The 49,118-nt window shown below is 73.4% G+C and carries 46 protein-coding genes and 2 rRNA genes; 27 read left to right on the forward strand and 21 right to left on the reverse strand.

Annotated elements, in window-relative coordinates; genetic code table 11:
• Positions 1-104, forward strand: a 23S ribosomal RNA gene (locus tag CHF16_RS35020); the annotation flags it as partial.
• A 157-nt stretch (positions 105-261) separates the two neighbouring features.
• Positions 262-378: ribosomal RNA gene (rrf, locus tag CHF16_RS35025) — 5S ribosomal RNA — on the forward strand.
• 58 nt (positions 379-436) lie between these two features.
• Here the strand turns inward: rrf and CHF16_RS35030 are convergent.
• Entirely contained in the window at positions 437-931 is a 495-nt protein-coding gene (locus tag CHF16_RS35030) for an FBP domain-containing protein (protein ID WP_089330479.1), read from the reverse strand.
• A gap of 83 nt (positions 932-1,014) precedes the next feature.
• Between CHF16_RS35030 and CHF16_RS35035 the strand changes: the two genes are divergently transcribed.
• The gene (locus tag CHF16_RS35035) at positions 1,015-1,608 is read left to right on the forward strand and encodes a TetR/AcrR family transcriptional regulator (protein ID WP_089330480.1); all 594 of its coding nucleotides are present in this window, start codon (positions 1,015-1,017) and stop codon (positions 1,606-1,608) included.
• Here the strand turns inward: CHF16_RS35035 and CHF16_RS35040 are convergent.
• From CHF16_RS35040 to CHF16_RS35055, 4 genes are all read right to left on the reverse strand, one after another.
• Positions 1,605-3,257, reverse strand: a complete 1,653-nt coding sequence (locus CHF16_RS35040) for a DNA repair helicase XPB (protein WP_089330481.1) — start codon at positions 3,255-3,257, stop codon at positions 1,605-1,607. The genes CHF16_RS35035 and CHF16_RS35040 overlap by 4 nt on opposite strands.
• A gap of 219 nt (positions 3,258-3,476) precedes the next feature.
• On the reverse strand, positions 3,477-3,881 hold the full coding sequence (locus CHF16_RS35045) for a DUF4190 domain-containing protein (protein ID WP_089330482.1): 405 nt from the start codon (positions 3,879-3,881) through the stop codon (positions 3,477-3,479).
• 113 nt (positions 3,882-3,994) lie between these two features.
• Positions 3,995-6,370, reverse strand: coding sequence for a helicase-associated domain-containing protein (locus CHF16_RS35050; protein ID WP_089330483.1), 2,376 nt, complete (start codon positions 6,368-6,370; stop codon positions 3,995-3,997).
• A gap of 105 nt (positions 6,371-6,475) precedes the next feature.
• Entirely contained in the window at positions 6,476-7,066 is a 591-nt protein-coding gene (locus tag CHF16_RS35055; RefSeq protein WP_089330484.1) for a TetR/AcrR family transcriptional regulator, read from the reverse strand.
• Between the two features lie 289 nt (positions 7,067-7,355).
• Between CHF16_RS35055 and CHF16_RS35060 the strand changes: the two genes are divergently transcribed.
• A complete protein-coding gene (locus tag CHF16_RS35060) occupies positions 7,356-7,838 on the forward strand; it encodes a GNAT family N-acetyltransferase (protein ID WP_245869717.1) in 483 nt (160 codons plus the stop codon).
• Positions 7,839-7,892: 54 nt separating this feature from the next.
• On the opposite strand, the gene CHF16_RS41680 is transcribed toward CHF16_RS35060, so the two are convergent.
• The gene (locus CHF16_RS41680; RefSeq protein WP_245869718.1) at positions 7,893-8,306 is read right to left on the reverse strand and encodes a hypothetical protein; all 414 of its coding nucleotides are present in this window, start codon (positions 8,304-8,306) and stop codon (positions 7,893-7,895) included.
• 229 nt (positions 8,307-8,535) lie between these two features.
• Between CHF16_RS41680 and CHF16_RS41685 the strand changes: the two genes are divergently transcribed.
• Positions 8,536-9,183 carry an HAD family hydrolase gene (locus CHF16_RS41685; RefSeq protein ID WP_245869719.1) on the forward strand — a complete coding sequence of 216 codons (648 nt, stop codon included), beginning with the start codon at positions 8,536-8,538 and terminating at the stop codon, positions 9,181-9,183.
• A gap of 177 nt (positions 9,184-9,360) precedes the next feature.
• Positions 9,361-9,756 (forward strand): cold-shock protein, encoded by a 396-nt coding sequence (locus tag CHF16_RS42010; protein WP_089330487.1) that lies wholly within the window; start codon positions 9,361-9,363, stop codon positions 9,754-9,756.
• Positions 9,757-9,854: 98 nt separating this feature from the next.
• Here the strand turns inward: CHF16_RS42010 and CHF16_RS35080 are convergent, their stop codons facing one another.
• Positions 9,855-11,252 carry an MFS transporter gene (locus tag CHF16_RS35080; RefSeq protein WP_245869720.1) on the reverse strand — a complete coding sequence of 466 codons (1,398 nt, stop codon included), beginning with the start codon at positions 11,250-11,252 and terminating at the stop codon, positions 9,855-9,857.
• Positions 11,253-11,434: 182 nt separating this feature from the next.
• Between CHF16_RS35080 and CHF16_RS35085 the strand changes: the two genes are divergently transcribed.
• Positions 11,435-12,292: a DUF3027 domain-containing protein gene (locus CHF16_RS35085; RefSeq protein ID WP_089330488.1), complete on the forward strand. Its 858-nt coding sequence runs from the start codon at positions 11,435-11,437 to the stop codon at positions 12,290-12,292.
• A gap of 2 nt (positions 12,293-12,294) precedes the next feature.
• Positions 12,295-15,267, forward strand: a complete 2,973-nt coding sequence (locus CHF16_RS35090) for a sacsin N-terminal ATP-binding-like domain-containing protein (RefSeq protein ID WP_089330489.1) — start codon at positions 12,295-12,297, stop codon at positions 15,265-15,267.
• A gap of 16 nt (positions 15,268-15,283) precedes the next feature.
• Here the strand turns inward: CHF16_RS35090 and CHF16_RS35095 are convergent, their stop codons facing one another.
• Positions 15,284-15,571, reverse strand: a complete 288-nt coding sequence (locus CHF16_RS35095; RefSeq protein WP_089330490.1) for a DUF2530 domain-containing protein — start codon at positions 15,569-15,571, stop codon at positions 15,284-15,286.
• A 106-nt stretch (positions 15,572-15,677) separates the two neighbouring features.
• Between CHF16_RS35095 and CHF16_RS35100 the strand changes: the two genes are divergently transcribed.
• Positions 15,678-16,145, forward strand: coding sequence for a MarR family transcriptional regulator (locus tag CHF16_RS35100; RefSeq protein WP_089330491.1), 468 nt, complete (start codon positions 15,678-15,680; stop codon positions 16,143-16,145).
• Between the two features lie 59 nt (positions 16,146-16,204).
• Here CHF16_RS35100 and CHF16_RS40655 read toward each other — a convergent pair whose 3' ends face one another.
• The gene (locus CHF16_RS40655; RefSeq protein WP_179271854.1) at positions 16,205-16,867 is read right to left on the reverse strand and encodes a hypothetical protein; all 663 of its coding nucleotides are present in this window, start codon (positions 16,865-16,867) and stop codon (positions 16,205-16,207) included.
• Here CHF16_RS40655 and CHF16_RS35105 point away from each other — a divergent pair.
• Positions 16,748-17,980: an MFS transporter gene (locus tag CHF16_RS35105; RefSeq protein WP_089330518.1), complete on the forward strand. Its 1,233-nt coding sequence runs from the start codon at positions 16,748-16,750 to the stop codon at positions 17,978-17,980. The genes CHF16_RS40655 and CHF16_RS35105 overlap by 120 nt on opposite strands.
• A 68-nt stretch (positions 17,981-18,048) precedes the next feature.
• Positions 18,049-18,681 carry an RNA 2',3'-cyclic phosphodiesterase gene (thpR, locus tag CHF16_RS35110; RefSeq protein WP_089330492.1) on the forward strand — a complete coding sequence of 211 codons (633 nt, stop codon included), beginning with the start codon at positions 18,049-18,051 and terminating at the stop codon, positions 18,679-18,681.
• Here the strand turns inward: thpR and CHF16_RS35115 are convergent.
• Together CHF16_RS35115 and CHF16_RS35120 are read right to left on the reverse strand one after the other, a co-directional pair.
• Positions 18,618-20,780: a hypothetical protein gene (locus CHF16_RS35115; protein WP_089330493.1), complete on the reverse strand. Its 2,163-nt coding sequence runs from the start codon at positions 20,778-20,780 to the stop codon at positions 18,618-18,620. The two genes, thpR and CHF16_RS35115, sit on opposite strands and share 64 nt — an antisense overlap.
• A 137-nt stretch (positions 20,781-20,917) precedes the next feature.
• Positions 20,918-21,919: a hypothetical protein gene (locus CHF16_RS35120; protein WP_089330519.1), complete on the reverse strand. Its 1,002-nt coding sequence runs from the start codon at positions 21,917-21,919 to the stop codon at positions 20,918-20,920.
• Between the two features lie 201 nt (positions 21,920-22,120).
• On the opposite strand from CHF16_RS35120, the gene CHF16_RS35125 reads away from it, so the two are divergent.
• Positions 22,121-23,062, forward strand: a complete 942-nt coding sequence (locus tag CHF16_RS35125) for a class II glutamine amidotransferase (RefSeq protein ID WP_143228243.1) — start codon at positions 22,121-22,123, stop codon at positions 23,060-23,062.
• Between the two features lie 45 nt (positions 23,063-23,107).
• On the opposite strand, the gene serC is transcribed toward CHF16_RS35125, so the two are convergent.
• From serC to CHF16_RS35140, 3 genes are all read right to left on the reverse strand, one after another.
• Positions 23,108-24,244, reverse strand: a complete 1,137-nt coding sequence (gene serC / locus CHF16_RS35130) for a phosphoserine transaminase (protein ID WP_089330495.1) — start codon at positions 24,242-24,244, stop codon at positions 23,108-23,110.
• Between the two features lie 44 nt (positions 24,245-24,288).
• A complete protein-coding gene (locus CHF16_RS35135; protein WP_089330496.1) occupies positions 24,289-24,642 on the reverse strand; it encodes a hypothetical protein in 354 nt (117 codons plus the stop codon).
• A 152-nt stretch (positions 24,643-24,794) separates the two neighbouring features.
• Positions 24,795-25,898 (reverse strand): citrate synthase 2, encoded by a 1,104-nt coding sequence (locus tag CHF16_RS35140; protein WP_089330497.1) that lies wholly within the window; start codon positions 25,896-25,898, stop codon positions 24,795-24,797.
• A gap of 182 nt (positions 25,899-26,080) precedes the next feature.
• On the opposite strand from CHF16_RS35140, the gene pdxH reads away from it, so the two are divergent.
• Positions 26,081-26,746: a pyridoxamine 5'-phosphate oxidase gene (gene pdxH / locus CHF16_RS35145; RefSeq protein ID WP_245869721.1), complete on the forward strand. Its 666-nt coding sequence runs from the start codon at positions 26,081-26,083 to the stop codon at positions 26,744-26,746.
• Positions 26,743-28,185 carry an MFS transporter gene (locus CHF16_RS35150; protein ID WP_245869722.1) on the forward strand — a complete coding sequence of 481 codons (1,443 nt, stop codon included), beginning with the start codon at positions 26,743-26,745 and terminating at the stop codon, positions 28,183-28,185. The genes pdxH and CHF16_RS35150 overlap by 4 nt, the downstream gene beginning before the upstream one ends.
• 83 nt (positions 28,186-28,268) lie before the next feature.
• Here the strand turns inward: CHF16_RS35150 and CHF16_RS35155 are convergent, their stop codons facing one another.
• Complete coding sequence (locus CHF16_RS35155; protein ID WP_089330499.1) at positions 28,269-28,973, reverse strand: UdgX family uracil-DNA binding protein; 705 nt, start codon at positions 28,971-28,973, stop codon at positions 28,269-28,271.
• Between the two features lie 98 nt (positions 28,974-29,071).
• Between CHF16_RS35155 and CHF16_RS35160 the strand changes: the two genes are divergently transcribed.
• From CHF16_RS35160 to CHF16_RS35170, 3 genes are all read left to right on the forward strand, one after another.
• Positions 29,072-29,773, forward strand: coding sequence for an iron-dependent transcriptional repressor DtxR (locus CHF16_RS35160; protein ID WP_089330500.1), 702 nt, complete (start codon positions 29,072-29,074; stop codon positions 29,771-29,773).
• Between the two features lie 192 nt (positions 29,774-29,965).
• Positions 29,966-32,293: an ATP-binding SpoIIE family protein phosphatase gene (locus tag CHF16_RS35165; RefSeq protein WP_089330501.1), complete on the forward strand. Its 2,328-nt coding sequence runs from the start codon at positions 29,966-29,968 to the stop codon at positions 32,291-32,293.
• A gap of 2 nt (positions 32,294-32,295) precedes the next feature.
• Positions 32,296-33,291, forward strand: coding sequence for a zinc-dependent alcohol dehydrogenase family protein (locus tag CHF16_RS35170; RefSeq protein WP_089330502.1), 996 nt, complete (start codon positions 32,296-32,298; stop codon positions 33,289-33,291).
• 21 nt (positions 33,292-33,312) lie between these two features.
• On the opposite strand, the gene CHF16_RS35175 is transcribed toward CHF16_RS35170, so the two are convergent.
• Both CHF16_RS35175 and CHF16_RS40660 read right to left on the reverse strand, forming a co-directional pair.
• Positions 33,313-34,179 carry a class I SAM-dependent methyltransferase gene (locus CHF16_RS35175; RefSeq protein ID WP_089330503.1) on the reverse strand — a complete coding sequence of 289 codons (867 nt, stop codon included), beginning with the start codon at positions 34,177-34,179 and terminating at the stop codon, positions 33,313-33,315.
• A 136-nt stretch (positions 34,180-34,315) separates the two neighbouring features.
• Positions 34,316-34,477, reverse strand: coding sequence for a hypothetical protein (locus CHF16_RS40660; protein ID WP_179271856.1), 162 nt, complete (start codon positions 34,475-34,477; stop codon positions 34,316-34,318).
• A gap of 109 nt (positions 34,478-34,586) precedes the next feature.
• Between CHF16_RS40660 and CHF16_RS35180 the strand changes: the two genes are divergently transcribed.
• From CHF16_RS35180 to CHF16_RS35210, 7 genes are all read left to right on the forward strand, one after another.
• A complete protein-coding gene (locus CHF16_RS35180) occupies positions 34,587-34,985 on the forward strand; it encodes a hypothetical protein (RefSeq protein WP_245869724.1) in 399 nt (132 codons plus the stop codon).
• An 84-nt stretch (positions 34,986-35,069) separates the two neighbouring features.
• Positions 35,070-37,109 carry a DHA2 family efflux MFS transporter permease subunit gene (locus tag CHF16_RS35185; protein WP_089330505.1) on the forward strand — a complete coding sequence of 680 codons (2,040 nt, stop codon included), beginning with the start codon at positions 35,070-35,072 and terminating at the stop codon, positions 37,107-37,109.
• A gap of 131 nt (positions 37,110-37,240) precedes the next feature.
• A complete protein-coding gene (locus CHF16_RS35190) occupies positions 37,241-38,374 on the forward strand; it encodes an acetyl-CoA C-acetyltransferase (RefSeq protein ID WP_089330506.1) in 1,134 nt (377 codons plus the stop codon).
• A 108-nt stretch (positions 38,375-38,482) separates the two neighbouring features.
• A complete protein-coding gene (locus tag CHF16_RS35195) occupies positions 38,483-39,277 on the forward strand; it encodes an enoyl-CoA hydratase-related protein (RefSeq protein WP_089330507.1) in 795 nt (264 codons plus the stop codon).
• 240 nt (positions 39,278-39,517) lie between these two features.
• Positions 39,518-40,930 (forward strand): hypothetical protein, encoded by a 1,413-nt coding sequence (locus tag CHF16_RS35200; protein WP_089330508.1) that lies wholly within the window; start codon positions 39,518-39,520, stop codon positions 40,928-40,930.
• A 23-nt stretch (positions 40,931-40,953) separates the two neighbouring features.
• A complete protein-coding gene (locus tag CHF16_RS35205) occupies positions 40,954-41,817 on the forward strand; it encodes a glutamate ABC transporter substrate-binding protein (protein WP_245869725.1) in 864 nt (287 codons plus the stop codon).
• Positions 41,818-41,831: 14 nt separating this feature from the next.
• Positions 41,832-43,865 (forward strand): hypothetical protein, encoded by a 2,034-nt coding sequence (locus CHF16_RS35210; protein WP_089330509.1) that lies wholly within the window; start codon positions 41,832-41,834, stop codon positions 43,863-43,865.
• Here CHF16_RS35210 and CHF16_RS35215 read toward each other — a convergent pair.
• Positions 43,852-44,613 carry a TetR/AcrR family transcriptional regulator gene (locus tag CHF16_RS35215; protein ID WP_218826989.1) on the reverse strand — a complete coding sequence of 254 codons (762 nt, stop codon included), beginning with the start codon at positions 44,611-44,613 and terminating at the stop codon, positions 43,852-43,854. The two genes, CHF16_RS35210 and CHF16_RS35215, sit on opposite strands and share 14 nt — an antisense overlap.
• A gap of 62 nt (positions 44,614-44,675) precedes the next feature.
• Between CHF16_RS35215 and CHF16_RS35220 the strand changes: the two genes are divergently transcribed.
• The 3 genes from CHF16_RS35220 to CHF16_RS35230 all read left to right on the forward strand — a co-directional run bounded on the left by CHF16_RS35220 (position 44,676) and on the right by CHF16_RS35230 (position 47,349).
• Complete coding sequence (locus CHF16_RS35220) at positions 44,676-45,344, forward strand: class I SAM-dependent methyltransferase (protein ID WP_089330510.1); 669 nt, start codon at positions 44,676-44,678, stop codon at positions 45,342-45,344.
• A gap of 103 nt (positions 45,345-45,447) precedes the next feature.
• Positions 45,448-46,275: a maleylpyruvate isomerase family mycothiol-dependent enzyme gene (locus CHF16_RS35225; RefSeq protein ID WP_089330511.1), complete on the forward strand. Its 828-nt coding sequence runs from the start codon at positions 45,448-45,450 to the stop codon at positions 46,273-46,275.
• 18 nt (positions 46,276-46,293) lie between these two features.
• Positions 46,294-47,349 carry a Gfo/Idh/MocA family protein gene (locus CHF16_RS35230; protein ID WP_089330512.1) on the forward strand — a complete coding sequence of 352 codons (1,056 nt, stop codon included), beginning with the start codon at positions 46,294-46,296 and terminating at the stop codon, positions 47,347-47,349.
• A 21-nt stretch (positions 47,350-47,370) separates the two neighbouring features.
• On the opposite strand, the gene CHF16_RS35235 is transcribed toward CHF16_RS35230, so the two are convergent.
• From CHF16_RS35235 to CHF16_RS35245, 3 genes are all read right to left on the reverse strand, one after another.
• Positions 47,371-47,589, reverse strand: a complete 219-nt coding sequence (locus CHF16_RS35235) for a DUF397 domain-containing protein (RefSeq protein WP_089330513.1) — start codon at positions 47,587-47,589, stop codon at positions 47,371-47,373.
• A 145-nt stretch (positions 47,590-47,734) separates the two neighbouring features.
• On the reverse strand, positions 47,735-47,935 hold the full coding sequence (locus CHF16_RS35240) for a DUF397 domain-containing protein (protein ID WP_089330514.1): 201 nt from the start codon (positions 47,933-47,935) through the stop codon (positions 47,735-47,737).
• Complete coding sequence (locus tag CHF16_RS35245) at positions 47,932-48,741, reverse strand: helix-turn-helix domain-containing protein (RefSeq protein WP_179271857.1); 810 nt, start codon at positions 48,739-48,741, stop codon at positions 47,932-47,934. The genes CHF16_RS35240 and CHF16_RS35245 overlap by 4 nt, the downstream gene beginning before the upstream one ends.
• Positions 48,742-49,118 lie beyond the last annotated feature (377 nt).

Below are 49,118 nucleotides of genomic sequence, written 5' to 3' on the forward strand. Positions count from 1 at the left end.
GTGGGTGTAAGGCCCCCGGTAGACGACCGGGTTGATAGGCCGGAGATGGAAGCGCGGTAACGTGTGGAGTCGACCGGTACTAATAGGCCGAGTGGCTTGAACACACTGAACGTTCAAAGCGAGTCGCTGTTGTGGGTTTGTTCGCGTCCCTGTGTGGTTCTCAGGAAACAATCCGGGAACCGCAGTGCATGAAAATTACATACCGAGCTGAGTCGCTCGGACGTTGATTTGCCCGCCCGGTATCGGGTGGTGCGTTGAGCGTTCGGTGGTTTTGGCGAAGGGGAAACACCCGGTCCCATTCCGAACCCGGAAGTTAAGCCCTTCAGCGCCGATGGTACTGCATGGGAGACTGTGTGGGAGAGTAGGACGCCGCCGGACTTATATTGCAGGAAGGGCCCCGCCGTCACGGCGGGGCCTTTCTCGTTTTCCGGGCCGATCACTGGGTCACCTTCTCCAGGAACTTGTCCAGGTTGGTCCGGACCCGGGTGATCTTCTCCTCCAGGGTGAGCGACTCGTCCAGCCCGCTGCCCGCGACGGTCTTCTTGCCGCGCACATACAGCGAGCAGTCGAGGTCGGAGCACATGTACTGCCCGACGGAGTTGCCCTGGCGGCCGGCATCGCCGCTCCGGCGTGCCGTCATCAGGACGACACCGCCCCCGGTGCGCGTCGTGAGGCACAGCGAGCACATGCTGCGCGCGGTGAAGCCGCGGGCGGCACTGGGAGCCATCCGGAACGAGATGCCGACCGGACCGTCCTCGCGTTCGGTGACGAGGTAGGCGCGTCCGGGGGCACCGGGGTCCTGCCAGCCCAGGAAGTCCAGGTCGTCCCACGGCTGGTCGGCGAAGTTCTTCGGCAGGTCCAGGCGCTTCGCCTCACCCTTCGAGGCGTTGACGAAGGATCTGCGGATGTCATGTTCGGTCAGCGGTCTCATGGACGGCGAGGGTAGCCTTCCTAAGGCTATTAGGCAAATGCCTTGATGGGGTAGGCTGGTGGAGTACGCACGAAGGAGGGGTCATGGCACGCGCGGGAGTGACCGTCGAGCGGGTGACGCTGGCGGCGGCGGAGCTGGCGGACGAGGTCGGCTTCGACAAGGTGACCGTCGCCGCGGTCGCGCGACGCTTCGGCGTCCGGGAGGCCAGCCTGTACTCGCACATCAAGAACGCCCACGACCTGAAGACCAGGGTCGCGCTGCTCGCGCTCGCCGAGCTCGCCGACGACGTCGCCGCCGCGGTGGCCGGACGTGCCGGCAAGGACGCCCTGGTGGCGTTCGCGGGCGCCTACCGGAGCTACGCCAAGCGGCACCCGGGCAGGTACGCCGCGGCCAGGATGGAGCTTGACCCTGAGACAGCGCGCAAGAGCGCGGGAGTGCGGCACTCGGAGATGACGCGGGCGATCCTGCGCGCCTACGGCCTGCCGGAGCCCGACGAGACGGACGCCGTGCGGATGCTGGGCGCCGTGTTCCACGGCTACGTCAGCCTGGAGACCTCCGGGTCCTTCCAGCACACTCCACGCGACGTGGAGGCCTCCTGGGCCAGGACCTTGGACGCCCTCGACAGCGCCCTCCGGAACTGGCCCGCGGAAGCCTCCGAGCCGCCCTCAGCCCCCTAGAAGTCGTCCCCCGCGAGGACGGTGTCGGCGTCGACGATGCGGTACGCGTAGCCCTGCTCCGCCAGGAAGCGCTGCCGGTGGGCGGCGTAGTCCTGGTCGAGGGTGTCGCGGGCGACGACGGCGTAGAAGCGGGCTCCGGCCCCGGACGCCTTGGGACGCAGGAGCCGTCCCAGCCGCTGCGCCTCCTCCTGGCGCGACCCGTAGGCCCCCGACACCTGGACGGCGACGGACGCCTCCGGCAGGTCGATCGAGAAGTTCGCGACCTTCGAGACGACCAGCACGTCGATCTCGCCGGAGCGGAACGCGTCGAAGAGCCGCTCCCGCTCGCGGACCCTGGTCTCGCCCTTGATGACGGGGGCGTCCAGCAGTGCGCCGAGCTCGTCCAGCTGGTCGATGTACTGGCCGATGACGAGCGTCTGCTCGCCCCGGTGCCGGTCGACGAGCGCCTGGATGAGCTTGGTCTTGGTGTCCGTCGTGGCGCAGAAGCGGTACCGCTCCTCGGGTTCGGCGGTCGCGTACGCGAGGCGCTCGGAGTCGGTGAGGGTGACGCGGACCTCGACGCAGTCGGCGGGCGCGATCCACCCCTGCGACTCCATGTCCTTCCAGGGCGCGTCGTAGCGCTTCGGCCCGATGAGGGAGAAGACGTCCCCCTCGCGGCCGTCCTCGCGGACGAGGGTGGCGGTGAGGCCGAGCCGGCGGCGGGCCTGCAGGTCGGCGGTCATGCGGAAGATCGGAGCGGGCAGCAGGTGCACCTCGTCGTAGACGACCAGGCCCCAGTCGCGGGCGTCGAACAGCTCCAGATGCGTGTAGGCGCCCTTCCGGCGCGTCGTCATGATCTGGTAGGTCGCGATGGTGACCGGCCGGATCTCCTTCTTCGTGCCGGTGTACTCGCCGATCTCGTCCTCGGTGAGGGACGTGCGCCGCAGCAGCTCCTGCTTCCACTGGTGCGCCGACACGGTGTTGGTGACGAGGATCAGCGTGGTGGCCTGCGCGCGCGCCATGGCGGCGGCGCCGACGATGGTCTTGCCCGCGCCGCACGGCAGGACGACGACTCCGGAGCCGCCGTGCCAGAACGCCGACGCGGCCTCCTCCTGGTAGGAGCGGAGCTGCCAGCCGTCCTCGGTGAGGGAGATCGCGTGGGCCTCGCCGTCCACGTAGCCGGCGAGGTCCTCGGCGGGCCAGCCGAGCTTGAGCAGGGCCTGCTTGAGGGCGCCGCGCTCGCTCGGGTGGACGGCGACGGCGTCGTCCCCGACCCGGTCGCCGATCATCCCCTTGATCTTCTTGGCCCGCAGGACCTCCTCCAGCACCGACCGGTCGGAGGACGCGAGGACGAGCCCGTGCACGGGGTCCTTCTCCAGCCGGAGCCGCCCGTACCGCGCCATCGTGTCGGCGACGTCCACCAGGAGGGCGTGCGGGACGGGGTAGCGGGAGAACCGCAGCAGCGTGTCGACGACCTGCTCGGCGTCGTGCCCGGCGGCGCGGGCGTTCCACAGCGCGAGCGGCGTCACCCGGTAGGTGTGGACGTGCTCGGGCGCCCGTTCCAGCTCGGCGAACGGGGCGATCTCCTTGCGGCAGGCGTCGGCCAGCTCGTGGTCGACCTCCAGCAGCAGCGTCTTGTCGGACTGGACGATGAGCGGACCGTCGGTCAAAGCAGAAGCCCCCGTCGCGATGGCGATGATCGGTGCGGTGTCGTGATCGGTGAAGTGCGGTGTCGATGATGGCGCCGCGTCCGGGCACCGTCGCCGCACGCTACCCGAGGCGGCGCGGCGCGGCGTGCGATCCGGACGGGAACGCATGGTTCAACGGCGCCGCCCGCCCTCCTCTTCCCGGCGGGACCGGCCGGGGACCACGGGACGACGGGCCTGGGGCTAGACGCCGCCGGAGTCGTAGCTGGAGTCGCCGTTGAGCACCAGGACGGCGTAGAGGATCGCGAGGACGATCCCGCAGACGATCGACAGGGCGAACAGGACCCAGCCCGCGATCGTCAGTTTCCGGGCCGACTCGGGGTCGGTCTGGACGCGGCTCATCGCGATGGCCGCGACGATCGCGCCGGGGATGGCCAGCAGGCCGCAGCACAGGACGACGCTGACGATGTTGCAGATGAGGCAGGCGGTCGTGTTGGCGTTGCTCTGCCGCTGGACGGGCACGCCGGGGGGACCGTAGGCGTAGCCGGGCGGCGGCTGCGCGCCGGGATACGGTGAGCCGCCCCAGCCCTGGGACCCGGACCCGTAGGGGTCCTGCCAGCCGGGCGGGGTGCCGCCGTATCCGCTCACAGACGGCCTCCTCAACTCGCCGATGGGCTCCAGACTAGGACGTCCGGACACCGGTACGGGTTCCTTTTCGTAGGAGTACGACCCCGTCCATCCGTCCCGTCATGGAAAGGGTGCTATGTGCCGGTGTCGTCGTCCAGTTCCGAGACGCCGGTGATCCGGTGGAGCGCGAAGCGGTGCACGGCGGCGCGGGTGGCGTCGTAGCCGGTGAGGAAGCCGCCCTCGACCCGGACGGGCGCCACGATGCGGCTGGACGCCTGACCCTGCTGGTCGAGGTAGCCGATCCAGACGCGGCCGCCGCGCTCGACGGCGGCGCGGAGCCGCTCGATGGTGGCCATCGCGGGGGAGCGGGGCGGCTCCCCGCCCGGGACGGGGGCCTGCCGGGCGGCCTGCTCGGCGCCGTGCCGGGACGCCTCGTCGCCCGCGCGCAGCGCCCGCACCGCGGCGGTGATCATCGAGGCGTCGGTGCGGTCGTCCGGGCGCAGCCGGACGATCTCCGCGGTGGGCGGCGGGTCGGCGCGCTGCGCGTCCGGCCGGGTCACGATCACGCCGCCGCCGGGCGCCTCGGCGACCGGGGCGAGGCCCATCGCGCGCAGCGCGTCGAGCAGGTCCCCGCGCTGCAGCCCGGACGCGAGGACGGTCGGCGCGAGCCGGTGCAGCCGCATCGGCTCGGCGCGCCGGTCGGCGAGGATCTCGTCGAGGGTGGCGGCGGAGTCGGTGCGGACGTAGGAGGACAGCGAGCCGACGCGCAGGTGCCCGTGCCGCCGCGCCACGTCGTCGATGAGGTAGGTGAGCGGCTGCGGCAGCGGCGTCGCCGAGTGCCGGGCCAGCAGGTCGGTGACGTCGGCGGCGGACCGGCCGGCGTCCAGCGCGCGGCGGATCGACTCGGGCGTGAACCGGTAGACGGTGGCGCCGCCGGTGGACTCGACGTCGGCGGCGAGCGCCAGCTCCCGGGCGAGGTCGGTGACGAGCGGGCCGGGCGCGACCGCGGTCAGGTCGGCCTGGATGAGGATCTCGTCGACGGGCTCGGGCAGGTACTTCTCCAGGGCGGGTTCGGGGTCGTCGCCGGCGAGCAGGTCGCGGGCGAACGGGACCAGCTCCCCGAACCCGGTGAGGCCGAGCGCGGCGGCCTCGCGCAGCGTCCAGCCGAGGAGCCGCTCGCGGGTGGGGCCGCCGCGGCGGGGCCGCAGCCAGGCGAGCCGGGTGCGCAGGGCGTCCTCGTCGACGGCGGTGCCGCGCTCGGCGCCGGCGAGGACGTCGAGGATCTCCCGGCGGACGGCGGGGGCGCTGCTGCGCACCATCGCCTCGCTCAGCGCGTTGATCAGGCGGTCGCGGTCGTCGCGCTCCCCGGCCAGCCCGGCGACGCGGTCGGACTTCAGCCAGCCGCGCGCCAGCTCCGTCCAGCGGCCGGCGGTGTCGCGCATCAGCCACAGGTCGTAGGCGGGGGTGGGCAGCCACTCGCCGTCGAGGTCGCCGCTGCGGGTGAGCAGCCCGGCGGCGTAGGCGGTCTCGACGAGCAGCGCCGCCTTCCACTCGGGGACGTCCAGCAGCCCGGCGGCGGCGCGCAGGTCGCGGACGGCGAGGCCGCCGCTGCGCAGCACCGGCGGCGGCTCCAGGCCCCAGCGCTCCAGCAGCTCCTCGATCAGCCGGACGGCGCCCGCCGCCTCGCCCGCGGCGGCGCGGACCACGACCTCCTCGCCGCGCGGCTCCCGCGACGCGGCGGGCAGCGGCGGCGGCTCGGCGGGGACGTCCCGGAACAGGCGGCCGCCGCGCAGGAACAGCGCGACCTCGCGGGGGAGCGTGACGGTGCGGTCGTCCTCGGCGGCGAGGAGGCCGCGGGCGAGCAGCCGCTCGATCGGCGTCGCCGCGGTGCCGACGCGCAGGGGGCGGCGGGCGTCGGCGACCCGCCCGAACGGCGGCCCCCAGGTGAGCTGGTCGAGGGCGGCGCGGGCGTCCGGCCCGGCGTCCTCGATGAGCGCGGCCGGGTCGGCGAGCAGCTCGGCGAGCCGGCGCAGCAGCCGCGCCGCGTCGGGGAAGCCGCGCGGAGCCTCGCCCTCCAGGTCGGTGACCAGGTCGGTGAGCCGCTCGGCCGGGTAGCCGGCGAAGACCTCCTGGACGGGCGGGCCGAGCCCCGCCGGGTGCGGCAGCCCCTGCCGGACGCCGGGCGCCGCGGCCGGTGCCCGCTCGCCCCAGACCAGCCCGTAGCGGTACAGCGTGCCGAGGGCGCGGTCGACCTGCGCCGGGTTCGCGTCGAGGGCGGCGGCGAGCGCGTCCGCGCCCGGCTCGGGCAGGACGAGGAGGGCCTCGAGGACGGCGAGGGTGAACCGGTCGAGCCGGTCGAGGGCGCGGGTGACCGCGGCGGGCGTCGCGGCGCGGGCGGCGAGCGCGGTCAGGTCGGCGGGGACGGGGGCGAGCAGTTCCGGACGCGCGGACAGCAGCGCGCGTAGCTCGTCATCGCCTCGCGCGCGCAGCCAGTCCGCGTACGTCTCCATGCCGTTCCCCAACCTTATGTCGCGCGCACACCGCCGGTACGCGGGTCCCCAGGGTAGGAGCCCGCGGGGCGTGCCCGAAGCGGTGGGGAACCAGGATGGCGCAGGTCAGGTGGCGGGTGTGCGCTCCAGGTGGACGAGCCCGAGGCCGAGCCGCGCCCAGCTCTCCACGAACCGCTTCTCGTCGATGCGGGTCGGCGGCTCGTACATGGACTCGTTCGCCAGCCAGTAGTTCACCACGGCGCCGCCGAGGATGGAGGCGATCGCGGGCCAGTCCTCGTCGGAGCCCTCGAACTCGGGCTGCGCGGCGAGCCAGGTCGCGATCCCGTCGTAGAGCGGGTTGACGATGCCCTCGCGCATCTCCGCGACCAGGTTCGGGAACTGGTCGAGGTCGCGGAACAGCACCCGGATGAGGTCCTGCTCCTCGCGCATCTTCGCGAGGCCGGCCTGGCACGTCATCCGCAGCCGCACCTCCAGCGGCCGCTCCTCGAAGGCGGAGGCCTGGACGAGGACGTCGCTGATCTGGCGGCGGGTCCGCTCGATGTGCTCGCGGATGGCGGAGGCGAGCACCTCCTCCTTGGACCGGAAGTGCCGGTACAGCCCGCCGGCGCCCGGGGATAGCCCGGCCGCGGCCTCGATCTCCGCGACCGACGTCGCCGTGTAGCCCCGGTCGGCGAACAGCCGGAGCGACTCGGACACGATGCGATCACGCGTGGATGGCGTCATGGTGATGAATTCCTCCGCGAGAACACTAAGGCATGTTCGGGTCGCGGGCCGCCGCCTCCCCGTTCGGAGGTCCGGACGGGGGCGGCGTCCGCCGGGCACGCCCCGGTCGGCCGCCCGGCATGCCCGATATCTCGCGGCGCGCCCGAACCGCCGTGCGCGGCGCGCCCGAATCCGCGATGTCCCTCCTCCGCGGGCCCGGGCGACTAGAGTTTTCGGCGCACGCCCCGTCGCCGGAAGGGGCGTCGCCCAGGAAAGGTCGACGATGTTCAAGTCTCCGCTGAAGGCGGTGGGCGGGGCCTTCCTGCCCGAGGACTTCGTGGTGCCCACGCTGGTGGCGGGGCCCGACTTCCAGATCCGCCCGATCACCGTGCACGACGTGGTGAAGGACTACGGCGCCGTGATCGGCAGCCTGGACCGGCTGGCCGGCCGGTTCGGCCCCGAGTGGGGGTGGCCGGACAGCGAGTTCACCTTCGAGCAGGCCCTGATCGACGTCGCGTGGCTGCAGAAGGAGGGGCAGCTGCGGCGCTCGTTCAGCTACGTGGTGATCACGCCGGACGGGGAGCGGCAGCTCGGCCGCATCCACGTGGCGCCGTCCGACGACCCCGCCGCGGACGCCGTCGTGGTGTTCTGGGTCCGCGCGGACGAGGAGAACTCCGTCCTGGAGAAGGAGCTGGAGACGTTCGTCCGCCGGTGGGTGACGACGGCCTGGCCGTTCGACGAGGTCCGCTTCCCCGGCCGGGGCTAGCCGTCCCGTCCAAGCCCGGCCCGTCCCGCCCGTCCAGGACCGGCCGGGCGCGGGTCAGGCCAGGCGGCGGACGACGCCGACCAGGGCGCGGCCGATCACCAGGTACACCAGGGCGGCGAGGCCGTAGTTGACCGCCACCTCCGCCTTGGGGTTCGCGGGCTGGAAGACGTCCTTGAACTGCCAGGACAGGTCGACGGCCCGCTCCCCGAACCAGTGGACGATGCCGTTGGCCGTGTTCGCCTCGAATGCGACGAACACGATGTGCACGGCCAGGACCGCGACGACGACCGTGGTCACGACGGAGACGAGGGTGGCGAGGGCGCCCGCGGCGCGGCGCCGAACCCCCGCGGCGCGGGCCGTGAACTGGCGCCGCGGCCCCGGCGCGCGGTGCTCGCCGCCCGGCTCGGTGCGGGCGCTCGTGCCGGTGCTCGTGCCCGTGCTCGTGCTCGTGCTGGTGGGGTCTGCCATCTGCGGCCTCCTTCACCGGGGGCTGTGCCGGGGCGGACGGCGAAGTGATCGTCCTTGGCGCCGCGGTGGGGTGTTCGGGTGCTGCGTTTTCCCTGGTCAACCGGTTTGTGCCCGGGGGGTCGGGTATATCGCCAGCACGGTCCCGCGCTCTCCTACTCGGATCCCGTCGCATCGCCACTACCAGGAGAGCGCGGGTCCTCCCTTGTGTCCAGCCCCTTACCCTGTGGGCGTGCTCGATCGTGAAACTCCCGCTTCGTCAGGCGCTTCCCTCACCGTCGGTTTCGACCTGGATCTGACCCTGGCGGACACGCGGGCCGCCATCGGCGCCGTGTACGCCGCCCTCGCCGCGGAGACGGGCGTCCCCATCGACACCGACCAGGTGGTCCGGCGGATCGGGCCGCCGCTGGAGGAGGAGCTGGCCTACTGGTTCCCGGCGGACGAGGTGCCCGCGATGGCGGCCCGCTACCGGGAGATCTACCCCGACGTCGCGATCCCGGCGACCGGTCTCATGCCGGGCGCCGTCGCCGCGCTGGAGGCGGTGCGCGCGCGGGGCGGGCGGGTGGTCGTGGTGTCGGGCAAGAACCAGGCCGACACCGAGCGCACCGTCCGGTTCCTCGGGCTGCGGGCGGACGCCGTGGTCGGCGGCCTGTTCGGCGCCGACAAGGGCGCGGCGCTGCGCGCCCATGAGGCCGGCGCCTACATCGGCGACCACACCGGCGACGTGGACGCGGCGCGGGCGGCGTCGGCGGTGGCGGTGGCCGTGGCGACCGGCGCGTTCGACTCGGCGGCCCTGACCGCCTACGGCGCCGACGTCGTCCTGCCGGACCTGCTGGCGTTCCCAGAGTGGCTCGGCGGGTTCCGGACGGGGACGGCCTGACACGCCCCTGACCGGCCCTGACCGGCGGCGATAATCGGATGCCCTCGGCGGGCCCGCCGGATAGCGTCGGAAGCGTTGCCCCGTAGGCGTCTCCGGCGGTACCCGGCGTGTACACCGGCCCGCGGCGAGGCACTAATCTTGGGGGCGATTCAGGACGATTACCGAACGAGGTCTCCGGTGCCGACTGGCAAGGTCAAGTGGTACGACTCCGACAAGGGGTTCGGCTTCCTCACCCGCGACGACGGCGGGGAGGTCTTCGTGCACTCATCGGCGCTGCCGGGCGGCGTCACGACGCTCAGGCCGGGGCAGCGCATCGAGTTCGGCGTGGTCGAGGGGCGCCGCGGCCAGCAGGCCCTCCAGGTGCGGGTGCTGGAGTCCCTGCCGTCGGTGGAGAAGACCATCGCCAAGCAGCGGCGCAAGAAGCCGGACGAGATGGTCGTGATCACCGAGGACCTGATCAAGCTGCTGGACGGGATCTCCAACACCTACCGGCGCGGCAAGCACCCGGCCCCGGCGGAGGCGAAGAAGATCGCCACCGTGCTGCGGGCGGTCGCCGACGACCTGTCGCCCTGACGTCCTCCGGCGGCGGGCCCGCGTCCGCCTGACGCCGCGCGGTCAGCGCGTCCAGGTCAGCGCATCCGGGTCAGCGCGTCCAGGTCAGCGCGTCCAGGTCAGCGCATCTCCGGATGCGCGTCCTTGATCGGCGTGGTGGGCGGGGCCGGGCGGCGGCCGCGGCGGTGCGTCCCGGCCTGCCGGGACAGCAGCAGGCCGAAGGCCAGCGCGAGCGCCGCCGCGACGCTCGCGAGTGCGACCCGGCCGTCGGCGATGATCGACATGCCGAGGCCGAGCAGCCCGCCGAGCACCCAGCTGAGCTGGTGCAGCGTCTCCGACACCGCGAAGGTGGACGAGCGCAGGTCCTCACCGATCTCGCGCTGCACGACGGCGTCCATGGACAGCTTGCCGAGGACCTGGCCGAGACCGGCCGCGGTCGCCACCGCGAGCGCCGCCCACAGCCCGAAGAACGCGGCGCCCGCCGCGGTGACGGCGGTGACGGCGGCGAGCGTCGCCGACACGATCAGCCGGGGTGCCCGCGCCTTCATCCAGGCGCCGAGCGCGGTGCCGAGCAGCCCGCCGGCGCCCGCGCACGCCGCGAGCAGGCCGAGCGCGACATGGTGGGACACCGGGTCGAACCGCTCCTGCCGCAGCAGGAACGCCAGGTAGATGATCAGGAAGCCGGAGAAGGCGCGCAGCACCGCGTTGGCCTCCATGGCCTCCACGACGAGGGGCCCGAGGCGGGGCAGCGCCCGCCACCGCCGGGCGCCCTTCGGGGCCGCCTCCAGGGGCGGGGCCTCCTCGGGGACGTCCACGTGCCCCGGCAGCCGCATGGTGAACAGGACGCCGAGCAGGAACACGGCCGTGCCGATGCGCAGTACCCACGCCGGCCCGACGAGCAGGGCGAGGCCCGCCGTGGCCGGCGCGGCGACCGACGCCGCGATCAGCCCGGCGAACGAGGCGCGCGCGTTCGCCGTCACCAGCGTGATCTCGTCCGGCAGGACGCGCGGGGTGACCGACGCGCGCAGCACCCCGAACGCCTTCGACAGCACCAGCACGCCGAACGCGGCGGGCAGGAAGGTGACCTGGTCGCCGTGCGGGAGCGCGCTCGCCATCGCCCAGCACAGCAGCGCCCGGATCACGAACGTGCTCGCGATCGCGTAGCGGCGGACGTGCCTGGCCCGGTCGAGCGCCGGGCCGATCAGCGGGGCGACGAGCGCGAACGGCGCCATCGTGACGACGAGGTAGAGGGCGATCTGGCTCCGCGCCTGGTTGACGTCCAGGCCGAAGAACAGCGTCCCGGCCAGCGCGACCGTGACCATGGCGTCGCCCGCGGCGTTGATCGCGGACGCCTCGATCAGGCTGCCGAGGCCGCTGCGCCCGGCGCCCTGCGCGTGGGTGACGCGGCGGGTGAGCCGGCCCGTGCCGAGGACGGCCGAGCGCATGCCGCGGGCCGCGCGCGCCGCACCCCCGGTGACGGCGCGCAGGGTCCGTCCGGCCCTCGTCCCGTCCGCCATGCGCTCTGTTCTCTCCCAGCGGCCGCGCCGGCTCGGCACCGGGGACGGCCATCGGAGTCGTTCGATTCGAGAGTACGTTCCCCGCTCGAATGCGGGCTCACCCCACCGGATCGGGAGGCGCGGGCGGCCGCCCGCCGCCGGACGGTGCACGGACACGCCCTCCCATGGGCGAGAATTGACGTGTGAGCCCACAGCGTCAGTCCAGCCCCGCGCGTTCCGCCGCCGCGCGCACCACGTCCGGGTCCTCCCGCCGGACCCGCACCCCCGCCGTCGACACCGCCTGCGCCGAAGCCGTCGACCTCGCCCGCGAGGCCGCCGAGGACACCGCCGGCGCCGCGCAGGTCGGCGACCACCTCGGCCTCCGCGCCGAGGCCGACCGGGTGGTCACGCACTATTTCGCGTGCCTCGATCCCGCCTACCGGGGCTGGCGGTGGGCGGTCACGGTGGCCCGCGCGTCCCGCGCGAAGAACGTCACGGTCAGCGAGGTCGTCCTGCTGCCCGGCGACGACGCGCTGCTGGCGCCGGAGTGGGTGCCGTGGCTGGAGCGGCTGCGCCCCGGCGACCTCGGCCCCGGCGACCTGCTGCCGACCGCGCCCGACGACGTCCGGCTCGCGCCCGGGTTCACCGAGGTCGACGACTCCACCGACCGCGCCGCCCAGTGGGAGCTCGGGCTCGGCCGCGTCCGGGTGCTGTCGCGGGAGGGCCGGGACGAGGCCGCGACCCGCTGGTACGAGGGCGTCGCCGGGCCGCGCGCGCCTATCGCCGCGTCCGCGCCCGCCCAGTGCTCCACCTGCGGCTTCTTCGTGCCGCTGGCGGGCGAGCTGCGGCAGGTGTTCGGGGTCTGCGCGAACGAGTACGCGCCCGACGACGGCCGGGTGGTCTCCGCCGACCACGGCTGCGGCGCCCACTCCGAGGCGGTCTCGATCCCGGCGGCGTCCGAGCACAACCCGCCGGTGATCGACGAGCTCGGGTACGAGGTCATCCCCTCCGCCGACGAGGACACCGCCCCGCTGGACGACGAGGCCCTCGGCCACAGCTGACCATGCCCGGCACCCCGGACGACCTCCAGGCCCGGTCCCTTCGCGAACGCGTGCTGAGGGCCTGGGCGGAGTCCCCGGCGCGCTTCCGCGAGGACGCGAACGCCGAAGAGGACCACGCCCTGGGCGGCTACCGCGACCGAGCGGTCATCGAACTCGCCCAGAACGCCGCCGACGCCGCGCTGCGCGCCGGGGTGCCCGGCCGTCTCCGGCTGTCCCTGCGGACGTCCCCGTCCGGCTGCGTGCTGACCGCCGCCAACACGGGCGCCCCGCTGGACGCGGAGGGCGTCGAGGCGCTGTCCACGCTCCGCGCCTCGTCCAAGCGCGGCGAGACGGCCGCGGCGGGCCGCTTCGGCGTGGGCTTCGCCGCCGTGGTCGCCGTGTCGGACGCGCCGTCCATCGCCTCGGCGCGTCCCGTCCCGGCGGGCGTCGGATGGTCGCGGGAGCGGGCGCGCGCGCTGGTGGAGGAGGTGCCCGCGCTTGCCGAGGAGGTCGCGCGGCGGGGCGGGCATGTGCCGCTGCTGCGGCTGCCTTTCGCGCTGGACGAGTCACCGGACGTCCCGGAAGGGTTCGACACCCTGGTGCGCCTCCCGCTGCTGGAGGACGCGGTCGAGTCCGTCCGGCGCCAGCTTGGGCAGGTGGGGGCCGCGCTGATGCTGGCCTTGCCGGCGCTGGCGCGCGTTGAGATCGATGTTGACGGTGACGTACGTGAAGTCACCGCCGAGTGGCGGCCGGGTGGCGAGGTCGTCATCAACGGCGGTGTGTGGCGGACGGCCGAGGCGCATGGGGAGATCCCAGGTGAGCTCCTGGCGGACCGTCCCGTGGAGGAGCGGGCGCGCCCGTTCTGGCAGGTGCGCTGGGCGCTGCCAGAGGACGGCCTTCCCGAGGGCATGCCGCCGGTGGTGCACGCCCCCACTCCCAGTGACGAGCGCCTGGACCTCCCCGCTCTGCTCATCGCGTCCTTCCCCCTCGCCCCCGACCGGCGGCACGTCGCGCCCGGAGCGCTGACCGAGTACCTCGCGGAGCGGGCCGCCGAGACGTACGTGCGGCTCCTGACCGGGCTGCCGGTGTCGCCGGGCGTGCTCGACCTCGTACCGGGGCCGGTGGGCGCCGGGGAGCTGGACGCCCGCATCCGCCGCGCGGTCCGGGAGCGGCTGCCCGAGGCTCCCGTGCTGCCGCACGGGACGCGCGGCCGCGACGCGGTCGCGATCGACGCGCCCGCGCCGTTCGTCGGGCTGCTGGAGGCGGACGCCGTGGTCGGCGGGCTGCTGCCGGCGGAGTGGCCGGCGCGGAGCCCGGCGCTGGCGGCGCTCGGGGTCCGCCGCGTCGAGCTGGCCGACGTGGTCGACGAGCTGGCCGCTGTGGACCGGGAACCGGCGTGGTGGCACCGGGTGTACGAGGCGCTCGGCGGGGCCCCCAGGGACGCGCTGGGCGCCCTGCCGGTGCCGCTGGCGGGCGCGGAGGCCCGGCTGGTGCGCGGGCCGCGCGGGCTGCTGATCGCGGACGGCGTCGACCCGGCGGGCCTGGACGCGCTCGGGCTGCGGTTCGTCCATCCAGAGGCGGTGCATCCGCTGCTGGTGCGGCTCGGGGCGGTGGAGGCGGGCCCGCGCGCGGTGCTGGGCGACCCGGCCGTCCGGGCGGCCGTCGAGGAGTCCTTCGAGGCCGACGACCCGGACGCGGTCGCCGAGGCCGTGCTCGGGCTGGTGGGGGCCGCGCACGTCGACCCCGGCGACGAGCCGTGGCTGGCGGAACTGGCCCTCCCCGGCGACGACGGCGACCTCTACCCGGCCGGTGAGCTCCTCCTGCCGGACAGCCCGCTGCGCACCCTCATGGCCGACGACGCTCCGTTCGGCGTCGTGGACGGCGAACTCCTGGAGAAGTGGGGCGCCGAGACGCTCACCGCCGTCGGGGTCCTGGACGGGTTCGCCCTCGCCAGGAGCGAGGACGTGAACCTCGCGGGGCTCGCCGACGAGGCCGAGACCCTCCATCTGGACGACGAGGACCTGTGGGCGGACGACGCCCTGCGGCGGATCGGCCCGCAGGAACTCCCGCCGCTCGTCCCGGAGTTCACGGCCGTCCGCGACCTGGAACTGGTGGACGACTGGGCGGCTGCGCTGAAGGTGCTCGCCGGGCCTCCGTGGCGTGCCGCGATCGTCGATCCCGCTCATGTGACCTTGCACAACGGCAGGCGGGTGGCCGTTCCGTCGTACACGGCGTGGTGGCTCGGGCGGCACCCCGTCCTCGACGGCCGCAGGCCCGGCGAGTTCCGCCTACGCGGCGACGACTCGCTGGCAGGGCTCTACGACGTCGCGCCGGACGGGCTCGACGAGCGGCTCCTGCTCGCCCTGGGCGTCCGTACGTCGCTGGAAGAGCTGCTCGATGAGCCCGGTGGCGCCCAAGAGCTGCTCGACCGGCTCGGAGACCCCGGCCGGTCCGTGACCCGCGATCGTCTGGCCGGCCTGTGGACGGCCCTGGCCGACACCCCCGAAGTGGACATCGAGCCACCTGACCATCTGCGCGCCGTCGTGGACGGCGAGGTCGAGCTCGTCGACGCGGGTGACGCCCTCGTCCTGGACGGCCCCGACCTCCTGCCCCTCTTGCAGGGGCAGCCGCTCATCATCGCCGCCCAGGGACGCGACGCCCGGCTCGCCGAACTCCTCGACCTCCCGCTGGCGGGCGACGAGATCCCGGGGGAGGTCGAGTCGCACGGGGAGAAGCGTCCCGTCCCGGACGCCGTCAGGGCCGTCCTGCCGGACGCTCCCGCCGGTTGTCTCGCGCACGAACGCCTCACCGTGGACGGCCAGGACGTCCCCTGGTGGACGAGAGACGGCGAAATCCATGCGAGCGACGTCTACGGGCTGGCGCGCGCGCTCGCCTGGTCCACCGGCAACTGGGCCGACCGGCTGCTGATCGAGGCCGTCCTGCGCGACCCCGCCTCGGTGCCGACCCTCCTGGCCGAGGCCGACCTGGAGCCCTAGCGAGCCCTAGCGGGCCCTAGCCGGCGTCCTCGGGCCGCTCGTCCGGCGCCGCGGCCTGCCGCCGCTCGGCGCGCTCGGCCTCCTGCCGGGCGCGGCCCGCCTGGAGGCGGGGCGTGTACCACATGGCGAACAGGCCGATCCCGATGCCGGTGCAGCACACCCACAGCCACCACCGGTCCTCGGACGGCAGCCCCACGATGAGCAGCACCACGAGCGCGACCGCCCAGGCGACGGTGCCCGCGGCCGCGATCCGGACGTCGTTGGTCTGCATCGGCGGAGGATCCGGGAGGCGGGTGCGGCTCATGGGTTCAGGCTACGCGGCCCCGGCCGCCGCGTCCGCGCCGACCGCGGTGATGTGGGCCGACCGGCGGCGTGGCAGCATGGGCAGCAGACCCGGGAGAGCACACACGATGACAACCCCACCGATCCGGGGCCGCACGGCGTCCGCGCCGGGGCTGGCCGAGGAGCTGCGGATCTCGATCGCGCGGCTGACCCGCCGGCTGCGCACGCTGCGTCCGCGGGCGGCGGGCGACGGCGGGCGCCCGCTGTCGCTCACGCAGTTCGCCGCGCTCGCCGCCATCGAGCGGCACGGGTCGATGACGCCCCGCGAGCTGGCCGACCACGAGAAGGTCCAGCCGCCCTCGATGACCCGCGTGATCTCCTACCTGGAGGAGCGCGGGCTCGTCGCGCGCAGCCCGCACCCGACCGACGGCCGCCAGGTCGTGCTGAACGCCACCGACGCGGGCGCGGCCCTCCTCGCCGACGAGCGCCGCCGCAAGGAGGCATGGCTCGCCCGCCGCCTCGAGGAGCTGACCGACGAGGAGCGCGAGACCCTGCGCCGCGCCGCCCCGATCATCGACCGCCTCAGCCGTTCCTGAACGCCGCGTCCGGTGGCGTTACGCCCGGCCTTGCCGGAATAACACCGGCGGGATTAACGTTAGCTTCGGTAATGACTTCTGCTAACGAAAGCCCTGATGAACCGGAGGGCGCGGCGGCGCGCGGCCCGCACCACCGCCGCCGCGCCCGCCCGGCCCGCCCGGTGACCCCCGCATCCCCCAAGACCGCGGCGCCGGCCCGCCCCCGGCGCCGCCACCCGGCCCGTCCCGCCCATCTCGCCGAGCCCGCGCCGCTCACTGAGGGCGCGCGGCCCGGAGGTCCACCACGGGCCGCCGAGCCCGCGCAGGTGGGCGAACAGGTGGGCGAGGCCGTCCGGGTCGGCGCGCAGCTTGGCGAGTCCGTGCGGGACGCAGAGTCCGTGCGGGCTGGGGAGGTTGCGCGCCCTGCGGGCGCTGCGGACGGAACGCTTCAGGGCGCGGACGGAACGGTCCAGGAGGACGCCCCCGGAGAGCCAGGCACCGAGCCGGCCGAAGACGAGCCGGCCGAAGACGAGCCGGTCGAAGCCGAGCCGGTCGAAGCCGAGCCGGTCGAAGCCGAGCCGGTCGAAGCCGAACTGGGCGAAGACGGGCCGCGCCGCGGCGGGATGTTCCGGTCGCTGCGCGTCCGGAACTACCGGCTCTACGCGGCCGGGCAGGTCGTCTCCAACACCGGGACGTGGATGCAGCGCGTCGCGCAGGACTGGCTCGTCCTCGAACTCGCGCACGGCAGCGGCACCGCGCTCGGCATCACCACCGGCCTGCAGTTCCTGCCGATGCTGCTGTTCGGGCTGTGGGGCGGCGTCATCGCCGACCGGTACCCCAAGCGGCGCGTCCTCGCGCTCACGCAGATCTCGATGGGCCTGCTCGCGCTCGTCCTCGGCCTGCTCGCCGTGTCGGGCGCCGCGCAGGTCTGGCACGTGTACGTGCTGGCGTTCGGGCTCGGCGTCGCGACGGTCGTGGACAACCCGACCCGCCAGTCGTTCGTGGTCGAGATGGTCGGCAAGCGCGACCTGCCGAACGCGATCGCGCTGAACAGCGCGACGTTCAACGGCGCCAGGCTGCTCGGCCCGGCGGTCGCCGGGGTGCTCATCGCGCTGATCGGCACCGGGCCGGTGTTCCTGGTGAACGCGGCGTCGTTCGCCGCGGTGCTGTTCAGCCTGTCGGCGATGCGGGCGGACGAGCTGCACGACGCGCCGGCGGTCAAGCGGGCCAAGGGCCAGCTCCGCGAGGGGCTCCGGTACGTGCGCGGGCGCCGCGACCTCATGCTCGTGCTGATCCTCGTCGGGTTCCTCGCGATGTTCGGCATGAACTTCAACACGACGGTCGCGCTGGTCGCCAAGGAGGTCTTCCACACCGACGCGTCCGCGTTCGGGCTCGCGTCCAGCATGCTGGCGCTCGGAGCGCTCAGCGGCGCGCTGCTGGCCGCCCGCAGGGTCGCCAAGCCGCGGCTGCGGGTGCTGGTCGGGATGGGCCTGCTGTTCGGGACGCTGGAGGCCCTTACCGGGCTGATGCCGACGTACTGGCTGTTCCTGGCGCTGCTCGTCCCGACCGGCATCGCGATGATGACGATCACCACGGCGGCGAACGCGACGATGCAGCTCGGCGTCGCGCCGGAGATGCGCGGCCGGGTGATGGCGCTCTACATGCTGGTGTTCCTCGGCACGAACCCGGTGGGCGCGCCCGCGATCGGCTGGCTGGCCGAGCACTTCGGCGCCCGCACGAGCCTCGTCATCGGCGGGCTGGTCTCCGCCCTGGCGGCGGTCGTCGTCGGGGCGGTCGCCGCGCGGGGCACGGCCGTCCGGCCCGTGCCGCGGAGGGCTCGGCCCGCGCAAGGATGACGGGCCCATCCGCGTGACAACCGTGCCGCGGGCTGGAAGGCTGGTCAGGTGGCCGTTCGGACGCTCCCATGAGGCTTTTCGTGGCGCTCGTACCGCCACCGGACGCCCTGGACGAGCTCGAAGAGGCCGTCCGCCCGCATCTGGACCTGGTGCCGGAGCTGCGCTGGGTGCGGCGCGAACTGCTGCACGTCACGCTGACGTTCCTCGGCGATGTCGACGGACGGACCCTCGACCGGCTGCTGCCCCGGCTGGAGCGCGCCGTCGGCCGGCATGAGCGGATGGAGCTGTCGCTCGCGGGCGCGGGCGCGTTCCCCGGCAGCGGCGCGCACGCCCGCGTCCTGTGGACGGGCCTGTACGGCGACCGGCGCCGGCTCGCGCGGCTCGCCGCGTCCACCACCGCCGCCGGGCGCCGCGTCGGCACGCTGCCCGACAAGCACCGCGGGTTCCGCCCCCATCTGACACTGGCGCGGTCGCGGCGCCCGGTCGACGTCCGGTCGCTGATCGAGGAGCTGTCGGCGTTCGCGGGCACGCCGTGGACGGCCGGGTCCGTCCAGCTCGTGCGCAGCCACCTGCCCGGCAAGGACCAGGACCAGGTCGCCTACGAGCCGCTGAAGACGTGGTCGCTGCGCTCGGGCGGTCACAGCTCCGGCGGCGGCGGCGCGGGACGGTCGGCGTCAGGCGGCCCCCATGGGACGCCGTAGCGCTCGCAGGCGCGGCGCAGCTCGTCCAGGTCCGGCGGGAAGCCGATCTGGCGCAGCACCCGCCCGGACGGAGCCCACACCACCAGCCGCGGCATCCGGTCGGTCGACTCGTCGATGCCGACGCCGCCGACGCGGTCGCGGGTCAGCTCCCACTCGACCTTGCCGCGCCGGGTGACGACCGCGAGCCCGGCGGTCGACACGCGGAGCTGGGAGCGGTTCCGGTCGTAGAGCCAGTAGCCGAGCAGGCCGATCACCAGCCCGGCCGGCATCGACCAGCTCGCGGTCGCGTTGAAGCCGCCGAGGTCGGGGCCGAGCCAGACCGCGCCCAGCAGCGCCACCGCCTCGCACAGCAGCACGCTCATCGCGTACGTCCCGACGCGGGAGCGGCGCGTCGCGTCCAGCACCGTCCCGGGCGCCGTGACCGGGCCGAGCGGCGGGGAGACGGCGAACACGAGCTCCTGCTCGCCGGAGCCGCCGGCCGGGGCCGCGGGGGCGTCCTGGACGCCGCCGTCGGGGCCCGCGGCGGGCGCGGGGAGCGCGGCCGGCGCCCGGTCGGGCTCGGGCGCGGCGAGCGTGGACACGGCCGAGTGGAACGCGGCGCTCATGTAGGCGTCGTACTCGGCGTCGTTGACCGGCAGGCCCGCGCGGCGGGCCGACTCGCGCAGGTCGGTGCGGGAGATCCGCAGCGCCGACAGCGGCGCGGCGAAGAACTCGTCGCCGTCGGAGTCGTACAGCCGGACCCACGCGTGCCCGCCGATGGTCAGCAGCTCGATGCCGCCGATGCGGTCCTCGGGCATCTTCAGCACGACGTCCCCGGCGGCGTCGGCCCAGCCGAGCCCGCCGTCGGCGACGACGAGCCGCCCGCCGGGCACCTGCGCGAAGATCTCCGGCAGCCCCTCCAGGCCGTAGTCGGGGCGGCGCGGTGCCCGCGCCCCCGGCGTGATCACCCGGTAGCCGTGGTCGTCGAGGGCGTGCGCGAGCTGGAACCCGTCCAGGCCGTGCGCGGGCAGCCGGGCGACCAGCTCCAGCCGGTGCCCGAACGCGAGCGCGACGAGGTCGGCGCGGCGCGGTTCCCCGCTGACCGGGTCGAGGCGCAGCCCGGGACCGACCACGACGGCGGCGACGTCCCCGGCGCGCAGGTCCTGGACCTCGCGGCGGCGGCCGGGGCGGGCCCGCACCAGCAGCCGCTCGGCGGTGATCGTCCAGCGGACCTGGGCGGCGCGCAGCAGCCGGCGCCGGGCGGTGAGGACCCCGGCGATCGCGGCCAGCGCCCAGCAGCCCGCGGCGAGCCGGGCGCCGAACTCGCTCGTCCCGTCCAGCGCGATCCGGACGATCATCACGGCGCCGAGCAGCGCGGTCAGCGCGCCGAGCAGCATGATCCGGCGGCGGCTCGGCAGCGGCTCGGGCGTGGCCAGCCGCTGCTCCCCGGTGCGCCGGTCCCGGCCGCGCCTGCCCCCGGCGGCCGACTCGGTCGACGCGTCGGTGGACGGCTCCGCGGGCGGTTCGTGCGCCGCCGCGAGCAGCGCGGCCTCCTGGTCGAGCAGCCGCTTCTCGGCCGCGTGGTCGCGCGGCAGCGGCCCGCTGCCGGGGATGTCGTCCTCCAGGCCGGACGCGCGCAGGGCCTCGTCCAGCGCCGGATCGAGGAGGTCGGTGGCCTCGCCGTCCAGGACGTACATGGGGATGCCGAGGCGGCGGGCCGTGACGAACACGGCCAGCGGCTCCAGGCCCATCGCGGTCATGCCGCCCACGGCCGTCCGGCCGAAGCGGTGGAAGACGGTCAGCACGCCGTCGCCGGTGGTGATGGCCAGGCCGTCGATCCGGGACCGCTCGTAGGACACCATGACGAGCCCGCCCCGGCCGATCCGCTCCAGCCCCGCCGCCGACAGCCGCCAGTACGGGCGGGGCCGCCGCCGGCGCGCGTCGGGGACGGCCCCGAGCAGCCACGGGATCGCGGCGACGGCGCCGATCAGCGCGGCCCACAGCCACACCGGCCGGATCGGCAGCAGCGCCAGCGCCACGGCGAGGACGGTGAACGGGCCGGCGGCGACGGGGCGCCACCGGCCCCCGGACCCCGCGAGGCCCACCAGCTCATGCTCCACAGTCCGCATCCTCACACGGGTCCCCGCGGGACCGTCGCCCCCTTCCGGGATCCGGTCGTCCTCCGAAAGCCTTTTCCATCGTGCCGGTCAGGTCGGGCGGCCACCCGCCGCCCCCCACGCCCCGCGAGCCTCACGCGTCACCGCCGCCGCCGCATCAGGCCGTAGCCGACCGCGCCCGCGATCGCCAGCGCGAGGAACAGCCCGACCCTGGCGCCGCCCGCGTCCTTCGCGCCGTTCTCGGGCGATCCCGCCGCCCCCGCGTTCTTCGCCGCCGGGGACGGCGGCAGCGCCTCCTCCGGCAGCGGCACCTGGTAGACCGGCTGGTTCTTGCCCTCGGACCCCGCCAGCAGCGACCTGCCATCGGCCGTGTAGGTCACCGACTCGCCCTGCGCCTGCATGGGCAGGCCGATCGACTTCAGCGTCCTGCCGGGCCTGCCGTCCGGCCCGACCGTGTACAGCCGGGCGCCGAAGTAGGTCCGGATGACGCAGGTGCGGCCATCGGGGGAGAAGGCGCCGTCGGTCGCCATGGCCGGGGCGTCGCCGATCTTGCGCATGACGTTGTACCCGCGGGCGCGGAGCTTCGCCGGGCCCTCGTAGATCTTGCCGCCGAACAGCTTGCTGGCGATGTAGAGCCGGTTGGTACGCGGGTTGATCATGAACGTCTCGGCGTTGCGCGGCCCGTCCGCGTACTTGATCTTGAACGCGGTGGCCCGCAGGGTCTGGCTGACCAGCCGGGACGGCTCCGGGATCCGGTACACGGTCACGTACGGCCAGGCGCCGCCGAGGTTGTCGCCGATGTCCGCCACGAAGATCGCCGGACGGCCGCGGCCGTCCCTGCCGAGCGCCATGCCCTCCCAGTCGCGGGCGTTCGCGCCGCCGAGCGTCAGCACGGCCCGCACCCGCCCGTCCGGGCCGAGCGCGTAGATCTTCGGGACGCCGCCGGAGTCGTTGTGGGTGTAGACGACGCCGGGGTGCCGGGCGCTCGCGGCGAGCCCGCTGGACTCGGTGATCCGCGGGTCCTTGATCGTGAACGCGACGCGGTCGTCCTTCGCGGCGGCGCCGGGTGCGAACGCCACCGTGGACGCGCCCGCCAGGACCAGCGCGGCACCGGCGCGGGCGGCGGCACGGCTAGCTGACATGGCCTGATCATCCCCGTTCCGCGCCCCGTCGATCATATGACCCGCGGCCGGTCAGCTCAGCAGCGCACCGACGACCACGGCGAGCACGAGCGCGGTCAGCACGGTGGGAAGCAGCCATCGGGGCGCGCGGTTCACGGTCCGAGCTTATTCGGCCCGCCGCACGGGTCGAACCGTCCACCCATGATCTGCATCTCATCAGACATGTGCGGATTGTTCGGGATGGTGCGGTCGCCGTTCGACGAGGACCCGGGGCGGGCCTCCGACGTGTTCGTCACGCTGGGCATGCTCGCGGAGGAGCGCGGCACGGACTCGGCGGGCTTCGCCCTGCTCGGCGCGTGGCCCGGCCTCGGCGGCTGGCCGAGCCTCGGCGGCCCGTCCGGCGGCTGCCGCGTGGTGAAGGGCCGCGGCCGGTTCGCCGAGATCTGGCGCGCCGCCTACGTCCCCGAGCTGGACCGCTCGCCGGTCGCGCTCGGCCACACCCGCTGGGCGACGCAGGGTTCGCCGCTGGAGCCGCGCAACGCCAGCCCGATGGCCGTCCGCGACCTCGTCGCCACGCACAACGGCGACATCGACACCGCCGACCTGCGCGCCCGCTTCGCGCTGCCGCCCGCGTGCGGCACGACCGACAGCGAGCCGATCTTCCAGCTCCTGGCGGCCTGCCGGGGCCCGGCGGAGGTCACCGCCGTCCTCGAGGCCGTGGTCGGACGGGTCGCGCTCGCCTGGGTGCACCGCGACCGCCCGACCGAGGTGCACCTGGCCCGGGGCGCGCTCAGCCCGCTGACCGTCGCCGTCGACACCGAGCAGAACATCTACTGGGCGTCCAACCCGCGCTGGTTCCGGGACGCCGAGCGGCACACGCGGGTCCGGTTCGCGTCCGTCGTCATGGTGCGCGAGGGCACCTACGTAAAGATCGGCATGGAGCGCCGTCCGGGCCGCCGCGACCTGCCCGAGGTCCTCGCCACGGCCCGCTTCCTGCCGACGGCCCGCGACTCCGACATGGACCCCCGGGTCTGGCGCGGCTTCACCCACGCCGACCGCGAGACCGACCGCGCGGGCCTGCGCCACCGGGCCATCGAACGTGCGGGCGGCACCGCAGGCAGCGTCAGCCCGGACGACACCGGCGGCCTGGTCACCGTCCCCTGAACGTCCCTCGGGGACGCAGCGTCGCGTCCCCGAGGGCCTGAACTTTTAGAGCCTTTCGACTATGTAGTCGACGCAGGCCGTCAGTGCTTCGACGTCGTCGGGGTCGATGGCCGGGAACATGCCGATGCGCAACTGGTTGCGGCCGAGCTTGCGGTACGGCTCGGTGTCGACGATGCCGTTGGCCCGCAGTGCCTTGGCGACGGCGGCCGCGTCGACCTCGTCGACGAAGTCGATCGTGCCGACGACCTGCGAGCGCTGCGCGGGGTCGACCACGAACGGCGTCGTGTAGGACGTCTTCTCCGCCCAGGTGTAGAGGCGCTGGGACGAGTCGGCCGTCCGGGACGTGGTCCAGGCCAGCCCGCCCTGGCCGTTCATCCACTCGATCTGCTCGGCGAGGAGCAGGAGCGTGGCGACGGCGGGGGTGTTGTAGGTCTGGTCCTTGGCGGAGTTGTCCACGACCGTCTTCAGGTTGAAGAACTCCGGGATGTACCGGTCGGACATGGCGATCTCGTCGATGCGCTCCAGCGCGGGCGGGGACGCGAGCGCCACCCAGAGGCCGCCGTCGGCGGCGAAGCACTTCTGCGGCGCGAAGTAGTAGACGTCGGTCTCCGTGACGTCGACGGGCAGGCCGCCCGCGCCGGACGTGGCGTCCACCAGGACGAGCCCCTCGCGCGCGGTCGTGCCGGCCGGGCGCCTGATCGGCATGGCGACGCCGGTGGAGGTCTCGTTGTGGGTGAGCGCGTAGACGTCGACGTCCTCCTCGGCGGACGCCTCCGGGTGGGTTCCGGGCGGGCCGGAGATGACGGTCGGGTCCCCCAGCCAGGGCGCGCCCGTGGTGACCTTGGCGAACTTGCTGGAGAACTCACCGAACGTCAGGTGCTGCGAGCGCTGCCGGACGAGCCCGAACGCGGCCGCGTCCCAGAACGCGGTGGTGCCGCCGTTGCTGAGCAGGACCTCGTAGCCCTCGGGGAGGGAGAACAGCTGGGACAGCCCCTCCCGCACGCGCCCGACGAGGGACTTCACCGGCTTCTGGCGGTGCGAGGTCCCGAGATAGGTCGAACCGGATTCGGCGAGGGCGGCCAGCTGCTCGGGGCGGACCTTGGACGGACCGCACCCGAAACGGCCGTCCGCCGGCTTGAGATCGGCTGGAATGTCAATGGTTGGATTCGCGCTGTCGGTCACTCGTAGCAGGCTATCTGACCTGCGGCGAAGATCGCGGTTCGGGTTCACATGCCGAGACGGTGGCGCCGCCACGCCCAGGTCAGCAGGCCCGCCAGCGCGAGCGCGCAGAGCGCGGCGATCACGGCCGGCGGGTAGATCCAGTCGTCGCCCCGGGAGCGCGCCTCGATTGCGGTCCGGGCGGAGTCGTAGGTCAGGAAGCCGAGGAGCAGCGCGGCGACGATCGCGGCGATCCGGCCGGACACGGCGTTGGTGCGCCGGCGGCGCTCCTCGCGCTCCGCCTCGTACCGCCGCAGCTCCTCGGCGGTGTCGGCCCGCGCCGCCTCGGCGGCGGCGGGCGTCTCCGGCACGGACGCGGGGCCGATGTCGCCGTCGAGCGGCTCGTCGGGGTCTCGGCTCATGCGTCCAATGATGGCAAAGGGCGGGGCGCGCGCGGGAAGGGCCACGGGAAGGGCTGACGGTGCGAACGGCGAAGGCCCCCGGGATCGTCCGGGGGCCTCGGCGGCGTCGTTGTGGGGGGCGGGGGGAGAGGTGTCTCAGCTCGTGCGGGGGCTCAGCCCTTGAGGACCTCGGCCGCTCCCGGGACGTCGTTGATCGAGCGGGTGCCGGGGCCGGTGTAGCGGGCGCTCGGCCGGACGAGGCGCCCGGTGCGCTTCTGCTCCAGGATGTGCGCGGCCCAGCCGGCGGTGCGGCCGCAGGTGAACATGGCGGGCATCATCGCGGTCGGGACCTCGGCGAAGTCGAGGATGACCGCGGCCCAGAACTCGACGTTGGTCTCGATCGGGCGGTCCGGGCGGCGCTCGCGCAGCTCGGCGAGGGCGGCGTCCTCCAGGGCCTTCGCGGCCTCGAAGCGGGGGGCGTCCAGCTCCTTGGCGGTGCGGCGGAGCACGCGGGCGCGCGGGTCCTCGGCGCGGTACACGCGGTGGCCGAAGCCCATCAGCCGGTCGCCGGAGTCGAGGATGCCGGTGACGACCTTGCGGGCGTCGCCGAGCTGCTCGACCTTCTCGATCATCGGGAGCACGCGGGCCGGGGCGCCGCCGTGCAGCGGGCCCGACATGGCGCCGATGGCGCCGGACATGCTGGCCGCCACGTCCGCCCCGGTGGAGGCGATCACCCGCGCGGTGAAGGTGGAGGCGTTCATGCCGTGCTCGGCGGCGGAGACCCAGTAGGCGTCGATGGCCCGGACGTGCTTCGGGTCGGGCTCACCGCGCCAGCGGACCATGAACCGCTCGGTGATGGTCGCGGCCTCGTCGATCCGGCCCTGCGGCACCATCGGCACGCCGACGCCGCGCGCGGACTGCGCGACGAACGACAGCGCCGTCACCGACACGCGGGCGAGGTCGGCGCGGGCCTCCTCGTCGGAGATGTCGAGCAGCGGGCGCATGCCGTAGGCGGTGGCGAGGGTCGGGAGGGCGCTCTGCACGTCCACCCGGACGTCGCCGGAGGTGACCGGGAGCAGGTGGGGGTCGGCGGGGGCGAGCCCGGGGGTGAAGCTGTCGTCCACCAGCAGGCCCCAGGCGTCGCCGAAGGAGACGCGGCCGACGAGTTCCTCGATGTCGACGCCCCGGTAGCGGAGGGCGCCGCCCTCCTTGTCCGGTTCGGCGATCTCGGTCTCGAAGGCCACGACCCCCTCGAGACCAGGTTTGAAGTCGGACATGTCGTCCTGCCTTTCGTCCCCAGAGTGATAAGGCGGTGCCGTGCCATTGAACCCTGTCCGCCTTACTGACCAGTACCCAGGGGCCATGTGAGTTGCACAAGGCCCAGGTGAGAGGCTCTGACGCTGTGGATTCCGCAACGCCCGATCCCGCACGGCTCCGCAGATCCTACGAGGCGGGCGAATTGTCCGAGTCGGCGCTCCCCGCCGATCCGCTCGCGCTGTTCGCCGCGTGGTTCGCCGACGTGCACGCCGCCGGGCTCGCCGAGCCGAACGCGATGGTGCTCGCGACGGCCTCCGCCGACGGCGTCCCGAGCGCCCGCCTCGTGCTGCTCAAGGGGTACGGGCCGCAGGGGTTCCGGTTCTTCACGAACCTGGCCTCCGACAAGGCGCGCGACCTCGCCGAGAACCCGCGCGCGGCGCTGGTGTTCCCCTGGCACCCGCTGTACCGGCAGGTGCGGGTCGCGGGTCCGGTGACCGAACTGTCGCGGGACGAGTCGGCCGCCTACTTCCGGACGCGCCCGTACGGGTCGCGGCTGGGCGCGTGGGCGAGCGAGCGCCAGTCGGGCGTCATCCCCGGCCGTGACGTGCTGGAGCGCGCCTACGCCGAGGCGGCCGAGCGCTGGCCGGATCCGGCCGCCGGGCAGCCGCCGGGGGCACCGGACGGGCAGGACACCGACGTCGTCCCGCTGCCGGACTTCTGGGGCGGCTACCGGCTGGTCCCCGCGTCGATCGAGTTCTGGCAGGGCCGCCGCGACCGGCTGCACGACCGCATTCGTTACCGCCGCGAAGTATCTCCGGGGGGTGCGGCGGAACCGGGCGGATGGACGGTGGAGAGACTGTCTCCGTGACATCGGAACAGCAGCGACCCCCCACCGACACTCCTGACATCGCCGCTCGCGAAGCCTCCGGCCCGGCGGCCGGAGAAGAGCCTGAGGAGCCCGAGGAACCTGTAAGACCCGACGAATCCGGGCAGCCCGCGGCGGCCGCGGAGGGCGCGAGCCCCGGGGAGCCCGCCGGGCCGGGGCGGGGTGCCCGCGGCAGGCTGCGGCGGCTGGCGATCGACGTCCGGCCGCTGCGGCGGCCGGAGTACCGGCGGCTGTGGCTCGGGCAGGGCGTGTCGTTCGTCGGGTTCCAGGTCACCGCCGTCGCCGTGCCCGTCCAGGTGTACGACATGACGCGGTCGTCGCTGTGGGTCGGCGTGCTCGGCTTCGTCAACCTCGTCCCGCTGATCGTGTTCGGGCTGTGGGGCGGCGCGATCGCCGACCACATGGACCGGCGGCGGCTGCTGTTCGCGTCGTCCTGCGTGATGTGGGCGGCGACGCTGCTGCTGCTCGTCCAGGCGCTGCTCGGCATCGAGAGCCTCACCCTGATCATGGCGGTGGTGGCGGTCCAGGCGGTCGGGTTCGCGGTGGCCTCGCCGACCCGCAGTGCGATCGTCCCCCGGCTGGTGGACCGGGAGCTCGTCCCGGCGGCCAACACCCTCAACTTCACCGCCAGCCAGTTCGGGATGCTCGCCGGGCCGCTGTTCGCCGGCGTGCTGCTGGCGCACTGGCACTACGCGGCGGCCTACGCGCTGGACGCCGTGCTGTTCACCGTCGTCCTCTACGCGGCGCTGCGGCTCCCGCCGATCCCGCCGCTCGGCGACGTCAGCGGCACGCCGGGCCTGCGCTCGGTGATCGACGGGCTGAGCTACCTCGCGACGCAGCCGGTCCTGCTGATGTCGTTCGTCGTGGACATCATCGCGATGGCGATCGCGATGCCGCGCGCCCTGTTCCCCGAGGTGGCCGAGACCCGGTTCGGCGGGGAGGGCGCGGTCGGCTGGCTGTTCGCCGCGATCGCGATCGGCGCGTTCGTCGGCGGGCTGTCGTCCGGCTGGATCGGCCGGGTGCACCGGCAGGGGCTCGCCCTCGTGGCCTCCATCGTGGTGTGGGGGCTGGCCGTGGCGGCCGCCGGGCTCGCGGGCTCGCTGTGGCTCGCGGTCGTGCTGCTCGCCGTGGGCGGCGCCGCCGACCTGGTGTCGGCGGTGTTCCGCCAGTCGATGCTCCAGACGTACGCGCCGGACAAGCTGCGCGGCCGGCTCCAGGGCGTGTTCACCGTGGTCGTCGCGGGCGGCCCCCGGCTCGGGGACGTGCGGGCGGGCGCGACCGCGAGCGTCGCCGGCGCCACCGCGTCCTGGGTGGGCGGCGGCCTGGCCTGCGCCGCGCTGGTGATCGTCGCGGCGGTCGCCGTGCCGGCGCTCGTCCGCTACGACACCCGCACCGCCGAGGCGGTCACCGTCGAGCCCTGACTCGCGCGCGGTTCAGCGAGCCCTGGCCCGCGCGGTTCCAACGAGCCCTGCCTCGTGTGCGGTTCCGGCGTGCCGCGCGGGGCTCAGCCGAGGGCGGACGCGACGATCTTCAGGTCGTCCACGAGGCCCGCGTAGACGGCGTCGCGGTCGTCGGCGCGCAGCACGGCGGACGGGTGGATCGTCGCGAGCAGCCGCGCGTCGGCCCGCTCCGGCGGCGCCTCCTCCAGTTCGCGCCCGGCGGCCGGGGTGCCGATCGACTCCAGGTCGGGCAGCGCCATGAGACGCCCGCGCTCTTTCGTCACCCGGAATGGGGAGCCGAGCAGCGCCTTGCCCGCCGTGGCGCCGAGCACGACGACGACGTCCGGTTCCAGGGCCCGCAATTCAGCGAGCAGCCAGGGGCGGCACGCGCGCATCTCCCCGGCGTTCGGCGTCTCGTGAATGCGCCGCTTGCCGCCCGCCTGCCGCTTGAACTTGAAGTGCTTGACGGCGTTGGTGACGTACACGTCGCCGCGCTCGATGCCGGCCTCCTCCAGCGCCCGGTCGAGGACGCGTCCGGCGGGGCCGACGAAGGGGTGGCCTTTGCGGTCCTCCTGGTCGCCGGGCTGTTCGCCCACGAGCACGACCCGCCCGCTCGGCGAGCCCTCCCCGAAGACGGTCTGCGTGGCGTCCGCGTAGAGGCCGCAGCCCCGGCAGCCCTCGGCGGCGCGGCGCAGGGCGTCGAGATCGGCGCGCTCCTCGGGTGTCCGGGGCAGGAACGGTTCCGCGTCAGGGGAAGGTTTCGCGTTCATCTTGCGTTCCCCTTACCCGGCTTCAGGGGGATATTCGCGGGGCCCGGCGGGGCCGTGCCCGAGCAAGTAGACTTCTGCTCATAAGACTGGAGGGAGCTGTGACCTCACACGGCCTTATCGATACCACGGAGATGTACCTCCGGACGGTTTTCGAGCTCGAAGAGGAGGGGATCATTCCCCTTCGCGCGCGCATCGCGGAGCGGCTCTCCCAGAGCGGTCCGACGGTGAGCCAGACGGTCGCGCGGATGGAGCGCGACGGCCTGCTCAGGGTCGAGGGCGATCGGCATCTCGCACTGACCGAAAGCGGTCGGGGTCTCGCCACGCGCGTCATGCGCAAGCACCGGCTGGCCGAGTGCCTGCTGGTCAACGTCATCGGCCTGCCCTGGGAGGACGTCCACATCGAGGCGTGCCGCTGGGAGCACGTGATGTCGGAGGACGTCGAGCGCCGGCTGGTCGCGCTGCTCGACAACCCGACCTCCTGCCCGCACGGCAACCCGATCCCGGGCCTGGACGAGCTCGGCGGCCACGGCGAGGACGGCGACCCCGCGCCGCTGTCGGTGATGACCGCCGTGGCGAGCCCCGGCGGGTCGGGTGCGGTGATCCGGCGGATCAGCGAGCAGGTGCAGAGCGACAGCGACCTGATGCTTAGACTCAAGCAGATAGGGATACAACCGGGACGAGAGGTGATTCTCCGGGCGACCGATGACGGGGTACGGGTGATCAGTGACGACGAGGACGAGGGGCCCGCGACAGAGCTGCCGCGCGACATCGCCGAACACGTCTTCGTCAGCAGGCGCTGACACGGTCGGCGTGCGAGCACCGGTTCCGTCGGTCTATACCGAAGATCTCCATACCATCGCGCCTTTCGGGCGTATCCCGGCACCGGGTTCGTCGTTCAATACGACGAGACGGAAACACGCGCCGGCCGTACCGCCGCGCCCGGTGAACAGCAGGCCGGGGACGGCGGCCGCCGGCAGGATCGGGATGGGGAGATGAACCACTGGGGGGAAGCGCCTGACGAGGTGCGTCTGCCACCCGAGACCGTCCTCGGCCAGATGGAGATGGCGGTCATCGTCTGCGACCGCTTCAGCAACGTCATCTACGGCAACGCGTTCGCCAGGCAGCTCTTCGGGTTCGGCGGCGACGAGATCATCGGGCACTCCATCCTGTCCCTGGGCATCGCCGAGGAGGACCACGAGCAGGCGACCGAGCTGGCCCGGCACGTCCTCAAGGGCGGCGTCTGGGAGGGCACGTTCTGCAACCTGCGCGCGGACGGCACCACCGTCTACACGCGGGCGCACGCCGTCCCGCTGCGGCACCCGTCCGGCGCGGTCGACGGCGTGGTCATCTTCGCGCGCGAGGCGCTGCGCTCCAACCAGCGCGAGCAGGAGCGCTACGGGCTGCTGGAGCGGATCGGCGAGCGGCTCGCCGGTTCGCTGGAGCTGGAGAGCACGCTGCGCCGCGTCGCCGACACCCTCGTCCCGCAGTTCGCCGACCACTGCTTCATCGACCTCTACAGCGGCGACCGGCTGTACCGGCGGGTGTCCCGGCACGCCGCCGACTGGGAGCCGCCGCCCGGCACCTGGGCGGAGGTCGGCGAGCCCGTCTCCTACCCGCCCGGCCACTTCAGCGCCAAGGCGATGGACCGGCGCGACGCCGTCCTCGTCGAGGACATGATCCAGCACCGGTTCGCGGCGCCGACCGAGTCGTCCCGGCGGCTCGGCGTCGAGATGGGCATCACCTCGGTGATCTCCGCGCCGCTGCTGGTGCGCGGCGAGCTGCTCGGCGTGATGAGCCTCGCGCTGTCGAACCTGTCCAAGCGGCCCGACCCGCACTACGACGGCTTCGACCGCGACCTGCTCGGCGCGATCGCCAGCCGGGTCGCGCTGGCGGTCGACAACGCGCTGCTGTTCGAGGAGGAGCGCGACACCGCGCTGGCGTTCCAGAAGCACCTGCTGCCCGGCGACCGGCCGCCCCCGCTGGACGGCCTGCAGATCGCCTGGCGGTACGAGCCGGCCCGGCCGCTGGAGTCGCACGGGCACGGCATCCAGACGCAGGTCGGCGGCGACTGGTACGACGTGATCCCGCTCTCGGCGGGACGGGTCGGCCTCGTCATCGGCGACGTCGAGGGGCGCGGCGCGCGCGCCGCCGCCGTCATGGGCCAGCTCCGCGCGGCGCTGCGCGCCTTCGCGCAGGACGACAAGCCGCCCGCCGACATCCTCCGCAAGCTGGACGAGTGGGTCCGCACGATGACCCGCCCCGAGCGGATGCGCTCGGGGTGGAACAGCGACGACCTCGTCCGCCCGCCGCTGGTGTCCTGCACCTACTTCGTGTACGACGCGTGGTCGCGGGTCCTGGAGTTCGCCAACGCCGGGCACGACCCGCCCCTGCTCATCGTCGACGGCGAGGTCCGGGAGCTGGAGTTCGAGAGCGAGGGCGGCATGCTCGGCCTGCGCGCCCCCGGCATGGGCGGCGAGATCCTCTTCAACGAGGAGACCACCGAGCTGAAGCCGGGTTCGACGCTCGTCCTCTACACCGACGGCCTCATCGACCGGCGCCCCCGGGACGACGGCGAGTACTACACCCGCGAGGAGTCGCGGGAGATGGTCCGCACCGCCGTCGCGAAGGCCGCGGGAGGCGGTGTCGAGGCGGTCGCCAACGCCGCCTACGACGCGGTGCCCGGCGACATCGACGACGACGTCGCGATCGTGGTGATCCGTACCGCCGCCGACGAGCTGGGCGTCGCGGAGCGCACCTTCACCGCCGAGCCGATCATGGTGTCGGAGGCGCGCCGGATGGCCGCCGACACGTTCGCGGACTGGGGCATGCTCGACGAGCAGGCGGAGCTCGCCTGCCTGCTGGTCTCCGAGGTCGTCACGAACGTCGTCCTGCACGCCGCCACGACGCCGACGCCGCGCCGCGAGATGGTCGTCCCGGTCGCGGCCGGGCCGCCCGGCCGCGGCGGCGAGCCGCTCGGCGCGCCGCCGCCGGTCCAGTTCAACACCGAGTTCGGCGCCGACCTGGAGGGCGACCCGTTCGAGGGCGGCGCCTTCGACGAGGACGACTGGAACCTCGGCGCCGACCTCGGCCGCCGCGAACCCCCGACCAAGGAGTTCCGGCTCCGGCTGCGGCGCGGCCGCGACATGGTGTGGGTCGAGGTGTTCGACGCCGACATGCGGCTGCCGCGCATCCGCAGCGCGGGCGAGACCGACGAGGGCGGCCGCGGGCTCTACCTGGTCGATCAGCTCGCCACCCGGTGGGGCGCCCGGCCCACGGCCGATGGCAAGGCCGTCTGGTTCGAGTTGCCGCTGACGCCGTAGCCGTGCGCGCCTGGGTGGTGGAGGAGCCGGCCCCGATCGCGTCGGGGCCGCTGCGCCGCGCCGACCGGGAGGTACCGGCACCGGGTCCCGGCGAGCTGCTGGTCCGGGTGCTGGCGTGCGGCGTCTGCCGGACGGACCTGCATGTCGCCGAGGGGGACCTGCCCGTCCACCTGCCGGGGGTGACGCCCGGCCACGAGATCGTCGGGGAGGTCGCCGAGGCGGGCCCCGGCTGCCTGCACCGGCCGGGCGACCGGGTCGGGGTCGCGTGGCTGCGCGGCACGTGCGGCGCCTGCCGGTTCTGCCGCCGCGGCGCCGAGAACCTGTGCCCCGCGTCGGTCTACACGGGCTGGGACGCGCACGGCGGCTACGCCGAGTACGCGACGGCCGTCGACGCCTACGCCTACGCGCTCCCGGCCGAGCTGGACGACGTCCGGGCCGCGCCGCTGCTGTGCGCGGGCATCATCGGCTACCGGGCGCTGCGCCGTGCCGAGCTGCCGCCGGGAGGGCGGCTCGGCATCTGGGGGTTCGGCGGCTCCGCGCACCTGGCCGCGCAGATCGCCCTCGCCGAGGGCGCCGAGGTGCACGTCTTCACCCGCAGCCCGGCCGCGCGGGAGCTGGCCCGCGAGCTCGGGGCGTCGTGGGCGGGCGACTCGTTCGAGGCCGCTCCCGCACCGCTCGACGCGGCGATCCTGTTCGCGCCGGCGGGGGAGCTGGTGCCCGCCGTGCTGGAGCGCCTCGACCGTGGCGGGACGTGCGCGGTCGCGGGCATCCACCTCAGCGACATCCCGGTGCTGGACTACCAGCGCCACCTGTTCCAGGAGCGGCAGCTCCGGTCGGTGACGGCGAACACGCGCGCGGACGGGGAGGAGTTCCTGACGCTGGCCGCGCGGCTGGATGTCGCCGTCACGACGCACGCCTACGGGCTGGACGAGGCCGACCGCGCGCTGGCCGACCTCGCCGGCGACCGGTTCGCGGGCGCCGCCGTCCTCGTCCCCTGAGGTGCCCGGGTCCCGTACGGGTCAGGGGATGGGTTCGGCGGCGACGTGCGCCCAGGTCTGGGTGAACCACAGCTCGCCGCCGATGACGCGCGGTTTCGCGCCGGTCCTGGGGCCGCCGTCCACCTCGTCCAGCAGGGCCTCGCGGATGCGGTCGGCCGCCGCCTCGTCGGGGGCGCCGGCGAGCCACGGCTCGATGGGGCGCTCCACGGTGAACACGTCGAGCCGGCGGATGCTGCCGCCCGCCGAGGTGATCATCTCGGTGAGCCGGGCGATGGACGGGGTGCCGGGGTGGCCGGGGTCGCGGAGCCTCTCGATCCGGTCGCGCTCAGGGCCGGCGAGGTTGCCGCGGACGAGGTCGGCGACGATCACCCGGCCGTCCGGGCGGCAGACCCGCAGCAGCTCGCGCAGCACGCCGTCGGGGTCGCCCACCGTGTAGAGCGAGAACCGGGCGGTGACGAGGGAGAACGCGTTGTCGCGGTAGGGCAGCGCGGTGGCGTCCGCCTTGATCGTCGGACGGTCGGGGCCGATCGGGCGGTGGGGCCGGTGGTCCTCGCGGGTCGCGGCGGCCGGGAGCGGGTCGCCGTCCCCCTGGTCGTCCCCCCGGTCGTCGGGGCCGCCGTCGCCGGTGATGCGGACGGGGCCGGTGCCGAACTCGACCGTGGACATCCGCCCGGAGGAGCCGCCGGGCCGCGCCGGCGGCTCGGGCATCGCGTCCACCGCGGTGACGTGCCGGACCCGCGGGGCGAGCGCCGCGGGCATCGGGCCGCGGCCCCGCGCGACGTCCAGGCAGACGTCGTCGCGGCCGGGTTCGACGAACTCCAGCAGGCGCCGCAGATGCGGGGCGATGGTGCCGCCGCTGCGCTGGACGGCGGGTGCCGGTTGCGGCACTGGTGCACTCCCTCGGCTCGGGCCGGCTCCCCTGGACGGGCGCGCCGGGCGGGGCGTGAAGCCGGGTTTCGTCAGTTATGACTCACCGCCGGGGACGGAAGTTCGCACTGCCGGAGGAGAAAATCCGCTCCCCGGCTCATCCGCGCAGGTGCTGCCCGTAGAGCGCGAGCACGACCAGCACGAAGACGATGATCACGGAGACGCGGGTGGGCATGGGCATGCGGATCTTCACCGCGACCCAGCGCACGCAGAACGCGGCGAGGAGCGACACGACGACGAGGGCGATGATGCCTTCCATGGGGTCACCTTCCGAGCGCGGGGGAGTGCCGCCTGACAGCACGATAGACGTGTAAGGAATCGGTTACCCGCGGGTTCGCCGGGGTGCCGCTACCGATAACCTCACCTTCGTGGCAGATGAGAAGGAAGTAGACGGCCGGGACAAGCTCGACGCCATGGCGACCAACCTCGCGCGGGGGCGGGTCGCCCTCGGGGTCGCGGCGTTCGCCGCGCCGGGGCTCACCGTGAAGCTGATGGGGATGGGCGGCGGCAGCGACCCGGGCCGCGACTACATGGTCCGGATGTTCGCCGCCAGGGAGATCGCGCTCGGCGCCGGGTACCTGCTCAGCGACGGTCCGGCGCGCAAGCTGTGGGGGCGGCTCGGGCTTCTGGCCGACTCCCTGGACGTCGTCAACGGGCTGAAGACGCGCAAGGCGCTGCCGCTGTGGGTCACCGCGGGCGCCGTGGGCGTCGCGGGCGCCGCCGCCGGGATCGGCGCCGCGAAGGCCGGCACCGACATCGTGCGCTGACGCCGCGCCCGGGGCCGGGTGATCCTGTCCGGCCCCTGGGTAGATGTCCCCCGCACGGCTGCGGCATCCGGCGGGGGGCGGGGCATGACGACGGCGAAGGACGAGGCGCGGGACGAGCGGGCCATGCCGAAGGGCCGCGAGCTCTACGTGATCCTCGGCGCGCTCATGCTCGCGCTGCTGCTGGCGGCGCTCGACCAGACGATCGTGTCCACGGCGCTGCCGACGATCGTCAGCGACCTCGGCGGGCTCAACCACCTGTCGTGGGTCGTGACGGCCTACCTGCTCGCCTCGACGGCCTCGACGCCCCTGTGGGGCAAGCTCGGCGACCAGTACGGGCGCAAGCGGCTCTTCCGCGCGTCCATCGTCCTCTTCCTGATCGGCTCGGCGCTGTGCGGCCTGTCCCGGGACATGTTCGAGCTGATCGTCTTCCGCGCCGTGCAGGGGCTCGGCGGCGGCGGGCTGCTGGTGCTCGTCGTCGCGATCGTCGGGGACGTGGTGCCGCCCCGCGAGCGCGGCCGCTACCAGGGGCTGTTCGGCGCGGTCTTCGGCGTGTCGAGCGTCTGCGGCCCGCTGCTCGGCGGCTGGTTCGTCGACAACCTGTCGTGGCGCTGGGTGTTCTACATCAACCTGCCGCTCGGCATCGTCGCGCTGATCGTGATCGCCGCCGTCCTGCCCGCCACCGGGCAGCGCGAGCGGCACCGCATCGACTACCTCGGCACGCTGCTGATCGTCGGCTGGGCGGTCGGGCTGGTGCTGATGACCACCTGGGGCGGGACGCAGTACGCCTGGTCGTCGGCGCCGATCATCGCGCTCGGCGCCGGGTCCGTGGCGCTGATCGCGGTGTGGCTGCTGGTCGAGCGGCGCGCCGCCGAGCCGATCATGCCGCCGGCGCTGCTGGCGAACCCGGTGTTCGCGCTGGGCGCGGCGATCAGCTTCGCGGTGGGCTTCGCGATGTTCGGCGCGCTGACGTTCCTGCCCATCTTCCTGCAGGTGGTGCACGGCGTGTCGCCGACCCTGTCGGGGGTCTACCTGCTGCCGATGATGCTGGGCCTGCTGGTCAGCTCGATCGGCTCAGGGCAGCTGATCACCCGCTTCGGCCGCTACAAGGTCTTCCCGGTGGTCGGCACGCCGCTCGTCGCGCTGGCGCTGTGGCTGTGCTCGAACCTGAGCGAGACCTCCTCCACGGTCTCGATGAGCCTGCGGTTCGCGCTGCTGGGCTTCGGGCTGGGGATGGTGCTCCAGGTGCTCGTCATCGCCGTCCAGAACGCGGTGTCGTACCAGGACCTGGGGTCGGCCACGTCCGGGGTGACGTTCTTCCGCCAGATCGGCGGATCGTTCGGTGTGGCGGTGTTCGGGTCCATCTTCAGCAACCAGCTCGCCGGTCATGTCGACGATTTGGCGGGGATCCTGCCGCGGGGGTTCGACCCTGCGTCCGTCCAGGGGAACCCCATGCTGCTCGACCGGTTCCCAGCGGAGGTCAAGCAGGCCGTCCTGCACGCCTACGCGGAATCGATCGACTCGGTCTTCCTGGGGGCCGTGCCGGTGGCGGCGGTCGCGTTCGTGCTGACGTGGTTCTTGCGGGAGGTCCCGCTGCGGGCGACGTCCCAGACGCAGGACTACGGCGAAGGGCTCGGTGCGGCGCCGACCGTCCGCTCGTCCAGGCATGAGATAGAGCGCTGCTTGAGCGCACTGATGCGCAAGGACCCGAAGGCGGCCGAGCTCTACAGCAGGCTGGCCCGGCTCTGCGGGGTGGATCTGCCCGCAGGGAGCGTGTGGGCGCTGTGCCGCATCGCCAAGGACGGCGCCGTCGGCAGGCAGGAACTCGCCGACCGCGCCGGGGTCACGATCGAGGACGGCCGCCCGTACGTCGACCGCCTCGTCGCCGCCGGGTACGTCCAGCGGGGCGAGACGACCCTCACGATCACCACATCCGGCCAGACCGTCGCCGAGCGCCTCTTCGACGCCCGCCGCGAGGGCCTCGCCCGGCACGTGCAGGGCTGGGCGCCGGAGGAGCATCCGGAGCTGGCCCAGCTGCTGACCGAGCTGGCGCACGAGTCCGTCGGGGACGACGAGGACGGCGGGATCCTGCGCCGCCCGCCGGAGTCCGCCGCCAGCGGCGCATGACCCCGGGGCCGGAGACTTAGCCGGCCCGGAGACTTAGCCCACATGGCGTTGCGCCATCATGGATGTAATCTCATACTGACTAACCGAATCTCACTCGGTTTCGGGACGGAACCCCACAACTTGGAGGCGCAGTGGCCGAGGCGTACATCGTCGGCGCGGTCCGTACCCCCGTCGGTACCAAGAAGGGCGCACTGAAGGACGTCCACCCCGCCGACCTCGGGGCCCACGTGCTCAAGGAGCTCGTGAACCGCACCGGCGTCGACCCTTCCGCGGTCGAGGACAACATCATGGGCTGCGTCATGCAGGTCGGCCCGCAGGCCCTCGACGTCGCGCGCACCGCGTGGCTGTCGGCCGGGCTGCCGGAGACCGTGCCCGGCGTGACCATCGACCGGCAGTGCGGGTCGTCCCAGCAGGCGATCCACTTCGCCGCGCAGGGCGTGCTGTCCGGCACCCAGGACCTGGTCGTCGCCTCCGGCGTCGAGCAGATGGCCAAGGTGCCGATGGGCTCCAGCATCGTCCAGGGCCTGGACTTCCCGTACGGCGAGGGCTGGGCCGAGCGGTACGGCATGCAGGAGATCTCCCAGTTCCGCGGCGCCGAGCTGATGGCCGAGAAGTGGGGCTACACCCGCGAGGACCTGGAGAAGTTCGCGCTGGAGAGCCACCAGCGCGCCGCCAAGGCCATCGAGGCCGGGCACTTCGAGCGGGAGATCGCGCCGATCGCGGGCCTGTCCAAGGACGAGGGCGCGCGCCCCGACACCACGCTGGAGAAGATGGCGGGCCTGAAGACGCTCCGCGAGGACGGCGTCATCACCGCCGCCGTCGCCTCGCAGATCTCCATCGGCGCGTCCGCGCTGCTCATCGCCTCCGAGGAGGCCGTCAAGCGGCACAACCTGACCCCGCGGGCCCGCATCCACACCCTCGCGGTGTGCGGCTCCGACCCGGTCTACATGCTGACCGGCCCGATCCCGGCGACCGAGAAGGCGCTGGCCAAGTCCGGCCTGAAGATCGACGACATCGACGTCTTCGAGGTCAACGAGGCGTTCGCCCCGGTCCCGCTGGCGTGGGCGCACGACACCGGCGCGTCGCTGGAGAAGACCAACCCCAACGGCGGCGCCATCGCGCTCGGCCACCCGCTCGGCGCCACCGGCGGCATCCTGATGACCAAGCTCCTGCACGAGCTGGAGCGCACCGGCGCCCGTTACGGCCTGCAGACCATGTGCGAGGGCGGCGGCCAGGCCAACGCCACCATCATCGAGCGTCTCTGACGATCTCGCCGCGTAGTCTGCCCCTGGAGCCCCGCTCCGGGGGCAGACGCCGCTCTGGGGGCGGACGCGGCTCCAGGGCTGGACGCCGTTTCCGACCGGGACGAGGGCATGTACGAGACGATCATCTACGCGGTGGACGAGCGGATCGCGCGGATCACGCTGAACCGGCCGGAGGCGCGCAACTCGCTCAGCGACCAGATGATCGGGGAGCTGCTCGACGCGTTCGGGAAGGCGAAGGCCGACCCCGCCGTCCGGGTGATCGTGCTGACGGGCGCGGGCGACCGGGCCTTCTGCGCGGGCGCCGACCTCGGCGGGCTCGGGCGGGCCCAGGCGGACGGCCGCCCGGTCGCCGACGCCGCCGCCATCCGCGACAGCGCCCCGTTCCGCCTGTTCACCGCGTTCCCGAAGCTCGGCAAGCCGATCATCGCGCGGCTCGCCGGGCACGCCGTCGCGGGCGGGCTCGGCCTCGCCGCCGCCTGCGACCTGGTGATCGCCGCGGACGACGTCAAGCTCGCCACCCCCGAGGTCAACGTCGGCCTCTGGCCCATGATGATCATGGCGATCATCAACCGGAACGTCGCGCCCAAGCACGCGTTCAAGCTCTACTACACGGGCGCCCGCATCACCGCCGCCGAGGGCCGCGACATCGGCCTGGTGACCGAGGCCGTCCCGCGTGCCGACCTCGACGCGCGGGTGGACGAACTCGCCCGCACCATCGCGTCCAAGAGCCCGCTCGGCCTCCGCCGGGGCCGCGACGCCTTCTTCGCGATCGAGGGCCGCCCGCTGGAGGACCAGGTGGCCCACCTGCTGGGCGAGCTGGTCGAGCTGGCCGCCACGGAGGACGCCAAGGAGGGCATCACGGCCTTCCTGGAGAACCGCACCCCGGACTTCCAGGGCCGCTGACCGGCGCGATCGACCGGCGCGATCGACCGGCGCGATCGACCGGCGCGGCCGACCGGCGCGGCTGACCGGCGCGGCCGACCGGCGCGATGCCGCCGCCGAGTGTCGGAGGACCCGCCCAGGGGCGCCCCATGGACCGTCCCGTAGGGCGCGGCCGGATGTCCGGGTGTGGCATTGATCTTGCCGCGGTCCGGACCGGTCCCCGAGACTGGGGGACCGCCCCCCGAAGGAGAGCGACCGAGCGTGCGTCTCAAGCTTCCCGGCCTCCGCACCGTCGCGGGCCGAGTCCTGGCCCTGTCCGCCCTGGCGCTGGCGGCGCTCGGCGTCCTGGCCGCCACGCTGACCGCCGGGGCGGGGCACGCCCGCGACGGGCTCGGGGCGCTCGGGCACCGGGAAGGCCCCATGGTCGTCGCCACCAGCGACATGTACCTCGCGCTCAGCGACATGGACGCGCAGGTCACGAACGCCCTGCTGACCGGAGGCGAGAACGGCTGGCTGTGCGACCCGGAGAACGCGGGCGCCAGCTGCGAGCGCAGCGATGAGCGGCAGGTGTACGACATCCGCCGCGAGGACGCCCAGCGGGCCGCGCTGCAGGCGGCCCTGCTCGCCCGTGACGAGCAGGGGCGGCAGCAGACCGTCCAGTCGGTGCTGGACGGCCTGCACACCTACGACCAGTACGTCCAGGCGGCGATGGAGGCCGGGCGGCGGCGGGCGGGCCCGACCGCCGCGCTGCCGCCGGACGGCGTCCGGCAGTACCGGGCCGCGACCGGGCTGATGACGCGGGATCTGCTGCCGAAGGCGTACAACCTCACGCTGGACGGCGCGGCCGACGTCGACACCGCCTACCGGGACGAGCACGCCGCCGTCAGCGCGGGCCGGTGGCTGGTCCTCGGCGCCGGGACCGCGCTGATCGCCGCGCTGGGCGCCCTCCAGGTGTACCTGGCGCGGCGGTTCCGGCGGCTGGTCAGCCTGCCGCTGGCGGCCGCGCTCGCCGGGGCGCTGGTGCTGACGGTCGCGGGCGCGTCCCTGCTGGCCACCGAGGCCGACCACCTGAAGGCGGCCAAGGCGTCGGGCTTCGATCCCGTCCTCACGCTCACCCGCGCCCGCGCGATCGGCAAGGGCCTCGACACCGACCGGGCCCGCCAGCTCCTCGACCCGGCGCAGGGCGACCGCTACGACCAGATGTACCTGGAGAAGTCCCAGACGATCCTCTACATCGGCGGCGCGACCAGCCTGGCCGACTACTACCGCGAACTCGACGAGCGGCTCGCCGGGCCCAAGCGCACCGTCGACTTCGGCGGGTTCTACGGCACCCGCGCACGCAACGCCGAGGACGTCCGCGCTCTCCTGGACGGCTACCGCAAGTACCAGGACCACGACCGCACCGTCCGGTCCCTCGCCGAGAGCGGCCGGCGGGACGCCGCCGTCCGCGCCCACCTGGACCCGCGTTGGGCGCCCCTCGCCCACCCGGTGTTCCGGGCGCATGACCAGGAGCTGGACGCCCGGATCAGCCACTACGACTTCCTCCGCACCCGCCGTGTGGCCGACGGCGACCGCGCCGTGGAGCCGTGGGGCTGGCTGCCGGCCGCCGCCGCGCTGGCCCTCGCCGCCCTCATCGCGGCGGGCGTCTGGCCGCGCCTGTCGGAATACCGCTGACACCGAGAGACGGGAGCCCGCCCGTGCACGCCGCCCGCAGCACGCTCACCTTCGCCGCGTCGACCGCCCTGGCAGGGCTGGCGGTGCTGCTCCTGGCGGTGACCGTGGTGGCGGCGCCGCTGGTGAGCGGCGCCGACGAGCCGCCGTCCATCACCGACCGGGACACCTTGGTCATCGGCGTCAACGACGACCGGCCGGGCCTCGCCATGCGGGCCGGGGACGGCACGTTGAAAGGCTTCGACATCGATGTCGCGACCTACGTGGCCGGACAGCTGGACGTCGCGCCGAAGGACGTGACCTTCAAGCCGCTGTCCTCGGACCAGCGGGAGAAGGCGCTGAGCGACGGCAAGGTCGACATGGTGATCGCGACGTACTCCATCACGCCGGAACGCAAGGCCAAGGTCACCTTCGCCGGGCCGTACTACGTCGCGCACCAGGACATCCTCGTCCGGCAGGGGGACGGCTCCATCAGGGGCGTGCGCGACCTGCGCGGCAGGCGGCTCTGCCAGGTCTCCGGGTCGAACTCCTGGCGCCGGGTGACCGAGGAGCGCAGGGTTCCCGCCGCGCTCGTCTCGGCGGCCTCCTACGCCGACTGCGTCAAGGCCCTGGCCGGCGGGCGGCTGGACGCCGTCTCCACCGACGACCTGATCCTCGCCGGATACGCGGCCGCGCCCGGCTCCCGCGTCACCGTGGTGAACGCGCCGTTCTCCGACGAGCGCTACGGCATCGGCCTGCGCAAGGGCGACGTGAGCGGCTGCCGGGCCGTCAACCGCATCCTGACGGGCATGTACCAGAACGGCGCCGCGGAGACCCTCCTCGACCAGTGGTTCGCCACCTCCGGGCTCAACATCGCCATCACCGTCCCCCAGTTCGAGGGCTGCGCCTGAGGGCACCCGCCGCGATGACCGATCCCGACCCCGATCCGCGGTTCGGCGAGCTGAGCGAGGCCGAACGCGGGCTCCTCGAAGCCGCCGCCACCGGCGCCTGGGCCGAGGTCCGCGCCGGCGGTGCGGACGCTGACCGCCAGGTGCGCGCCGGGCTGCTGGCCGGGCTGCTGACGGGCGAGCGGACGCCGGAGGGCGGGCGGCCGAGGGCGGTGAAGCTGCGGGGTGCGCGCATCACCGGTGCGCTCGACTTGGAGGCGGCCGAGCTGGCATGCCCGCTGCTGCTGGACGGTTGCCGCTTCGAGGAGCCGCTCGTCCTCAGGGAGGCGACCGCGCCATCCGTGCGCCTGCCCGGCTGCGACGTCCCCGAGCTCATCGCCGACCAGCTCCGGACCACCGGAAACCTGGAGCTGAACCGAGGATTCACGGCCGCGCGGGTCCACCTCACGGGCGCCGACATAGGCGGGACGGTCGATCTCAGTGATGCGGCACTGCACGCCTCAGCCGCACCCGCACTGCTCGCAGACGGACTGACGGTCGCCCAGGACATGCTCTGCCGAAACCTCAGCGTGCAGGGCGAGGCGCGCCTGCGCGGGGCGTCCATCAACGGCACCATGGCCCTGGACAAGGCCCGCCTGGACGCCCCAGGCGCCGCCGCACTGGCCGCCGCCCGCCTCACGGTCGGCCACGACGCCTTCTGCCGAGATTTGTCCGCCAACGGCGAAGTGAGGCTCCCCGGTGCCCGCATCGGCGGCCGTCTCGATCTGACCCGCGCCCGCCTGACCGGTGCGGGGGCCGCCGCGCTCACCGCCGACCACCTCGCCGTCGATGACGGTGTGCTCGCCGAGGGCATGTCGTCCGACGGCGAGGTCAGGCTCACCGGCGCCCGCATCGGCGGGACGCTGATCCTGGCGGGCGCCCGCCTGTCCAACTCCGGTGCGCGAGCGCTGAGCGGCGAAGGGCTCGCCGTCGACCAGGACCTGTACGCGACCGGTGGCTTCCATGCCGAAGGCGAGGTCCAGCTCGTCCGCGCCCGGATCGGCGGTGCGCTGAACCTCGACGACGCCGTGCTCGCCAACCCCGGCGGCCAGGCGTGGACCGCCGACGCGCTCACGATCGAGCAGTCCGCGTACTGCCGCCGCCTGTCGGTCGAAGGGGAGGTCCGCCTCGTCGGAGCCAGGATCGGCGGCGTCGCCGATTTCAGTGGCGCACGGCTCGCCGACCCGGGTCGCCGTGCGCTGTACGCGGTACGGCTCAGCGTCGACGGCGACCTGCTGTGCCGCCGGGGGTTCACCGCCGAAGGCGGGCTCCAGCTCTCCGGCGTCCGCGTGGGCGGCCACATCGAACTGGCCGACGCCGTCCTCACCCGGCCACGCCGCCAGGCACTCGACCTGGCCTTCGCGACGGCGCAGGCACTCATCCTCCGCCCCCGGCACGCCCCGGAAGGGCTCATCAACCTCACCGGTACGCAGGTCGGAACCTACGAGGACGACCACCGGACCTGGCCCGCCACGCTCCTGCTCCAGGGCTTCACCTACGACACCCTGACCGGCGACGCGGACGTCCGGTCGCGGCTGCGCTGGGCGTCCCGCCACCGCGGCGGCTACAACCCGCAGATCTACGACCAGCTCGCCGCCGCCTACCGGCGCACCGGCCACGAGGAGGCCGCCCGGCAGGTCGCCATCGCGAAGCAGTGGCGCCGCCGCAAAGTGCTCAGGCCGCCCGGCAAGCTGGCCAACTGGCTGCTGTACCTGACCGTCGGCTACGGCTACCGGACGTGGCTCGCGGCCCTCTGGCTGGCCGCTCTCCTCGCGCTCGGCACCCAGGTCTTCGACCCCGGCCAGATGACGAGGGCCGCGACGCCCGCACCGTCCTTCAGCGCCCTCGGCTACACCCTCGACGTGCTGCTGCCCATCGGCGACCTCGGCCAGCAGAAGGCATGGCAACCCGACGGCGCCGCCCAGTACTGGTCGTGGGCCTTCATCGCGGCCGGCTGGATCCTGAGCACCGCCGTGGTCGCCGGCCTGACCGGCGTCCTCAAGCGCAACTGACGCGTGACCCGCCCGGAACCCGGGGAGTGGCCGCGGCGGCAGAGCCGGGCGAGGAATCGCGGGGTTCTTCGTGGTCGTCCCGGCCGCGGCTCTCCGGGCAACCCGGGCTTGACGCAGGGGCGGTGCAGAGCTGGGCGGTCAATGCGTCGTAGGCCCACTCCTCCCACTTGTCCGGCGACCAGCCGCGATCTTGGACGAAGAGCAGGTACAGCTGCGGGCTGAGCAGCCCGAACAGCAGGTCGGCGGCCGTCTCGACGGAGACGCCGGGCCGGAGGCCGGGTTTGCCGGCCAGCGCCTGGGCCGCGGCGTGCTGCACGGTGTAGCGCGGGTCGGGGCCGTCGGGCCATTGCGCGGCGATCTGCGGATCGGTGGCCGCGGCGGCCGCGATCAGCGGCAGGATGGGGGCGACCCGGCCCAGGATCTCGCGGGTGCCGTGGACGTGCGCGCGCAGTTGCCCGGCCGCGGTGGGCTCGGCGCACGCGGCGCGGAACCACTCACGATCCATGGTGGCGACCGGCTCGGTGTCGCCGGCGATGGACGTGTCGACGACGTCCTTGAACAGCGTGCGCTTGTTGCCGAAGACGAAGTAGACCGTCTGAACGGCCACGCCCGCCCGGTCCGCGACCTCCTGCAGGCTCGTCGCCCCGTACCCCTGCGCGACGAACAGCTCGCGAGCCGCCTCGACGACCTTTTCGCGGGTGCGGCGTGAGCGCTCGGCTCGCTTGTCCGGCCGCTTGACTCCATCCATGTTCAGAGTATAACTCTAAAGTGCATCACTAAAGTTCAACTCTAAAATCTTCGGAGGAGACGATGGACCGGCCCGATGCCCCCCAGAAACCGGAACCGGACCTGACCTCGACGCGGCGAGATCCTGAGGAGGAGTCCGTCCACCGCGCACTGGAGCGCTACTACCGCAGCGGCAAGCCACCGTGGGACACCGGCGTCACACCGCCCGAGCTGGTCGCCCTGGTGGAGGGGCACGGCGCGCTGCCGCCCGGCCGCGCCCTGGAACTCGGCTGCGGGACCGGGACCAACGCCACCTACCTCGCACGGCACGGCTGGGAGGTGACGGCCGTCGACCTGATCGACCGAGCCGTCGACCAGGCCAGGCAGAAGGCCGCGGCGGCGGGAGTGGCGGTACGGCTGCTGCACGGGGACGCCACCCGCCTCGACGAGCTGGACGTGCCGGGCCCCTTCGACCTGTTCTTCGACCTGAGCTGCTACTGCGGGATCCCGCTGCACCGCCGCGACGCCTACGCCGCCGGACTCACCCACCGCGCCGCACCCGGAGCACGGCTGCTGATGTTCGGGTACGGCCCCGAGCCGCCAGGCAACCCGCTCCCCGAGGTCGCCTCGTGGGCGGAGGGCGTCACAGCCGACGAGCTCCGCGCCAGATTCCCCGGCTGGGCACTACTCGACGTCACACCGGGCACCAACTCGGTGCCGACCTTCTGGTTCACACTGCGCCGCAGCGCCTAGGAAGCATGGCTCGCGATCGTCAAGCCGCGCTCCGCACAGGGGCCGGCGACCGACTCCAACTCCTCCGGAGGAGGTACATGAGCGCCGTCGGTAGGGTCGCTACATGATCTTCGGTCCGGTGGTCGACGTCCGTCCCCTGTTCCCGCGCGAGCGGCAGGCCATGCTGGACCTGCTCCGGGCCCTGGCCCCCGCCGACTGGGCCGCGCCGACGGTGTGCCCCGGCTGGGACGTCCACGATGTCGTCGGGCACGTGCTCAACGACTACATGCGGCGCCTGTCGGGCAGCCGCGACGGGTACGGCGGGGCGGTGTTCGCCGATGACGAGACGCTTCCCGACTACCTGGCGCGCGTCAATGACGAGTTCGTCCGGGCGTCCCGGCAACTGAGCCCGCAGCTGATGATCGAGCTGCTGGACCACCTGGGGCCGCAGTTGGACGCTCTGTGGGCGTCCCGGGACCTTCAGGGCGCCGCAGACCTGAACGTCTCCTGGGCCGCCACCGACATCGACAGCCCCGCCTGGCTGGACATCGGCCGCGAATACACCGAGTTCTGGGTCCACCAGCAGCAGGTGCGCGACGCGGTGTCCGTGCCGGGCGCGCTGGAACCCGACCTCATGGCTCCGGTGCTGGACATCTTCGCGCGGGGCCTGCCACATGCCCTGCGCATGCACGACCGCCCCGAAGGGACCACGGCCCACCTGGAAGTGTCCGGCCCGGCGGGCGGACGGTGGACCGTCGCCCGGCGAGACGGCCGATGGCGAATCGCCGAGCCCGATGGCGAGCCGTCCGCACACGTCTCCATGGACCAGGACACCTTCTGGCGGCTGGCGACCCGAGGGATCACCGTGGAGCAGGCCCGAGAGCGCTCGACGGCCTCCGGCGACACCGACCTCACCGCGGCCGTCACGGCCCTGCTCGCGGTCATCGCCTAACCGCCCTGGGAAGTAAACATGCGCATCGGTGTGATCGGGCTGAGCAGAGGGCTCCACCTGGCGAGCTGGGCCCGACGGCTCGGCATGGAGGTGGCCGCCGCCTGCGACCGGGACGCCGCGCGGCTGGAGACGGCCCGTCCGGAACTGCCCGGCGCCGTCCTGACCGAGCACTGGGAGGAGTTGCTGGAGCACCGGCTGGACGGGATCGTCCTGGCCAACGACTTCGACGAGCACGCCCCTCCGGCCGTCGCGTTCCTGGAGCGGGACGTGCACGTGTTGTCCGAGTGCGCGGCCTGTGTGAGCGAGGACGAGGGGCGGCGCCTCGTCGCGGCGGCCGAGCGGTCGGCGGCCACGTACTCCTTCGCGGAGAACTTCGTCCAGCACCCGCATGTCCGCCTGATCCGGGAGGCGGTCGAGGCCGGGGAGCTGGGCCGGGTCAGCCTGATCGAGGCGGACTACCTGCACGGCATGGCACCGGAGGCCGTCACCGCCCTCATCGGCGATCCGGAGTCCTGGCGAGGGCGTATCGCCGCGACGGCGTACTGCACGCACACCGTCTCTCCCGTGCTGGCCGTCACCGGGGCCTGGCCCGTGGAGGTGGCGGCCTTCTCCGCGGACGAGGCCGACCCGCGCAACGCCGTCGTCATGACCGTCCGGCTGTCGACCGGTGCGCTGGCCGTCACCCGCCACGGGTTCTTGCAGGGCGAGCCCGACAGCCACTGGAGTTGGTTGTCCGTCCGAGGTACGAGGGCGTTGGCCGAATCCGTGCGGGCGGCAGGCGAACGCTCGTGGTCCGTCCGCGTCCGCGCGGAGGGCTGGACCAGAGGCGCCGCGACGGCACATGAGGAGGAGCGGGTACCGCCGCCCTTCACCCTGGACGGCCGGGAGGTGGATCGGCGCGACGAGGGGACGGTGCGCATCCTCCAGGGATTCAAGGGCACTGTGGAGCGCGGTGAGCCGCCGCTGATCCCCGTGCGGCCCGCGGTGGCCGCCTCGCTGGTCGGCGTCGCCGGCGCGGAGTCCCTGAAGAACGGCTCGCGACCGGTGCCGGTCCCGGACTTCTCCCCAATGTGATGACCGCGATGAACGAAAGCGTCACACCTCGTCCTGCGCCGGGCAACAGCAACCGCCGCTCTTGATGGAGAGAATCAGCCGCCTCACAGCGTCCCGTCCGAACCGGAGGACGGGCCCGTCAGGGTCGGTACTGTCGCGGACTCCGACCATGGGGCTCAGGTCGGCCAGTTCGACGCAGGTGCCGCCCTCCTGGCCGGTGTAGCTGCTCTTGCGCCAGCCGGGGTGTGGTCCGTCGTTCATCGGTCCTCCGGTAGTGGTGAGGTCGGTCCGCACTTAGATGTTGTGCTTTCGGGGGACGGATGGCGAGGTTCGCTGTGCCCGCTGAGCGGCCGAAAAAGCGGAAAGGCCCCCTCCGCAGAGGGGGCCTTGCTTGCCAGGGGGACGCCTAGCGGTCGAGTTCGCCGGTCTTGATGCGGCTGAGGAGCCCGGCCATGGCGTCCCGTCCGAACTGGAGGACGGGGCCGTGAGGGTCGGTGCTGTCGCGGATGCCGAGAGCGACTTCTAGATCGGCCATCTCGACGCACTGACCGCCCTCCTGGGTGCTGTGGCTGCTCTTGCGCCAGGTTGCGCGCCTCGTTTCGTTCACAAGCCCTCCATCACCTCGCGGATCAGAGCCTCCGAGGCCGTGTCGGTCAAGGCGACATTGCTGATCATGTCCCACAGCCGCCGGATCTGCTCCACTTTTGAGCTTAGTTCGATCACGTGCCCATTGCCTCCCGCCCCCTCCACGTAGGTGAGATCGGCACGATCTTTGCTGCTCAAGAGGGTGAAGCCGCTCGCAGGGTAGACGGGCGAGTTGAGAGGTGCGATCAGAATGCTGATGTTGGGCTCCTGGCGTAGTTCCAAGAGTCGGTTGAGCTGGCCCTTCGTTATGTCTTTGGTGCCGACCACGTTCCTGATCGCAGTTTCCATGAGCAGTACGACGACCCACGGCGGGTCCTTCCTCGCCAGTACTTCTTGCCGGGCCATGCGACTTGCTACAGCCCGATCCAAATCATGAGCCAGTTGGCCCGGACGTAGAACTTCGCGCGCATAGTCCTCTGTTTGCAGAAGACCGGACACCACGAGGTGGTCATAGACGCGGACGGCGTCGGCGGTTCTTTCCAGGTCGGCGTAGGGGCGGAAGAAGACCGGGATGCCCTCCTTGGCGGCGAGGGGCTGGAGCTCCTGGAACTGCTCGTCGGTGCCGAAGTGGGCGTCGAGGAGTTCAGCGAGCTGCGGGGACGGGGCCTGGGCGGCGGTCTCGACCTTGGAGATCGTGTCGTGGGAGTAGCCGACCGCCTCGGCGAGCTGAGCTTGGGAAAGTCCGGCTTTGTCCCGAAGCTTCCGGAGCTTTGCCCCGAAAAGTGCGGCCGTCGACTCGGTCGGGTCGAGTTGCTTCCGATTCACCATGAGTTGCCCTCTGGAAGTATCGAGTCGGGTAAAGCTCGTTCCACTTCCGACCATAACCAGAAACTCACACGATGTGTAGCGGAATGCACACGGCGAGCGGCGGGAGCGGTGAAAGTGATGATCTTCGGGCGGGATCGGTGGAGGGGTGAGTTCGACAAAACGGACTATTCAGTTCGAATGGAAGGGACGGCGGTCGGGCCGCGTGTGATGCGCCGGGGGTTTCTCGCCGAGCCGGAGGTCGTCCAGGAGGGGCGGCTGATCGTTGAGTCGCAGGCGCTCCAGTGACCCTTTTTCATCCTCGGGCGGGTCGATTGATCACAGCATGATCGCGAGTTGATGGAGTCTCCTCGGACGCAGAGAAGCCCCTGGTAGACGGG

Origin of the sequence: Actinomadura meyerae (assembly GCF_900188445.1) — a bacterium.
Taxonomy (GTDB): domain Bacteria; phylum Actinomycetota; class Actinomycetes; order Streptosporangiales; family Streptosporangiaceae; genus Spirillospora; species Spirillospora meyerae.

Excerpts from the sequence above, each read along its gene's own strand:
- CHF16_RS35100 (WP_089330491.1), top strand. The coding sequence starts at position 15,678 with ATGACAACCCCACCGATCCGGGGCCGCACGGCGTCCGCGCCGGGGCTG.
- CHF16_RS35185 (WP_089330505.1), top strand. The coding sequence starts at position 35,070 with ATGACGACGGCGAAGGACGAGGCGCGGGACGAGCGGGCCATGCCGAAG.
- CHF16_RS35155 (WP_089330499.1), bottom strand. The coding sequence starts at position 28,973 with ATGAACGCGAAACCTTCCCCTGACGCGGAACCGTTCCTGCCCCGGACA.
- CHF16_RS35105 (WP_089330518.1), top strand. The coding sequence starts at position 16,748 with ATGTTCCGGTCGCTGCGCGTCCGGAACTACCGGCTCTACGCGGCCGGG.
- CHF16_RS35080 (WP_245869720.1), bottom strand. The coding sequence starts at position 11,252 with ATGGCGGACGGGACGAGGGCCGGACGGACCCTGCGCGCCGTCACCGGG.
- CHF16_RS40660 (WP_179271856.1), bottom strand. The coding sequence starts at position 34,477 with ATGGAAGGCATCATCGCCCTCGTCGTCGTGTCGCTCCTCGCCGCGTTC.
- CHF16_RS35095 (WP_089330490.1), bottom strand. The coding sequence starts at position 15,571 with ATGAGCCGCACCCGCCTCCCGGATCCTCCGCCGATGCAGACCAACGAC.
- CHF16_RS35235 (WP_089330513.1), bottom strand. The coding sequence starts at position 47,589 with ATGAACGACGGACCACACCCCGGCTGGCGCAAGAGCAGCTACACCGGC.
- thpR (WP_089330492.1), top strand. The coding sequence starts at position 18,049 with ATGAGGCTTTTCGTGGCGCTCGTACCGCCACCGGACGCCCTGGACGAG.
- CHF16_RS35050 (WP_089330483.1), bottom strand. The coding sequence starts at position 6,370 with ATGGAGACGTACGCGGACTGGCTGCGCGCGCGAGGCGATGACGAGCTA.
- CHF16_RS35165 (WP_089330501.1), top strand. The coding sequence starts at position 29,966 with ATGAACCACTGGGGGGAAGCGCCTGACGAGGTGCGTCTGCCACCCGAG.
- CHF16_RS35135 (WP_089330496.1), bottom strand. The coding sequence starts at position 24,642 with ATGAGCCGAGACCCCGACGAGCCGCTCGACGGCGACATCGGCCCCGCG.
- CHF16_RS35060 (WP_245869717.1), top strand. The coding sequence starts at position 7,356 with ATGTTCAAGTCTCCGCTGAAGGCGGTGGGCGGGGCCTTCCTGCCCGAG.
- CHF16_RS35120 (WP_089330519.1), bottom strand. The coding sequence starts at position 21,919 with ATGTCAGCTAGCCGTGCCGCCGCCCGCGCCGGTGCCGCGCTGGTCCTG.
- CHF16_RS35030 (WP_089330479.1), bottom strand. The coding sequence starts at position 931 with ATGAGACCGCTGACCGAACATGACATCCGCAGATCCTTCGTCAACGCC.
- CHF16_RS35090 (WP_089330489.1), top strand. The coding sequence starts at position 12,295 with ATGCCCGGCACCCCGGACGACCTCCAGGCCCGGTCCCTTCGCGAACGC.
- CHF16_RS35225 (WP_089330511.1), top strand. The coding sequence starts at position 45,448 with ATGATCTTCGGTCCGGTGGTCGACGTCCGTCCCCTGTTCCCGCGCGAG.
- CHF16_RS41680 (WP_245869718.1), bottom strand. The coding sequence starts at position 8,306 with ATGGCAGACCCCACCAGCACGAGCACGAGCACGGGCACGAGCACCGGC.
- CHF16_RS35220 (WP_089330510.1), top strand. The coding sequence starts at position 44,676 with ATGGACCGGCCCGATGCCCCCCAGAAACCGGAACCGGACCTGACCTCG.
- CHF16_RS35230 (WP_089330512.1), top strand. The coding sequence starts at position 46,294 with ATGCGCATCGGTGTGATCGGGCTGAGCAGAGGGCTCCACCTGGCGAGC.
- CHF16_RS35245 (WP_179271857.1), bottom strand. The coding sequence starts at position 48,741 with ATGGTGAATCGGAAGCAACTCGACCCGACCGAGTCGACGGCCGCACTT.
- CHF16_RS35210 (WP_089330509.1), top strand. The coding sequence starts at position 41,832 with ATGACCGATCCCGACCCCGATCCGCGGTTCGGCGAGCTGAGCGAGGCC.
- CHF16_RS35215 (WP_218826989.1), bottom strand. The coding sequence starts at position 44,613 with ATGGATGGAGTCAAGCGGCCGGACAAGCGAGCCGAGCGCTCACGCCGC.
- CHF16_RS35125 (WP_143228243.1), top strand. The coding sequence starts at position 22,121 with ATGTGCGGATTGTTCGGGATGGTGCGGTCGCCGTTCGACGAGGACCCG.
- CHF16_RS35195 (WP_089330507.1), top strand. The coding sequence starts at position 38,483 with ATGTACGAGACGATCATCTACGCGGTGGACGAGCGGATCGCGCGGATC.
- CHF16_RS35035 (WP_089330480.1), top strand. The coding sequence starts at position 1,015 with ATGGCACGCGCGGGAGTGACCGTCGAGCGGGTGACGCTGGCGGCGGCG.
- CHF16_RS35140 (WP_089330497.1), bottom strand. The coding sequence starts at position 25,898 with ATGTCCGACTTCAAACCTGGTCTCGAGGGGGTCGTGGCCTTCGAGACC.